Origin of the sequence: Bacillus cereus group sp. BfR-BA-01430, assembly GCF_022663115.1 — a bacterium.
Taxonomy (GTDB): Bacteria; Bacillota; Bacilli; order Bacillales; family Bacillaceae_G; genus Bacillus_A; species Bacillus_A cereus_BD.
The window spans coordinates 56,358-114,028 of the sequence record NZ_JAKUEW010000001.1; the positions used below are offsets into that span (position 1 = coordinate 56,358).

Here is a 57,671-nt window from a genome sequence, read left to right on the forward strand (position 1 = left end):
CGAGGAGGAGTTAGGGTGAGTAGGAAAATTGCATTGAAGCTAAGAAGTTTAATCAGCGTATTAGCAGTATTTGTATTTGCACTTATATCATTTCCATGGAATCCTTCGATTCAAGCAGAGGAGAAGAGGGAAGCGAAAAAAACAGAGGAGAAAAAGCTTGTATTTCCAGTTGTAAGTGATGTGCATATCAAAAATAGTGGTACAGATGATATATTTCGCTGGAAGCGAGCGATTGAGCAGTTGAATACGCTTGCGCCGAAGCAAGATGCATTTGTTATTGTGGGAGACTTTACAGATACAGGTTCAGTGGGGCAATATGATCGTTTTATGCAAGTGTATAATCAATATGCCAATAAAGAGGCAGTGAGAATGAATTCTTTAGGAAATCATGATTATTGGAACGGATTATCAGCAGAGAAAGCGCAAAAACGTTTCTTAGAAAAAACAGGTATGGAATCTATCTATTATCACAAGGTAGTAAAGGGATATCATTTCCTTGTCCTGTCTCCAGAAGATAAAGCGACACATGGATCTTATACTGATAAACAAATAAATTGGTTCAAAGAAGAAATGGTGAAAGCGAAAAATGATGATCCAGAAAAGCCAATCTTTGTGTTTTTACATCAACATATTAAAGATACAGTGTACGGAAGCAAAGAATGGGGCACGAAGGATAGTGCGAAAATAAATGATGTACTAAAAGAGTACCCACAAGCAATTACGTTTTCTGGTCATTCGCATTATCCTTTAGATGATCCGAGATCGATTCATCAAAAAGAATTTACTTCTGTTGGTACAGCCTCTATTAGTTATATGGAAGTAGAAGGTGGGAAAGTACAAGGGAATATTCCGCCGGGGGCTCGGGAACTTAGTCAAGGGTTATTAGTAGAAGTAGACGATCAAGAAGTAACGATTCATCGCCGGGATTTTCATACAAATTCTTGGACGGGTGAGCCTTGGAAAATTCCACTACCAGCAAAAAAAGACACTTTTAAATATGTAGAAAATCGTGACCAGGACAAGCCATTTTTTGAACAAGATGCAACATTATTGGTGTCAAATATAACAGAGAATTCAGCGACTGTGACATTCCCGCAAGCTACAGATCATTTGCTTGTTCATTCTTATCGCCTACAAGCAAGGGAGAAAGAGACGGGTAAAATAAAAAATAAGTTACTAGCATTTTCAGAATTTTACCGTGATCCAGTACCGAAAGAATTAACATTTACATTGGCGGGATTAGACGGTGGGAAAACATATAATGTAGAGGTAGTCGCGATCGATTCATTTGGTAATGAAAGTGAACGACCTTTGTCAGCAGAAATAACAACGAAAACAGAAGTCATCGATCCGAATGTACAAGTACCAAAAGCGGATGTATTTGACGTGAATTTGTTAGATGGTACGTTTCAAGATCAGTCACCATTTGGTGTGAAGGGTGATGTAAAAGGGAATGTACCAATTGTGTATGACGCTGCGCTTAAGAAACATGTGATGAAATTAAGCGGAGAAGCGAATACGTTCGGTTATATTCCATTTTCGGCACCGCAAAAAGAAAAAGTAACAAAGGCATTTACTTTAGAAGCGGTATTTTCTATGAATGAAATTCGCGGCCAAGGTATTTTGCAAAATACAGAGAGCGGCGGAATTGGTTTTGAATCTACAAAAGATGGGTATGTGGAATTGTGGGCTCATATTGGCGGTAATTACAAACGTGTTGGCGTTCAATTAGAAGCAAATCAAACCTATCATATAGCCGGAACGTATAACGGTAACGAGGTAGCGATTTATGTTGATGGTAAAAAGGTAAATAGTAAACCAGCAACTGGTAACGTGTCTCATCCGAATGTACCATTTGCGATTGGAGCAGATCCAAGTAGTAATGGTAATGGCGGAATTTCATTACATGGACAAGTTGCTCTTGCAAAATTATATAGTAAAGCATTACATGCTTCAGAAGTAGCAGCAGCTTATCGTGAATTTGCAAATCGTACGAAAATGGAGCAATTAAATGATTTATACGAAGAGATTGGAAAAGGAAAAGAAACATTGGCAGGTTCCTATGAATTTGGTGATAAAGAAGGGCAATACTCTAAGGCTGCTTTTATCGAATTAGAGAACCGTTATAAGGAAGCCAAGAACGTTTTCGAGCATATGGCGGTTACAGAAGAAAAAGTAACGCAAGCTTATCAAGGCTTAAAGACGGCCCATCAAAAGTTTATACAATCAAAAATAACGGTACAAATGCCAGAAACAGCAAAGGATCAGTTAAAAGTAACAATCGACTTGGCAAAAGCTCTTTTAGAAGAAGGACAAGGACAGCAAACGCAAGGAACTATTAAAGCGTTAGAGAAAAAAATTACTGTGGCAGAAGCTGTGTGGAAAGATCAATATGTAAAAGAGAACCGAGTAAATAATATGCAGCGCACATTGGAACATGCGATGAATCTTGTGAAAAAGCAAGCGCATAAGTAAAACGGAGAAGAAGCCTCGTGATGATGGGCTTCTTTTTTGCTATACTAAAAGTAGAAGAAGCTTGAATAAGGGAGCGAAAGACTTTGGAAGAGAAAAAACTAAAAAGAATTTTTGAATATGTATGGATCGCTGTTGTGCTCCTTGTTGGATATTATTTTTTGAAAGATAAAAGCATATGGATTCTCTTTTTCATGACATTTTTATTAGCTGGGTTAGGAACGTTATTTATTAACTTTTTCTTTGATAGTGTAGCGGTATGGAAAAAGAAGAAAGACAAAAAATAATCGAATAGAAAGGATAGGAAATATCGCTCGCTGTATGCCATAGTGAGCGATATTATTATAGTTTGGAATATTTCGTCAAACAAAAAATGTAACAAATAAAATGGCATCAATAAGCAGAGACTACCGTTAGGAATAGACGTATTCTATGAAGTAGGAGAAGATGCTATGCTGTTTTACTTTGAACTCGTTGTTATTTTACTTTGTACAAAACTAGCTGGTGACATTAGTGTGAGACTTGGTCAACCATCTGTATTAGGAAAATTAATTATTGGTATTATTATTGGCCCGGCCGTTTTAGGGATTATTGATAGTTCAGAACTCATTGATGAACTAAGCGAAATTGGTGTGTTACTCCTTATGTTTATGGCAGGGTTAGAAACAGACTTAGAAGAACTAAATCGTAATTTAAAATCATCATTTGCAGTTGCAATCGGCGGCATTATTTTTCCTTTTCTCGGTGGCTATTTAGCGGGAATTGCGTTTGGAATGATGCAGTCGCATGCCATTTTCTTAGGATTATTACTTTGTGCAACTTCCGTCAGTATTTCTGTTCAAACATTGCGGGATTTAGGGAAAATGAATACGAGGGAGAGCACAACCATTCTCGGAGCTGCCGTCTTTGACGATGTCATTGTTGTCATTTTATTAGCCTTTGTTATGAGTTTTTTAGGGACACAAGATGTAAACATTACGCTTATAATTGCTAAAAAAGTCATCTTTTTTATTAGTATTATTGGAATTGGATGGAAAGTCGTTCCGTGGATTATGCGTATGTTAGTGCCGCTTCGTGTATCAGAAGCATTAATTAGTGCAGCACTTATTATTTGTTTTTCATTTGCTTATTATAGTGAACAAATGGGGATTGCCGGGATTATCGGAGCTTTTGCAGCCGGAATTGCCATATCGCAAACAACATATAAGCATGAAGTAGAACATAAAATTGAACCGATTGCCTATGCTATTTTTGTACCAGTCTTTTTTGTTAGTATCGGAATGGAAATTACATTTCAAGGGATTGGAAGCCAAATTTGGTTTATCATTTTGATGACGATCATTGCAATCTTGACAAAGTTAGTTGGATCAGGACTAGGAGCAAGATTAACAGGATTTCATTTAAAATCCTCGATTAGTATTGGAGCTGGTATGGTGTCACGCGGAGAAGTAGCACTTATTATCGCGGCAAATGGATTAACCGCAAATTTATTAGCAAAAGAGAACTTTACCGCAATCGTCATTGTTGTTATATTAACGACGATTATTACACCGCCATTGTTAAAGAAATATTTTGTCTAAAAGGAAGGGCCTGTGCTACTGGACGGGCTCTTTTTTTACATTTTTAGTAGCGGTGATTTGACGAATTTGTTGGTTGGTCGATATACGATATATTTGAAAAAAGGCTCATATATGGTGAGTAGGATGGAATGAAAGTGGTGATTAAGCTACAATAAAAATAAGAGGAAGGAATGGAGGATGACCAGTGAAGGCATCAACACTATTATTTAAAATTGAAAATGATATGGATCAATTCTCCCCCGCTGAAAAAAAGGTCGCTCAGTATATTATGGAACATGCTGAAATTGTTCCAAATTTAACGACGAAAGAAGTGTCTCATAATGCGGGAGCTAGTGAAGCAAGTGTCGTGCGCTTTTGTAAAACGATTGGCATTGGCAGCTTTAAAGCATTTAAATTAGCGCTTGTTCGTGAATTAACGATTGCCGATTATAATATTAATGATTTTTCCGTGCTAAATACAGCAGATGGTCCGTTTGATTTGTTTAATAAAGTGACATATGTGAATAAGGCTGCCATTGAGGCAAGTGTGACAGCAATTGATAAAAAAGAGTTAGAAAAAGCAGCAGATGCTATTTTAAAGGCGGGAACGATATTATTTTACGGAGTTGGTGGATCCGCTGCACCAGCAATGGATGGAGCATATAAATTTACAAGACTTGGGTTTACAGCGATGATGCTTTCTGATTTCCACATGATGCTTCCGCTTATTACGAATTTAAAGACAGGCGATGTCTTTGTTGCTATTTCAACATCGGGACGCACAAAAGATGTATTAGAAATGGCGCAATATGCGAAAAAACAAGGAGTAACTGTTATTGCGATTACGAAACTTGACCAATTATCGCCGTTATATAAAGAAGCTGATATACATCTTTGCATCCCAGATGTAGAGCAAGATTACCGCATTGCAAGTATTGCGTCGCGAATGACACAATTAAATATCATTGATGCATTATATGTCATTACATTTAATCGGATGGGCGATCAAGTGTTGGATCGCTTTATGGAAACGAGAGCGGAAGCAGTTCGGTTAAGAAAGTTAAAGTGAAACTTTACATACAGTACTTGCTGGCCTCTTTATGAGCAGCAAAATTCCCCTCGCGAAATCTTACATAATTGTCATCTTTACGTAAGGTTTTTAAATAGTTTTATGATTGTTCTTATGAAATAATAAGGACATAAGAAATCATTCTATTTTTTGAGGTGAAAGAAATGAACGGAAATCATATATTAGCTTCTTTAAGTTACTTTAGTATCTTTTTTGCACCATTTCTTCTTCCAATCATTATTTATTTTGTTGCAGAAGAAGAAGTGAAATATCATGCAAAGAAAGCTTTATGGACACATTTTATACCGTATGCAGTTGTATTCATAGGCTTTGTAATGTCCGGTGCATTTGGACTAAGTTCAGCAAATGATGGTGCAGTTGGTATTGCTGTTATCGCTACATTTGTAATTGCGGGGATCGTAAGTATTTACTATTTCATTTGGAATATTGTAAAAGGGATTCAAGTATTGAAAGAAATTTAAATGAACGAAGAGCCTGTTCTTTTGGATGGGCTCTTTTTTTATATGAGAAAGACACAATTTCGTCATGAATAAAAATGAAATATCATAAAATGAATGGGGAGTGTTGATTTTGAATTTCTTAGTTATATAATAAAAGTGTGAAATAAAATTTCAAAGAAGGTGAAAGAATGTTAGAGCGTTTATCGACAGAGCATCGGAATGAAAACACGATGAATTTAGATGAAATGAGTATAAAAGAGATTTTAGAGGCGATGAATCAAGAAGATCGTAAAGTCGCAATAGCAGTACACAATGAGATTGAACAAATTGAAAAAATCGTTCGAAATGTAATTTCATCTTTTCAAAATGGTGGACGCTTAATTTATATCGGTGCTGGAACAAGTGGCAGATTAGGTATTTTAGATGCTGTTGAGTGTCCTCCTACATTTGGTACAGACGAGAGACAAGTACAAGGATTTATAGCCGGAGGAATGAAAGCGTTTACTAAGGCGGTAGAAGGTGCAGAGGATCGCGAAGAATTGGCGATGGAAGATTTAAAAGGGATTCAGTTAAATGATAAAGATACAGTGATTGGAATTGCGGCGAGTGGTCGCACACCATATGTCATTGGTGGATTAAAATATGCAAATTATGTTGGGGCAAAGACAGCGAGTATTTCTTGTAATAAAGGGGCTGAAATGAGTAAGTTAGCACAAGTGAGTGTAGAAGTAGAAACGGGTGCTGAAGTGCTAACTGGATCGACACGGTTAAAAGCGGGAACGGCTCAAAAGTTAGTGCTCAATATGATTTCAACGGCTTCGATGATTGGTATAGGAAAGGTATATAAAAACTTAATGGTCGATGTTCAATCAACCAATCAAAAATTAGTGGAACGTTCTAAACGAATTATTATGGAAGCAACAGAGGTAGATTACAAGGATGCAGAGGCATATTACGAAAAGGCAAATCGGAATGTGAAAGCAGCAATCGTTATGATATTACTACAGTGTGAATATGGGGAAGCACTTGAAAAATTAAAAGATGCAAAAGGATTTGTGAAGAAGACGCTATAGAAATGGGGAGGGGGAGATTCTACCATGAAGAAAGAACAGCGAATGGCAAATGAAATTACAGAGCAACTTGGGGGAATACAAAATATACGCAGCATTGCACATTGTATGACGAGATTACGTCTTACACTTCGTGACGAAAGTAAAGTGAATATGGATCAATTGAAAAAAGTTGACGGTGTAATGGGCGTTATTGAAGATGAAACATTGCAAGTTGTCGTTGGACCGGGAACTGTCAATAAAGTAGCGGCTGAAATGGAAGTGTTAACAGGGCTACGAATAGGAGAAGTGGCCCATGATAACAATCTTGAAGACATTGGGCAAGAAATGAAATCGGCCATTAAGAAGAAAAATAATACACCAGTGAAAAACTTTTTGCGAAAAATAGGAAGTATTTTTATTCCGTTAATTCCTGGCCTTGTTGCTTCAGGTATTATAAATGGGGTTGCGAATTTCGCTAAAAATGCAGGGGCAGATCCAAATGCGACGTGGCTGCAAATTCTACTTTTAATTGGCGGCGGTATCTTTACATTTTTAGGGATTTTGGTGGGCTGGAATACAGCGAAAGAATTTGGTGGTACACCAGTTCTCGGCGCCATCGCGGGTATTTTAATTTTCAACCCGGCTATGGCAAATGTGAAAATATTTGGTGAAGCGTTAGTACCGGGGCGCGGTGGTTTATTTGCCGTAATCTTTGCAGCATGGCTCATGGTTATTGTAGAAAGACAAGTTCGAAAAGCGGTTCCAAATGCTATTGATATTATAGTGACGCCGCTCGTTACAGTATTAGTTGTTAGTTTAGTAACGATGCTAGCTATTCAGCCAGTTGCGGGACTATTATCCGATGGAATTACAAGTGGAATAAATGCGATTTTAAATATTGGAGGAGCTCTTGCAGGTGCGGTGCTTGCAGGAACATTCTTACCGCTCGTTATGGTCGGATTACATCACGGACTTACACCGATTCACATGGAATTTATTAATCAAACACATGTAACGCCATTATTACCAGTTTTGGCAATGGCAGGAGCTGGGCAAGTAGGGGCAGCGCTTGCAATCTATGTGAAAACAAAAAATAAACGCCTTCGCAATGTCATTAAAGGGGGATTGCCAGTTGGATTTTTAGGGATTGGTGAACCGTTATTATACGGGGTGACATTACCGCTTGGGAAACCATTTATTACAGCTTGTTTAGGAGCGGCTGTTGGCGGTGCTTTTCAAGCAGTTATGAAAACGGCTTCACTTGGAATCGGCGTATCAGGGGTATCGTTAATTCCGCTCATTGCCGATAATAAATATTTACTCTATTTTCTTGGCTTAGTAATCGCTTACGTTTTCGGTTTTATTTTTACGTATTTCTTCGGATTTAAAGAAGAAATGGCAGAAAATATATAGAGAAAGGGATTCCTTTCTCTTTTTCTATTAATAGAAAGGAAGATTTATATGCTAGGAGTTTCAATTTATCTTTCAAAAGAGCGAGTGGAGAAACAAGAAGAGTGGCTAAAAGTAGCGAAGGAAAATGGATTTTCATCTATTTTCACATCTCTTCATATACCAGAAGATGATCCTAATACGTATAAAGAACTCATACAAATACTTGGAAGACAGGCGCAAAAATATGAAATGGAATTAATGGTAGATGTATCTTCAAAATCATTACACCATTTAGGCACTTCATATGAAAATGTAGAAGAGCTACTAGGCTGGGGAATTACAGGTTTACGTATGGATTATGGGATAGAACCAAAGCAAATTGCTCATATATCCCGTAAGATGAAAGTTGCATTAAATGCAAGTACAATCACACCATCTTTTTGGCAAGAACTTTGTAAGGAGAATATAAGAGTCGATTCTGTAGAAGCGTGGCACAACTTTTACCCGCGTCCGGAAACGGGATTAGCAAAATCGTTTTTACAAAAGCGAAATCACGATTTACATCAATATGGTATGAAAACGATGGCTTTTATTCCTGGTGATGGTGAAAAACGGGGCCCGTTATATGAAGGGCTGCCAACGTTGGAAAAACACCGATATATGCGGCCGCTTGAGGCATATTTAGAATGTGTACAAGAATGTGGTGTAGATAAAGTGTTAATCGGGGATATAAGTGGGAGTTTGCAAAGTTTACAAGACATTGTATGTGCAGAAAAAGGCGTGATTCCCATTCGTTATACACCTTGTATAAATGAGAAGAAGATAGTAGAGAGGATAGAAAGAGTGCATACGAATCGGTTTGATCCAGCACGTGATGTCATTCGTTCTGTAGAATCAAGAGAAGAAAATCCAGCTATATTACGAGCAGATAATACAGTGGAACGAAAGCGCGGAAGTATTACAATTGATAACGAATTATATGGCCGATATGCAGGCGAATTACAAATCACTCTTCACGATTTACCAGAAGATGAAAAAGTGAATGTTGCCGGAAAGATAGTGAAGGAGGATATTCCGCTATTATCTTACGTGAAGGCAGGGCAAAAATGGAAACTGATAAGAGCGAAAAAAACGCCGTAATATCACGGCGTTTTCTTTAATGATTGCGCGCAAGTGGTGCGCGCGGCTGCAAGATAGCGGTTTTAAAATGAGAAAATAAATAACAACCTGTGATAACAATTGCTGTTCCTAACACTTGAACCCATGTTAACGCTTCGCCTAAGAAAAGGAATGCTAATATAGCAGTGAAAATAGGGTTGAAATTTAAGAAGATTCCCGACGTTGTCGCTCCTAATTTTTGCACGCTAATATTCCAAAGGACCATGCAGATGACAGTGGAAATAAGCCCAGTGTAAAGCAAAGAAGTCAGAAAGGAAGCATCGATCTTCGTCACAGTAAATGTACGGATATGAAAAGGTAATAATAGGATAACACCGAAAATTCCCGAATAGAAAGTTGCTAGCATGGGTGATATTGTTTTCGTTGCCCATTTACTACAAACGGAGTAGATGCCCCAAATACAAACGGCAGCAATCATCCATACATCTCCACTATTGAAATGTAACGAAAATAAAATGGAAACATCCCCTTTTGATAGAACGAGAAGAACACCAATAAAAGATAGAAGCATAGAAAGAATTTGAAGCATATTGATCTTTTCTTTTAAAAATAAAGCGGAAAATAAGGCGATTGAAATCGCATTTAATGTTGAGATGAGCCCAACATTCGTAGCGGATGTGTTCTCAAGTGCTAAAAATTGAAAAATATTAAAAAGAGCAACTCCTGTAATTCCCATCAGCACTAACGGCAGAAGAGCAGCACGCGGCGGGAGGAGTTTCTTTTCTTTCAGCCATACAACCGGTAATAAACAAACAATCGCGATGATCCACCTTAAACTTGTAAGTGTCATTGGCGAAGCATAATCAACAAGTGATTTTCCAACGACGAAATTTCCTCCCCATAATAAGCTTGTGAGTAATAATAAAAAAACATAAAAATAAGGCATGACCTCAAACCCCTTTTACAAAATAAGAATGAATTGTAAATCATTTTAGCATTTTTTCTTCAAATCTAATATATTCTTTTGTATAATGGTGAAAATTCAATAAAATATTTTGTCAATCATCTGTTTAACGAAAAAAGATTCGTATTTCATATAGTTATGATGTGTTTTTTCGAAGAATCATCGGTAAGGAAAAAGGGGGAGTTTGATGGAGTCTTCCGTTATTAAGGTATTGGATGATTTAGATGTACAAATACTTGATATTTTACAAAAGGAATCGCAAGTAAGTAATGCGGAATTAGCGCGACGTGTAAATTTATCACCATCGGCAATGCATGCGCGCATTAAAAGACTGGAGAATGAAGGATTTATTGATAAACAAGTCGCAATTTTAAATCAAGAAAAACTTGGGTTTGATCTGTTATGCTTTATTTTTATGAGTACAAATATTCATCAAGCAGAAAAGCTAGAAGTGTTAGAAACGGAATTACAATCGATGCCAGAAGTGTTAGAGTGTCATTGTTTAACAGGGGAATACGATTACTTGCTAAAAGTAGCCAATCGAGATCGCAAAGAATTAGAACATTTTATTAGAAAGTTAAATAAGCTTGGCATTACAAAAATACAGACAAGTTTAGCGCTCCGTGAAATTAAATATTCTACAGTGTTGCCGATCGGGGATATCGAAAAATCATAAATGAATTGTTATTCCAACATCCGTCATCAAGTAAAAGAAAATCCCCCAAATTTGGAGGATTTTCTTTAGAGATATTTTGTATTTAGATTGATTCGAGTTTCAAGTTGAAAGAAAATCTTTTTCTTATTCTCTTTCCGTTCTTATAAATCATTATTAAAACGGGTCAACTTCAGCTAAGTCAAGATTGCGATTCGGATTTGTTAATAAGACTTTCAGTTCACCTACTTCTGAGAGAGTTACAAGAATATAACCACTAATGAGGACGATGAGTCCGATGACACGTAATGTTTGCAATGTAATGTCACGGCTATTGTTTTCTGAGGTGTTTTCGGGTGTTGAAGGTGGAGTGTTATTCATAATAAGGCTCCCCTTTTTTATTTTGTATGTGCAAAATCGTTATTTCACTTATGGATACGAATTGTATAGTCATTTTCACTATATGATAAATGCCGATGAATAGTGATGAAAAATTTTAGGGGGAGAGAAGAGGGATATTGGCGGGAGTTAGACTGTCCGATGAATATGAAATAATAACCAGTGGGGATGAACAAAATCCCCACTGGTTAAATTTATTTTTCATGTAAATAAACGAGGTGAACGAAAGCACCTATCCTAATATACGCAATGATTCTTCAATAAACGCTGGGATGTCTTCCGGTTGTCTACTTGTGACTAGTTGATTTTGGCATACGACTACTTCTTTGTCATGAAAATTTCCACCGGCATTTTTTAAATCAACTTCAATGGATTTATATCCAGTCACATCACGACCTTCAAGTGCTTCTGCAGTGATGAGAAGCTGGGGCCCGTGACAAATAGCCAAAACAGGTTTTTTCGCATCCATAAACGCTTTGCTAAAGCGAACAAAACGCTCGTCTGCACGAAGTATATCTGGGGAAAATCCACCCGGTATGAATAGAGCATCAAAGTTCTCTGGAGAAACCTCATCAATACTTTTATCAATTACGACTTCACTCTTTCCTTGTTTACCGTGTACCGTTTTTCCTTTTTCCGTTTCAATCGTTGTTAATTCATAACCTTTTTCACGAAAAGATTTTACCGGCTCTGTGTATTCTGTATCCTCGAAATAATCCGTTAATAAAATAGCAATTTTTTTACCCATTGCGATCAGCTCCTTAATTTATAATAATGTGAAATGATAAAACGATGTCTTTTTCTTATCGGTTCCAAAATCGTCCTTGAGCAATGCCTTCTATAAACGATTCCACCGTAGTGTCTTTTAAGTTGTAAACTCCCGCCCCATCCAGTTTAAACATACAATCATCTAAAGCAAGAGGATTACTTACGAGATGGGCTATCGGTTTAAAATGTTTAAAAGTAGTTTCTGCAAATTGTAAAACAGGTGTTTGAATGACAGGCTCACTACTAAACACTAATACTGCATCAAAAAGGGAGGGATCTGTTGTTGTATAAGTATCCGTTACTTTAATGGAATCATTAAAATGATAAACTTTCTGATCTACGATGCTATAGTTCATTCGGTGCTGTGCAAAAGCTTGAATCCATTCGGACAGAAGGGATACGCTTATTTCACCATTTAATAGAATTGCAACATTTTTGGAAGCAGCTTTAGAAATAGTATTGGCCATACTGAGTGCAGGTGATTTTGCATCCGAATGTATTTCGTGATTTTCCTTAGGCAAAGGAGCTCCAACAACAGCAGCTATTTCCTGTGCTAATTGACGATCAACGTGATTCAGAAGAGCAATTACATTTGCCTTCACCATGTCAGATTTACATTTTCCAACTTCAAAGCAAAATGCTTCTTTTATGTGCTGCTTTTCGATCGGGCTCATGCTATTGTAGAAAAGTTTAGCCTGAGAATAAAAGTCAAGGAAGCTTGTACTACGACCTCTGATTTTATGCCCATCAATCTTTTCTTGATAATGTTCATATCCTCCCTGTTCGGCCGGGACGGTCGCTGGTTGATTGTCATTTAAGCCATTGCGGTGATAGCTCGTTTGTCCGCGATGAATCTTCATCTGATGCATACCGTCACGCTGATTATTATGAAACGGACATACAGGCTGATTAATAGGAATTTGGTGAAAATTAGGGCCTCCTAAACGAGATAATTGTGTATCTGTATAGGAGAATAATCTTCCTTGCAAAAGAGGGTCATTTGAAAAATCAATACCTGGTACGACATGTCCAGGGTGAAATGCTACCTGTTCCGTTTCGGCAAAGAAGTTATCAACATTTTTGTTCAATGTCATTTTACCAACTAGTTTTACGGGAACTTCTTCTTCCGGCCATAACTTCGTTGGATCTAAAATATCAAAATCAAATGTATGCTCATCTTCTTCGGGAATCAACTGTACTCCAAGCTCCCATTCAGGATAATCTCCCTTTTCAATTGCTTCGTATAAATCTTGACGATGGAAATCAGGATTTTTCCCAGCAATCCTTTGCGCTTCATCCCATACTAATGAATGAACCCCGAGGGTAGGCTTCCAGTGAAATTTTACGAAATGGGCTCTTCCTTCTTTGTTAATAAGTCGAAATGTATGAACCCCAAAACCTTCCATCATTCGTAAACTGCGCGGAATGGCGCGGTCACTCATCTGCCACATAACCATATGAGTGGACTCGGGATTCTGCGCAATAAAATCCCAAAATGTATCATGAGCGCTAGCTCCTTGCGGAATGTCAGTATGCGGTTCCGGTTTAACGGCATGGACAAAGTCAGGAAATTTAATAGCATCTTGAATAAAGAATACGGGTATATTATTACCCACTAAATCATAGTTACCCTCATCTGTATAAAATTTTGTGGCAAATCCGCGCACATCTCTTACTGTGTCATTGGAACCTTTAGATCCCTGAACGGTCGAGAATCGTACAAATACAGGTGTTTTTTTTGAAGGGTCAGTAAGGAAATCCGCTTTCGTATATGCTTCTAAGGATTCATAAAGTTGAAAATAACCATGTGCGCCAACGCCGCGTGCATGAACAATTCTTTCTGGAATTCGTTCATGATCAAAATGAGTCATTTTCTCGCGAAAGTGGAAATCCTCCATTAAGGTTGGACCTCTTAAGCCCGACTTTAAAGAGAATTCATCCTCGGCTATTTTTAGCCCTTGGTTTGTTGTTAAAGCATGTTTGCGTTGATTATCGATAATATGGTCTTCTAATTGCTCGGTTTTTTTATTCACAACATTGATCCCTCCTTTACTCTGTTAATTTAATAGATACCCTTTTTATTGGGGTGTAAACATGTATTACGGTTTTTATATGTAAAACGATCATACATTAGGTAAAGTAAGCTTAAGAAAAAACAGAAATAACCTAGTGTATGAAGAAGGAAAAATGAGAGCAAAGAAAAGTCTTTTGTTTGACGAAGGAGCACCAATTTACGTCAAGAGAAAAGGGAAAGTAGAAATCGAGTGCGGGCATTCCGTCTATTCTCGTATAACAAAAGCCACAGAGGAAATGTATTTTCTCCGTGGCTTTTAGTCATTGAAATCTGCTTTTGGAATTAAAATGAAGTAATTCGTTTTTTCGTTTTTGGTACAATAATAAATTTGATCCAAAGTAATCCGATAATCATAATGATAAGGCTATGCAAAAATTGTCCTGTAGCAACAAGTATAACAGCTGAAAAAACTACGAATTGAATACTTATTAATATGGAAATTAAGCTAAGAAATTGCTTCATTCTTTCTTCAGTAGGAATCGGATACAATGCTACAATAATATTTCCCGGAAAATATTTCCAAAGGGAACGAAGCTGCATAGAAATCATATAGAGGACGACGTAAGTGATAGCGCCTTTTGCATATATGTTTGGTATAAAGTATAAGGTGAAGGCACCAATCAGCCCTAAGCGAATATATATACCGAAATAATCATTGCCGCGTAAAAATGATAGCGTATTTAAATAAAAGAAAGTTGCTTGTTTTTTATGTAAGAAAGGTTCGATCCAACTGGTAAGCCATTTTCTTTTATGTACTTGTTTTTTTAACTGAGGCACATCGGTGAAGATGCTAGCAAATTGATAAAAGCGAACATCTAATTTTTCTTCTTGCTCAATGATGTATTCCCACGGTATTCGTTTTGTAGGTTGTTTTTTCGTATATAGAAGTAGGAAAGCGAGAAGTAAGAGCGATCCGCCTAATACGATTACATTTGCTGTATAAAACAGCATGTAAATGATAAGGGCGTTACAAGCTATGCGAATGATCAGCCATATGTTTTTTTCATCATGATCACGCCACGCCCAGTGTATGTACATGTTCCATGCTTTCGTAATCATTAAAACAATAAAGATTGTACATAAGAAAGGTACAGTTAATTGTAATGATTGCATAGCAAGTGGCACGAGAATAAGGAACGTAAATAGTAGCGGGAAAAGCTGAATGATGTAATTATATAGAAGCGCCTTTTTGAAATAAGATGTTAATTTCTCTTCTAGTGCAAGCAAATAAACAGCATCAGGTCGTTGAATCAATGTGCGGATTGGGCATCTCGTTATCATAAAGGTAAGTACAGCCGTTATGAGTATGAAAGATAGTCCTTTAGAAGGAGATGTTTTTAGAAACTGAGCATAATAGTATGCACCAACGCATGAAATAAAGATAAAGCTATATAGTAAACCGTTAATCATACGTGCAAAGTATGTAATGATATTTTGAATATGTTGTTGGAAGCGGCTGCTCCATAGCGATTCGATTGACATGTTTTTCACCTCTATTTCTATTATAAGGTGAAAATAAAAACGAGCAAATTGCTTTAGGCAACTTGCTCGTTTTTATTTTGTTTTGTATCGCGATTCATTAATGGATAGAAGACAAAGCCGACTACGAATAAACCAATTCCGAGAAGGAATGTTTTTAAATCAGAAGCGCCTGTTTTAATCACCCATAGTGCATAGCAAAGTGCGATAACTGCGACTATGCCATCTGTAATTCTTGCCCGCATTTCATTTTTATATGTTTCACCAGTTGCGACTAGTTTTAACTGGAAGATTGGTGAAACGAGATAGGGAATGAGGTAAGCTAGTGTTGATACAGTAATAACGAATGTATAAGCTTCAGCGATTGTGCCTGATAATGTTGAGAATAAGAAAACTTGTGACATAACATTTGTCAGTCTTAGTGAATAAATTGGACTTCCTTTTTTATTTGTTTTTGCAAAGAAGGAAGGAAAGAAACCTTCTTTTGCTGCTTGATAAGGTACTTCTGAGCTTAATAAAATCCAGCCTAAAATGGAACCGAAGAGAGAAGTAAGGGCAAGAAGCGCCATTAATTTTCCTCCGCCGTGACCCATAGCGGCATTTAATGCATCAGCTAACGGACGTTCTGAAACTTGCAATTGATCCATGTGAAGAACACCCATTGTTAAAATGGTAATTCCTAAATAAATTGCAACTGTGATTAATAATCCAGCTACGGTTGCATGTTTCACCGTTCTTGGGGATTTCGCTCGGTTTGATAAAAGAACAGCAGACTCAATGCCGATAAATGCCCAAAGCGTTGTTAGAGCTGCCAAGTTTACTTGTGAAAGTAGCCCATGCGAGACACCTTCTTTATCAACAATTGGTGTGTACCATTGTCCAAACTTTGAAGCTTGGAATGCAAATAAAGTTACTATGATGAATAGAAGGAATCCTGTTACTTTTGTTGTTGTTGCTAAGAAGTTTAATTTTCCAGCTCCACTTACACCGTTTGTTAAAATGATATGTGTTCCCCATAATAAGAAAGAACAAATGGAAAATGTAATGAGCTTTCCAACTTCCACATCGAAAGTACCGATTGTAAATAATAGTCGTGTATCTTTCATAATTGGGAAGAAAAGCGATAAATAACCTGCAAAAGATGTAATAATAGCAACATTACTCGCCCAGTTTGCGACCCAGTAGCCCCAAACCATGCTGAATCCAGCCATTTTTTTCTTCTTAGGTGATGAGAAGAAAGCGTATGCGTGACTTTGTGGTCCTGTCGTTAAATCAGGACGACGAATTGCTAAATTACCAAAAACAAGAGCTAACATTAAAACACCGAATCCGGTTGTTAACCAAGCTAACGTAACACCAAGAGGGCTTGCTGTTTGTGCTAATGTACTTGGCACCATGAAAATACCAGCGCCAACCATATTGCCGACAACAAATGCTGTTAGTACCCAAAAGCCCCATTTTTTCTGTTGCATAAAAAATACCTCCAAAGTTAGTATAACCATGTCAAGCAAGGAGATATGTATGTCTTCCAAAAAGGAAGTAAGGTAAGCTTCGTACAAAACAAAAAAAGCACGGACAATCGTCGCACGTGCTTTCTATCTTATAGGAAACCCACGACATACCTCTCGATAGCTCTCCACAAACAATTGTTTGTGACAGTTCTGCATTTATTAAATAGCAGACCCAGCAAGTGTGCATAGTGGACACATCTTACTTCGGCAATCATTCCTTTCTCATTTATTCATCGATGCCACTTCATCTCCTGAAATGATACTCTTAATGATTGCAACCTCTACCTCACCGAGATACGAATGAGGATTTATGTATTTAATTAACATAACAAGGGTAACAAATGAATTTTTATACGTCAATGGATATAGTAATAATCAGATTATAGAGAAGAGTTTGTGATTAGAGTGGCTAGTGCGTATTCAGCGGTTTGCTGTGAAATATTTGGAGAGCAATCTTTATTAATTCCGTTGGCTCGAAATAGGTAAATGCTTGTTTCAGCGTAATTATAAAACAGTTGAAATGGTAAAGTGTGCATAAAAAATAGACCCTTTAAAGAGTCTGGTTAAGCGGCTTTCCCTTTTTTCTTCCCAAGAAATGAAATGACTAGTGCCATCGGAGCAACAAAAGGTAAAGCGGGAGACCAACTAATGAAATAAAATATTGGCGCTAAGAAAGCTATCCCACCAAAGAACATTGATAATTGGGATTTTTTCTGTAATCCATAAACAACCAATAATAATCCTGCCATTATCAATATGACAAAAGAGATATGAAGCAAATTCATAAAATGACCTCCGGCTAATCTGCAAAATAATTCTATATATATTATACAATAAATCATATAAAAATTTCATTTTATAAAAAACAACGATGTTTACGAAAATAGCCTTGAATAAAAAAAGAAGCCGATCTAAAACTAGATCGGCTTCTACATATAAGATTAAACTAAGTTTAAGACAGTTACTTTTTCACGCGTCATAGACTCAAGGCTCTTGCGAATACCTTGTGCGCCCATACCAGAGCCTTTCACACCGATGAATGGGAAGTGGTCAGGACCGCGTTCTGTACGTCCGTTAATTTGAACAGAACCAGTATCGATTTTGTTTGCAATTGCAAATGCTTTATTAATGTCTTTTGTGAAGACACTTGCTTGTAAGCCAAACTCAGATTTGTTTGCAATTTCAATTGCTTCTTCATCAGAAGAAACGCGGATGATTGGAAGGATTGGACCAAATGGTTCTTCCCAAGCCACTTTCATTTCTTCTGTTACGTTATCGATAATTGTTGGATAGATTAAGTTGCGCTCACGTTTGTTACCAATGATAATTGTTGCGCCTTTTTCTACTGCATCGTCAACTAAACCTTGAACGAAATCAGCTGATTTATCGTCAATTAATGGAACGATTGTGCTATCTTGTTCTGGAGAACCAACAGATAATGCAGCAACTTTCTCTTTTAGTAAGCTTACAAGCTCGTCCGCTACGTTTTCATGTACAAGTACACGTTTAATAGCTGTACAACGTTGACCAGAGTAAGAGAATGCACCGCTTACGATATGGTTTGCAGCATCTTGTAAGTCAGCATCTTCACGAACGATACCAGGGTCTTTACCACCAAGTTCTAATACAAGTGGAATCATTGAAGCTTTTTTCGCTAAATGTTTACCTGTGTTCGTACCACCTGTGAACGATACCATATTGATGCCTTCGTGTTCTACTAAGTAGTCACCAATTACAGAACCGCGTCCTGTTACAACGTTTACAAGACCTTTTGGAAGGCCAGCTTTATGAAGTGCTTCAACCATTTTAATACCGCTAATTGCACCTTGAGTTGCTGGTTTGAAAATAACAGCGTTACCCATCATTAATGCTGGTGCAAGTTTTGCAGCAGATAAGTTTACTGGGTAGTTAAATGGTGCGATTGCTAATACAACGCCAAGTGGTGCGCGCTGGATAATCGCAAGTTTCGATTTTGTTCCGCCAGGGAAGCTATCGCCCGCCATACTTTCTCCGTGCATATGTAGCGCTTCTTCAATCGTGTAACGAATGAAGTCAGCTGTACGAACAACTTCTTTTTTTGCATCTTTATATCCTTTACCGACTTCTTTCATAATGATGTCAGCAATTTCATCTTGCATATTTACAAGCTCATCAGCCCATTTATATAAAAACTTTGCACGATCTTGCAGAGATGCTTCTGCCCAATCTTTTTGGGCTTCTTTTGCAGATGCAATCGCTTCATCTACTTCATCGCGAGTAATTGCTTGTACTTTACCGATTACTTCGTGTAAGTACGGAGATAGAATGTCAATTGTTTGACCAGAAGAGCTTTCTCTCCATTCTCCGTTTAAATAAAATTTGTACGTATTGCTAGTTGTCATGATTCGTCCTCCTAAAATAGCAACTTGTAAGAGTGAGTATATGGTGATTGTAGGTGGTTTCAGAATATATTTCAAATAAAATGTTTGTGAAAACGATTTCTTATTGGAAATATATTTTATAACCCCTTTTTATCAACATTTCTTTCTTTATTTAAGTCGCATATAGAACATGTCATTGTTATATCAATACAGTATCTTTCAAGTTTATTTGTATAACAAATTTGGATTGCATCTTTTTGTGATGGAAGGTTATTGTATGATTAAGTGAAAAAACAATTGACAGAAAAGTCCATCAAGTTATAAAATTAAAAATGGAAAATAAAAGAAGGAGGTGTGCGTGATGATTGTAATGGTAAATATGATGAAGTTAACTGTAGTAAAAGGTGAAAAGAAACATTCATATCATTGCGCAACCCGTACGGAAAGATAAGGCTTTTTTTGTTTTTTGAAAGCGTGCGTTGCGTAATATCGTAACGTACGCTTTTATGCATTTTCGCATATCGTCAAGCGGCGGTATGCGTTTTTTTGTCTTTAAATGAGGGATTCCTATATGTTTTATGGCTCGTATCCCGCTAGTAACAGTCCGATTGGTGAGGGGGGATGGAGATCCCCATTGATTCAAGTTTCACTTTATAAAAAAGAGAAGGTGAAAATATGTGATGTATGGTTTTTTACATGTAAAAGTGATGGCAGTCAAGCGGGAATGAGAAGGGAGAGATTACCTTGTTTTCAGTATTACAAAAGTTAAGATGGTTTTTTAAAGAACATTGGAAGAGGTATAGCATTGCAATTGGAGCACTTTTAATTGTCAATATCGTTGAGATTATTCCTCCGAAAGTGCTTGGTTTAACGATAGATCAAATAAAAACAGGATCTTTAACAAATGGAACAATTATTACGTATATTTGGGTTTTATTTGGAGTTACAATCGGTGGATATGTTTTGACCTTTATTTGGCAACATCAATTATTTGGAGGGGCTTTTGTACTCGAGAAAACGATGCGTTCAAAATTTATGGGGCATTTGCTGAAAATGACGCCAACCTTTTATCAAAAAAATCGCACAGGCGATTTAATGGCGCGAGCGACGAATGATTTAAAAGCAATCTCCATCACAGCTGGCTTCGGGATTTTAACGCTCGTTGATTCTAGTTTATATATGCTCACGATTGTATTTATGATGGGGTTTTCCATTAGTTGGCAGCTTACATTTGCGGCGCTTATCCCGCTTCCGATTATGGCATATGCGATGAATGTATATGGAAAGAAACTTCATGAGAGATTTACAATTGCTCAAGATGCTTTCGGAGATATGAACGATAAAGTACTCGAATCGATTGCTGGTGTGCGTGTGATTCGCGCGTATGTTCAAGAAAGGGCAGATCAAGAACGGTTTCAACATTTAGGAGATGATGTGTACGAAAAAAATATGAACGTAGCTCGAATTGATGCGTTATTCCAGCCAACTGTGAAAATGCTTGTTGGTCTTAGTTACTTAATTGGTTTAGTGTACGGGGCATATCTTGTGTTTCAATCAACAATCACACTAGGTGAACTCGTTTCGTTTAACGTCTATTTAGGAATGATGATTTGGCCGATGTTTGCAATCGGTGAATTAATTAATGTGATGCAGCGCGGGAATGCTTCATTAGATCGCGTGAATGAGACGTTAGCGTATGAGCCTGATGTGAAAAATCCACAGAATCCAAAGACCATTCAGCAACCGAAACAGATTCAATTTGATCATGTATCTTTTTCCTACCCTTCATCGACAAAAGTAAATTTAAAGCAAGTATCGTTTTCGTTACAACAAGGAGAGACGCTTGGAATTGTTGGGAAAACAGGAAGCGGGAAAACGACGATTGTACGACAGCTTCTTCGTGAATATCCACTTGGAGAAGGAAACATTACTATTTCCAATGTGCCGCTTGATCAAATTTCAACTGAAAAAGTACGAAGTTGGATTGGGTATGTACCACAAGAGCATATTTTATTTTCAAAAACAGCAAGGGAGAATATTTTATTTGGAAATAGAGAAGCGAGCGAAGAGGAGCTTTGGAAGGCGATTGAAATTGCTGCGTTTAAAAAGGATTTAGAATTTTTGCCTGAAGGTTTAGAAACGCTCGTTGGAGAAAAGGGAGTTTCTTTATCCGGTGGACAAAAACAACGAATTTCGATTGCAAGAGCTGTGATTCAAAATCCAGAAATTTTAATTTTAGATGATTCATTATCGGCTGTTGATGCACGAACAGAAGCGGCGATTATTGAAAATATTCGAACGGAGAGAAGCGGAAAAACGACTATTATAACGACGCACCGTTTATCGGCTGTGCAACATGCGGATTGGATTCTTGTTATGGATAATGGTGAGGTCATTGAAGAAGGAACGCATGAACAACTTGTCAAAAATGGAGGATGGTATCGAAAGCAGTTTGAAAGACAGCAAGGTAAACCGGTAGAAGGTGGGGTGAAAATATGAGTATTTCCAAGCGATTATTTCAATATGCAATGAAGGTGAAAGGTACGATTTTTGCAGCGCTAGCGATGTTATTTATTTTTGTTATTGCTGAGCTCGCCGGTCCTTTCGTTGCCAAGACGATGATTGATGATCATATTGTTGGAATAGAGAAGCCGTGGTATGAAACAGGAAAGGGCGATGATACCGTTTTCTATAACGGTGCTTATTATAAGCGGAGCGACCGCTTTCAACAAGGTGAGAAAAAAGGAAAAGAAGTTCACGTTATTCAAGTTGGGTTTCAGTACTATTTTGTACCGAGCAAAATGAACCTCGAAGGGTCACGCGTTGTAAAAGATAATATGATTACCATTCAAAATGGGAAAGCGGTGCAAGTATATAAAGCGAAGCCATTAACAAAAGAGGAAATATACGCGTTTTATAAGCCAGAAATAAAAAGGCTCCTACTGCTTGGCGGTGGATACTTTGCTTTATTAGTTGTTGTATCCTTATTTTCATATGGAAAGCAGTTTTTCTTACAGAAAGCAGCGAATAAAATTATTCAAATTATGAGAGAAGATGTCTTTTCTCATATTCAAACATTGCCGATTCGCTATTTTGATCATTTGCCAGCTGGAAAAATCGTTTCTCGCGTTACGAATGATACAGAGGCGATTCGGGATTTATATGTAACGGTGCTTGCCACATTTGCTTCGAGTATCGTTTATATGATTGGGATTTTCGTAGCGTTATTTTTACTCGATATAAAATTAGCGTTGTTATGTTTACTTATTGTCCCTATTTTAATCATTTGGGCGGTTCTTTATCGAAAGTATGCTTCTGTATACAATCATAAAATGCGCTCTCGTTTATCTGATATTAACGGAATGGTCAATGAATCGATTCAAGGGATGACGATGATTCAAGCATGCCGCCAAGAGCGTGGAACACAACAAGAGTTTGAACAATTAAACGGGGATTATTTTAAATATCAAAATAAAATTTTAAACTTAAATGCAGCAACGTCACATAATTTAGTCGGTGTATTAAGAAATATCGCCTTTACAGGGGTGATTTGGTATTTTGGAGGAGCTTCTTTAAGCGCTGCCGGGCTGATTTCTTTAGGAGTTTTATATGCATTTGTTGATTATTTAACAAGACTTTTTTCACCGATTACGAACATGGTGAACCAGCTTGCTAACTTAGAACAAGCGCGCGTTGCTTCAGAGCGAGTCTTTGAATTATTGGAGGAAAAAGGAGAAGCGCTCAAGGAAGAGCGTATCCCGCGCTTATGTGGACATGTGAAATTTGATCATGTGTCATTTTCTTATAATGGAAAAGACGAAGTGTTACAAAACATTTCCTTTGAAGCAAGGCAAGGCGAGACGGTAGCGCTTGTTGGTCATACTGGGTCTGGAAAGAGTTCGATTATGAACGTACTGTTTCAATTTTATGAGTTTCAAAAAGGGAAGCTTACGATTGATGGTCACGATGTGAAACAGATGCCAAAACAGGCGCTTCGTGAACATATGGGAATTGTCTTGCAAGATCCGTTTTTATTTAGCGGAACCGTCGCTTCCAATGTAAGTTTAGAAAATCCAAACATTTCAAAGGAGCGGATTATAAAAGCATTGCGAGACGTTGGTGCTGAGCGATTTGCGAATCATATAGATGAAGAAATTACGGAAAAAGGGAGTACGCTTTCGGCTGGGGAACGTCAATTAATATCATTTGCACGTGCATTAGCTTTTGATCCAGCTATTTTAATTTTAGATGAAGCAACTTCTAGTATTGATACGGAAACAGAAGCGATGATTCAAAGAGCATTAGAAGTCGTGAAACAAGGAAGAACGACTTTCATTATTGCTCATCGCCTGTCGACGATTAAAAGTGCAGATCAAATTATTGTACTAGATCGCGGTCGAATTCTTGAAAAAGGTTCGCACGATGAACTAATGAAAAAACGAGGGCGCTATTATGAAATGTACAAAACACAATTAGAAGGAAGTCAAAGTGCATAAAGCGTTAAATTTCAAAGAATGTGTATAACGATTTCTATTCCTTATGATATGTGGAAGGAGCTTGCTTCTGTAGTAAGCTCTTTTTTAGTAGAGAAAAAGGGGCGGATTTTGTCGATTGGTCGGTATGAGGTGAAGAAATCTTATATCTTATTTGTATTGCCTTTTCTTTTTTAGATGAAAAAGAAAATTTTTTTGTATAGAGAGAAGAGGTATTGTTTTACCTTCGTTATCATTCATGCTATATTAAAAAATGTTACTTATTTTTTGTGTGTAATATGTGTTTTTTGTTTGATTATGAAGAAAAAGGATACACTAATGACGAACATTTTCATTGAAAAATTGTTCAAGATTGCATACAATCAATATAGTTTTTTAAAATTCCTATCAGAATACTTGGAGGATTAGATCATGAAGAAATTATTTTCAGTGCTTGCGGTAGCTACTTTAGCAGTTGGGATTGTGGCAGGCTGTGGCAAAGAAGAGAAAAAAGATACAGCTAGTCAAGATGCATTACAAAAAATGAAACAAAGCGGTGAACTTGTAATTGGTACAGAAGGTACATACCCACCATTTACATTCCATGATACGAGCAATAAATTAACTGGATTTGACGTTGAATTATCAGAAGAAGTTGCAAAGCGTTTAGGTGTAAAACCTGTATTTAAAGAAACGCAATGGGATAGCTTGCTTGCAGGTTTAGATGCAAAACGTTTCGATATGGTAGCGAATGAAGTAGGAATTCGCGAGGACCGCCAAAAGAAATACGATTTCTCTAACCCATATGTTTCTTCTTCAGCGGCGTTAGTTATTGCGAAAGATAAAGATAAGCCAGCTACATTCACTGATGTGAAAGGATTAAAAGCGGCGCAATCTTTAACAAGTAACTACGCGGATATCGCTAAGAAAAATGGCGCAGAAATCGTCGGTGTAGAAGGATTTAGCCAAGCTGCTGAATTATTAAATTCTGGACGCGTTGATTTCACAATTAATGATAAGTTATCAGTACTTAACTATTTAGAAACGAAAAAAGATGCGAACATTAAAATTGTAGATACAGAAAAAGAAGCATCACAAAGTGGATTTTTATTCCGCAAAGGCAGCGATAAATTAGTACAAGAAGTAAATAAAGCGTTAGAAGATATGAAAAAAGATGGTACGTATGACAAAATAGCGAAAAAATGGTTCGGTGAAAATGTATCTAAGTAGTGTATTCACCCTAGATCGTTTCTCTACGTGGATGGATATTATGCAAGCTTCCTTCATGCCTATGCTGAAGGAAGCCATTTTTACGACAATTCCATTGACGATTATAACATTTATCATCGGTCTTATTTTGGCAACTTTGACGGCACTTGCACGTATTTCAACTAGTCGTATATTACAATGGATTGCTCGCATCTATGTATCTATTATTCGCGGAACACCACTTCTTGTACAATTGTTTCTTATTTTCTATGGTCTTCCAACTTTACAAATTGAAATTGATCCATATACAGCAGCAGTAATTGGATTTTCATTAAATGTTGGTGCATATGCATCTGAAATTATTCGTGCTTCTATTTTGTCTATTCCGAAAGGACAATGGGAAGCAGCTTACACAATGGGGATGACATACACGCAAGCGTTAAAACGTATTATTTTACCGCAAGCGACACGCGTATCTATTCCGCCGCTTTCAAATACTTTTATTAGTTTAGTGAAGGATACATCACTTGCTTCCTTAATCTTAGTTACAGAAATGTTTCGAAAAGCACAGGAAATTGCAGCGATGAACTATGAGTTTTTAATTGTATATTTCGAAGCTGCACTGATGTATTGGGTGATTTGTTTCTTATTATCCATTGTGCAACAAATATTAGAAAAACGTACGGAACGCTATATACTAAAATAATCCTTTCATAAAAGGAGTTTTTATTTTTATGATTTCAATTCAACATTTACAAAAAAGTTTCGGTGAAAATACCGTACTGAAGCATATAGATTTATCCGTTGAAAAAGGTGAAGTTGTTGTCATTATTGGGCCGTCTGGTTCTGGTAAAACAACATTTTTACGTTGTTTGAACGTGTTAGAAACACCGAGTGCAGGTAGTATTCGCATTGGTGAAAAAAAGTTAGATTTCTCAAAAAAGGTTACAAAGACGGATATCGTCAATCTTCGTATCCAAACTGGTATGGTGTTTCAACATCATAACTTATTTCCTCATTTCACAGCGCTTCAAAATGTAATGGAAGGGCTTGTTACAGTGAAAAAGATGAGGAAAGAAGAAGCGAAGAAAAAAGCAGCATATTTTCTTAAAAAAGTTGGTCTTGGTGACAAGATGGATTTATATCCATTCCAGCTTTCAGGTGGTCAGCAGCAACGTGTAGGGATTGCACGTGCGCTTGCGATGGAGCCGGAGGTGCTACTATTTGATGAACCGACATCAGCGTTAGATCCTGAACTTGTTCAAGAGGTTTTAAAAGTAATGAAAGAACTAGCAAAGGAAGGAATGACAATGGTGATTGTCACGCACGAAATGCGCTTTGCTCATCAAATTGCGAACCGAGTGATTTTCATGGACGGCGGTGTAATCGTCGAACAAGGAACTCCAGAAGAAGTATTTACAAATCCGAAAGAAGAACGTACAAAGAAATTTTTACAAATGCTACAGTAGTAAGAAAGGTCTCAAGGCGAATGCCTTGAGACCTTTTTGCCATATATATTTATTTTTGGAATCCGCCAAGGCTTTGCTCAGCCATTGCAACTAAACGTTTTGTGATTTCTCCACCAACAGAACCGTTTGCACGAGCTGTAGTATCTGCTCCTAATTGTACACCAAATTCTTGAGCGATTTCGTATTTCATTTGATCGATTGCAGCTGTTGCTCCTGGTACTACTAGTTGATTTGAAGAATTTTGGTTTGCCATAGGAATATATCCTCCTTAGAGTATAAAAATTTTGGTTGGATTAGCTGGAATTGCACCAGAGAATCGCCTCGTTTGGCGCTAATCCATTGTTTGAAGTGAATGTATTCATAGTATGGATGTTACCTAGAAAGATATGCGAAATAATAATTTGTAAATTTTGTAAAAAAGAACTGAGCTGAAAAAAACCGCAAGCGTTGTATTTTTAGAAAAGAAGGTCACACTAATGATAAATAGGCCTTAATTGGCGAATGACACGGAGGAATGATGATGATATGTCCACTTTGTAATGCATTAGATGCGCAAACATATTCTTGTCCAACTTGTCAAAATGTACTCCAAGATTACGGAAAAGTTGTGGATTATATAGATGATTACAGCGCCTATATGGATCAAGAGCTATTAACTGCTGTCGATGGTTTAACAGCACAGAATTCTGAGCGTTATTGCACGCATCTGTTTTATTGTGCAACATGTAATACTGATGCTGAAATGGTGATTGAACTTCGCGGGGCGTACTAACTAAGAGGATGCAAATAGGAAATAACATAATAAAACAGGAGCCATCATAAGGCTCCTGTTTCTTACCGTTCTCGGTTTAAAATGAGCGGGGTGGACGGTAAGTTCGTTTTAGGTAACTCCGTTTCATTTTCTTGCGTCTTTGTTTTTGGGAATACAAACGCATGTTCAGTTAAATACAAGGCGTATTCATAAAATAATTGTCTCGTTTGTTCGCTTTGTTCTTTTAACTTCTCCTCTTGAAATATACTTCTACCCGGTTTTGAGTTTGCTTCAAATAACCACGGATTTTCGTCTTTATCTAAACCAATATCAAAGCCAATTTCACCAATATTTCCCGAAATATGTTGATCTAAAACAGAGCTCAGTGTTAAAGCAGCATGAGACAATATATTCGTGATTCGAACTTGTTCTGTTGGGTCTGCGAAAATTTCGTGTAAAAGTTTCACATTTCCACCGCTATTCATATGGGTTGTCATGCTACCTCTGCCGGCCACTTTGGCAACAATTGTACTAACTTGCCAATTTCCAAAATGATTTTTATTTGTATGAATGCGAAAATCCATCGGTTGGCCATCAAAACGCAATAAAGGGATGCCTTGCTGCACAATAAATTTCTTTAAGTCATGCCCGCTTAAAATATGGTTCATAAGTGTTTCTAAAGAATGGTACTTTCGAAATTTATTTTGTTCGTTTTGACGATAACGACAATAATACTTGTTTTCTGTTTGCGAATAAAAAATTTGATAAATATTTCGCCCAAAGCTGCCATGCATCGGTTTTAAATAGACATACTTATAGGTGGATAACAATCTTTCTACTTGTTCGAAGTGTTGAAATGCTTCTGTTCTAGGTAAGAAAGAAGCAATGTTTTCTTCTTTTATCAGTAGTTTATGAATATCCCATTTGTCAAAAAAACCAGGATTAAACCACGGGATCGTATATTTCGTTTGCAATCTTTTTTTTGCTCGAGCGATAGGCTTATAAGATTCTGCTTTCCTATTTGGTAAGCGATCGTAAATGACATTTGGGAATGGAATCGTATGTTGCTCCCATTTTCCTTCTAAAAAGAATAATCCATCCATTGTCTCTGCGTCCCAGTTGATATGCTGCGAACCAAATAAAAAGGCGAACGGCTGTAATGAGAAGGGTGGCGTAAGTAGATCAGTAAAAATAGTGGAACGGCTTCCTAAAGGTGCCGCCCTTGATTCCGTGAACCCAGTCGTGAAAATGCCAAGTAACGGACCAAGGATAATGGTTTCCTCTTGCATAAAGGCATGAATTGTTGTCACTGGGGGAAGTAAAAGATTTTGTGAAAGTTGCTTTCCAATTGTAATTTCATTTGCAAGCGTATAATGCGTCTCAATATTTGCAAATGAAACACTGCGAGTGCCAAAAGATAGGGATGAAAGGGATTGATTGTTAGAGAATATGTAAGGCAATGTGATCGAATTTGGGTGTTTTTCTGAAATGTGTAGTGTATACGTTTGTTCTTTCAATGACATAACCTCCTTTCTTCATTATGGAGTAAAGCGACGAAACCGAAGCGGACTATGAAAGATGTCTTCGGCTAACGCTTGTTTATAAGGGATAAAGTGAAACTTGAATTAGTAGGGGCATCTCTCACTGATTATGAGCTCTTACCAAGTGGGCTGTTACTAAGTTTTTTGATCTACATGCATAAGCCAAATCGCTCCATTTCTGTCCATTATAATAGAAAGGATCTGTGTCATAGTAATCAGTTCAGTGTTTAAATCGATATCAAATGGAGTAAACTGAGCAACAACATTGTAAGAAAGGTATGCTCTTTTAGCGATTTCGGTGTAGTACGTTCATGCATGATGAAGCGAGAACCAACAAAATCACATCACTCCTTTGTCTATGATGCTACAAATGAGAAAAGGTGTACATAATCAGTAAGTTTTTATATTATTATACTGTTGTCCATATGACGATATGCTACTTTTTCTTAGCTATATATACTTGGAGAAATGGAAGGTAGATTATAATGAATGTTTGGCTAAATATGTTAACTACAACAGGATTAGGTGCGATAATTGGCGGATATACGAACCATCTCGCTATTAAAATGTTATTTCGTCCGCATCGTCCGATCTATATTGGGAAATTTCGCGTGCCATTTACACCAGGTTTAATACCGAAGCGTCGTGACGAACTAGCGGTGCAATTAGGTAAAATGGTTGTCGATCATTTATTAACCGCTGAAGGAATCGGAAAGAAATTAACAGATGAAAACTTTCAAAGAGAAATGATACAGTGGGCACAAATAGAGGTTGATAAACTGCTTATGAATGAGCAGTCGTTACGAGACGTTTTAGAAAAATGGGGACTGGTACATGTCGAAGAGAAGGCTGTTCAAGAAATAGAAGATCGGCTGATGAAAAAAGTAGATACATTTGTATCAAAGTATTATACATATACGTGGGAGCAAGCTTTGCCTCAATCCGTTCATGAGAAAGTGGAAGAAATGATTCCAAAAGCGGCAACGTTTATTTTAACAAGAGGCATTCAATTTTTTGAAAGTGACGAGGGGAAAGCACGACTGTCAAAAATGATTGATGATTTCTTTGCTTCCCGAGGTACATTATTAAATGTAGTCGGGATGTTTTTAGGAAACGTAAGTTTAGTGGACCGTGTGCAGCCGGAAGTGATTAAGTTTTTACAGCAGGAAGGAACGAAGCGACTGTTAAGTGATGTTTTACAAAAAGAATGGCAGAAATTAAAAGGAAGAGAAGTGAAAGAATTAGCGTCTTTTATTGAGAAAGAAAGGATTGTGAAATACATTGTATCAACAATAAAAACGCGAGATATAGTAAGCGGATTTCTTAATCAATCTGTTCAAAAGATATGTGAACCTGTGCGAACGAGCATTGTTGAAACAATAGTGCCGAATATGGTGCAAAAAGGATTAGCTTGGGGAGTAAACAATACAGCACATATATTGAAAAGATTCCGTCTTGCAGAGGTTGTTCAACAAGAAGTATCTACATTTTCTACAGAAAGATTAGAGGAGCTCGTTTTATCCATTACGAAGAGTGAGTTAAAGATGATTACATATTTAGGTGCTTTACTTGGAGGAACAATTGGACTCATGCAAGGTATATTACTGCTTTTCCTTATGTAAGGATTGTAAATAAAGTGAAATTTCTTCACATCTCTTGCATAGTTTGATATTGTAAGAAGGTGCGTATGGAAAAGGGATAGAGCTAAAATAAAGCGCTAACCTGCTAAAGGAGGAAAATAATAATGTCAAAAAATATTCATGATGTAGCATATGATCTACAAAAAGCAATCGCAGACCATGCCGATTTCAAAACGCTAAAAGAAAGCTATGAAAAAGTGCAAGGAGACGCAAATTCAAAGCAATTATTTGATACATTCCGTAACATGCAATTAGAAATTCAACAAAAAATGATGCAAGGTCAAGAAATTACAGAAGAAGATAACAAAAAAGCACAAGAAGTAATCGACTTAATTCAGCAAAATGAACACATTACGAAATTAATGGAAGCAGAACAACGCTTAAATGTTGTAATCGGCGACATTAATAAAATCATCATGAAGCCGCTTGAAGAATTATATAGTGCATATCAAGCATAATGAAAAAGACGTCTCCATCATTTAGGAGACGTCTTTTTATATACGCTTCGGTTAAGATGTAACGAAATGGATAAAGAACAACCGGTGGAAGTTTCGAATAATTCCAGAGTATTAGTATAGGTTTTGTTATAGTTCAGTCTATAATTTACAAATTATATATATATATATGGAAAAATGAATTTGTATCCTATACAGAAAAAAAGATATAATAGCTGGGAATATTTTTAGTATAAATAGTTTTAAATTGGAAATTTGTTAAAAAAGGATGAAGAATGATTTTTGTCAGATGATACAATATGAACTGTCTCCGAATCGCTAATGGTTAAAAAATCCATGATTCGGCTTTTTTATTCGTTTTAAATCCTCCTTATGCTGTTTCGCTATTCATACGTTAAGAAGAGTAGAACATCTTTGCATTTGTTTATCCCGCATTAACGGGCAGTAAGACTCCCACCTCAAGATTCAGAAAGAAGCAAGGAAGATAGGTGGGAGTAGGGCTGCCCGTAACAGCCCGATTGGTGAGGGCTCATAATCAGTGGGGGATGAAGAAAACCCCCACTGATTAAAGTTTCACTTTATTGCTTAAGCCTTCTCATATACCGTATAAAGATTTTCTTTTTAAATCCCATTAAGAGCATAATGAAATTATATTTATTCTGAAAAAGCGGACATGTATAGACAAACTCAAATGCGATCATCCTTTCCTTTTTTAGGGAGCCGAATTGATACTGTGCCGCACGAAATGAAAAAAGATGGTGAGGAGAAGTGGAGTAAAGCACAATCCAATTCAAACATTAATAAGAAAGAGCGTGATAAAATGATAAAAAAAATAGGTGAGCACAAATTTCAATATTTCATAGTGGTATTTTCTCTCCTTATTAGTGGGTATCTTATACATTTCATTCTTACATATCCTGAGATTGGTATAAAATTAAATTCAAACTATACGATAAGTGAAGTGCATAGATTTACTTGGGCATATCAGCATGGGATCCAAGTAGGAGATAAAATAGAAAAGATAGACGATAAATTGCCGAGTCAGCATTTTACAGTTCCATCCTATCATGCCATTGAACAGGCGAAAAAAATATCTATACGAGAAGATGGACGGATAAAAGAATATAACGTTCAATATGTTGCTTACAGTAAGCAGCTTTTTTACCAGTTATTAATACCGGTTGGATTTTATATCATATGTATTTTTATGGCTCTCTATCTTTTAATATTTGTTCCTAAAACGCATAAGAGTATAAAAGATTTACTATACTTTTTAATTGCGATTGGAATGAGTTTTATTAGCATTATAGCTGCGCAACGAAAAGATGGAATTGCTTTTATAATTGCTTCTATATCATTAGTTTCTTCTTTTACCTTTTTTATTAGATTTATGAAATTGTATTTTAAACATAATCAAATTAAATTTTTAACGAGAGGTCAATTGAGAGTTTTAGATATAATAATGATTTTATTAATCGCAGTAAATATCGTTGTTTATATGAAGTATAATGAAATTTCCGTAATGTTTACAATCGTTTTAAGCATTGCTTTATTTCTATTAACAGGCTACCTCTTATTAAGGTTTTATTTTAGAAGCAAACATAGTAATCATTTTAAATTTATGAAGGTTATCGTGATGAGTTTTTTCGTATGTGCGATTCCGTTTATTTGTTTATTCTTAATTCCTGATATGGTATATGGAAAAGAAATGATCAGTATTGAAACAACTGGGATTTTCTTTTTGTTTATTCCGATGTATATATTTTATTGGGTAATTTCAGGGGATTTATTTGATGCTAAATTTATGATCCAACGAATTCCATATTATATTATATTGTCGATTTGTTTTACAGGCTTTTTAACCATATTGGGTATTTTCATTTTTAATGATCGTGCAGATCATATATTAGACACAATTCGCTTTAGTTGTATTACTTTTATTGCAACAACTTTCTTTTTATTTATAAAAGATTACTTAGATTTTAAATTAAGAAAAAGCTTATACCATCATCAAAAAAATTATCAGTTTAGTTTGTATCGATTTTTATATCAAGCAAAACATGAATATAAAGTATCAAATTTGATTTATAGTATACAAAGAGAATTTTCTGATGTATTGAAAATGGAAGAGATATGTTATGTAGAAATGAATAGGGAGAATAAATCTATTCATGTTCTTGAGGGTAAATATGTTCCTTCCCAACAAATATTGGACAGTTTATTCGATTTTCAATTGGAAACATATAAAGTTGGTTCTATGATCAAATTGGAAGGACATTTTGGATTTGTTCTTTCTACAACGACAGAAAAAATGATTATCTTATTATGCAAAAATAACAAAAAAGAAACGTTAAATTTTGATGAGACGGTTTGGGTTGAAACATTATGTAATTATACAGATTTGCTATTAGAATGTTCGAATCAAATTGAAGACTTATTAAAACAATTACAAGATTTACAAAATATAGAACACCCTCCGATGTGGTTATCAAGACTTTTGTTCAAGTTATCGGAAAAGGAACGAGCAAATCTTGCAAGCGATATACATGATGGGGTCTTACAAGATCAAATTCGTCTAGTAAGAAAGTTTGAATCTTACAATAAGCATATTAAAGAGGAAGAAATGAAACATATACTTCATGAAATAAAAGAACAATTACTCGATCATATTTATACGACTCGAGAAACATGTAATCATTTAAGACCACCATTTTTATACGAATTAGGAATAAAACAAGCATTATTAAATTTGTTCAAACAAATTAATTTAAAGGCTACTTTCTTTTTTTATTATGATATTCCTGAACATATCGTTGTACCTAGTGTAGAGCATGAACAAGCAATTTACCGGGTGATACAGGAACTTTTAAATAATGCTTTGAAACATTCAAAAGCTTCGAATGTAAGTATAAAATTATTTCAAAAAGATCATCAGTTATTTTTGACCTATACAGATAATGGAATAGGAATAGATTTAAATCATTTTAACTACTCATATAATACTTTTGGATTGTCAGGAATTGTAACGAGAATTCAAAGTCTTGGTGGAGAAATAACAATCGACTCAAAACCTAACGATGGTTTACATGTATTTGTGAAATTTTAAGATGTATGAGAATGCCAAAGGATAGTGAAAGGATGAAAGATATGATTTCTGTACTAGTAGTAGACGATCATGTAGCTGTAGGTTTAGGAACAAAAGCATTAATTGAGCAATATGATGATATAACAGTTGATGTATTACACGAAAGTGATAAAGTGATAGAAAGACTTCAAAGTAAAACGTATGATGTGTATTTAATTGATTTACAAATGCCGAATATAAATGGTTTGGAGCTTTCTAAGAAAATATTAACAATCCATCCAGAAGCATCTATTCTTATTTTCACTGGATATGATGTGTTGTCACATTATAATTTACTAATTGACAATGGAGTTCTTGGTGTATTAAGTAAGACATATTTCGAAGAACAGATTATAGATGCGATTCGGCATGCCGTAAACAAAGAAGTAGTTTTACCATATCAGCTTATTCAACAGTTAAGAATTAAAGACAGTGTATCGAATATAACTGAGCACGAGCAAGTAGAAAATGTAGTTTCCTTAACTGAAGAAGAAAAGAAAATTTTAATTGAAGTAAGTAAAGGAAAAACGAATAGAGAGCTGGCTGAAATTTTGCATTTAAGTCAAAGAGCTGTAGAGTACAAACTAACTGATATATTTCATAAATTAAAAGTGACTTCTCGAATGACAGCTGTTCAGAAGGCAAAAGAGTTGAAGATCATTGCTTTTCTCGATTTGTAAGAACAGTTTCATAGTATGAAATCGTAAATAGAAAGTAAAAAAAGAGATTTTGTTCCAATTTATATGGAGCAAAATCTCTTTTTTGTATTTTGCGTGAAGATGCTTTGCCCTCTATCACAATAAGTAGTTGATATCTGAATAATTAATATAATGACAAAATTAGAAATTGCGTATTTTGCGTGGTAACACATAGTTTTTGCGGATATGTAACCTCGTTTTTCGTTTTGAAATTTTCAGCCAATTTATATAATAAAGTTAAATCAAAAATTGAAAGGGGGAGATATATTGTGGAAAGGAATAAGACAGCTTAGTAAGGTATGTTTAGCCAGTGGGATTATATTTACTCAAGTTAGCACACTAGGTGCTTTTCCAACAACCGCTTATGCGATAACAGAAAATCAAATGTCGGATTTTATCATAAAAGCTGAGAAAGATCAGGTAAAAATAAATGAGAACGTTGTGCTTACGCTAGACGGCATACACAATCAAGACCAAAAGCTCGAAGTAGTATTACCTGATGGCATGCAGTTTAATGAACAAGAGACAGCGAAGTTAAATGAAAAAAATCCAGCAATTGGAACCATTCTAACTGGAAAGACTCTGAAGGGATTCGGTTAAAAGTGAAACCGGGTCCAAATGTGAAAGTGAATGAGACATATCAAGGTGAATTAGAGTGGACCTTAACAGATACTCCAATTTAAAATGATATATCTAATAAGTTGTTTATAGATATATATAAATTAAAAAGGAGATAATAAAATGGTCAAAAAATATATAGTGGCAATGCTATTCATCATCACTATGTTAATTCCCTTGTTCTCCTCTTATGAAACAGTAAGGGCAGAAACAATGCATTCTAAAGTGGGAATTACATTTTCAAATAGTTATTTTCCAAGTACAACTGTGAATCCAGCAGCTATACCAGATGGTTCTACGCCAACTGATTATTCATCTGATAATCAGTTAAATAAAAATGTGCTTCCTAAAACTGGGGGCAACCTATCTAGTTCCTCTTTATATATGGGATTGGGAAGTATATTCGTAGCCTTAGCAATTTTGATAGTATTGGCAAAAAATAATAAGGAAAATAAAAAACATATGAATGGAGGTACATTATGAAACTAACAAACGTAGCATTAGCAGGAGTTGTATCATTTGGGGCTGTATTAGCAGCAGGAGCACCAGCATTTGCAGAAGAAGCAGCAACGATGAAGTCGCATACAGATGTAACGTTTACACAAAATGAAAAACCAGTAAAACCAGTAAATCCAGTAAAACCAGGAGAAGATGTAGTGCCAAATGATGATCCAAATGATCCACATGAAGATGGAACAAACGGTCCATTAAGTATTGATTATGTATCTAATTTTCATTTTGGTGAGCAAAAAATGTCAGGGAATGACAAAGTGTATACAGCGCAATTAGATGTAGTGAAACAAAAAGAATCAGGTGAGAAAACACAAGTACCAAACTTTGTACAAGTAACAGATGACCGCGGTACAAATAAAGGCTGGAGATTAACAGTAAAACAAGATGCTCAATTTAAAGCAGGGGAGAATGAGTTAACTGGTGCAGAACTGAAATTACATAATCCAGTTGCAAACTCTACAATTGACATGAAATATGCTCCAGATGTAAAAGAAGTAACATTAAATCCAAATGGAGCTACACAAGAAGTAGCAATTGCCCAAGATGGTAAAGGTATGGGGACATGGGTAACGCATTATGGTACAGATAATGTGGAAGGTGCAAAAAGTATTACGTTATCTGTACCAGGTGCAACTGCAAAAGTAAAAGATGCAAAATATGAAACAACATTAACTTGGGCTTTAGAAGATACACCTCAATAAGTAAAAATAAAAGATAGATAAGGAGAAAAGTGATATGAAATTAACAAAAGCAACATTAGCAGGAGTCGTATCATTTTCAGCGGTATTAGCAGCGGGAGCACCAGCATTTGCAGATACAGCTGCAACAATGCATTCAAAGTCATTTATTAAATTCGAACAAAATACAAATACGGTAGACCCAACGAGTCCAATTAGCCCAGGCGAAATAGTAGAACCGACAACAGATCCGACTAATCCAGGCGATACGCATGAACCAGGAACACAAGGACCATTAAGTATTGATTATGTATCTAACTTTAACTTTGACACTCAAAAAGTATCTGGTAATAATGAAGTATACTATGCAAAATTAGATAAAGTGAAAAATAAAGAAGGAAAAGTGATTGAAGTACCAAACTATGTCCAATTAACAGATAACCGTGGTACAAATGCCGGCTGGAAATTGACAGTAAAACAAAATGAACAATTTAAAACGACAAGCGGTGCAGAATTAACAGGAGCTGCTTTAACATTGAAAAACGGAACATTAAATTCAGCTTCTGGAAGCGATGTACCAACGGCTCAGCAAAATATTACATTAATTCCAGGACAATCATCTGATGTTGTAATCGCCGAAGCAGATCACGGTATGGGAACATGGACAAATGCTTTCGGTAAAACAGCAGATGAAGGGAAAAAAAGTATTGAATTAAGCGTACCAGGTAAGACAAAAAAGGAACAAGCACAGTACACAACAACATTAACTTGGGAATTAAAAGATTCTCCTATGTAATAGCTCATTATGTAGAGAAAGTGAAGAAAGAGATAAAGAGGATTTCTTCTTTATCTCTTTTGTTGTTTATATAAAATGATAGATTTGCGAGGAATACAATATGAAATGTATGAAGAAAGTCGTAAGTAGTGTATTAGCTATCGTGTTTCTACTGCATATGGCAAGTATGACCACATATGCAGCGGAAATGAAATTTGCAGTTACTGCAGTCATTCCAGAAAATCAAATTGATAAAAATCAAACGTATTTTGATTTAAAAATGAAACCAGGACAAAAACAAACTCTTCAAGTACAAATGAAAAATGATACGGATAAAGAGGTTGTTGTTGAAACTCATGCAAATACGGCAGTTACAAATAGTAACGGAATTGCAGATTATAGCATGACCAACCCTCAATTTGACTCTACTCTAAAAATTCCATTTTCTAAAATTGCAAAAGTGCAAAAAGAAACAAAAATCCCTGCAAAAAGTACCGTTACATTAGATGTGAACATTGAAATGCCAAATGAGTCATTTGATGGTGTTATTTTAGGTGGCTTGTATTTTACAGAAAAAGAAGATGAAAAAGCAAAAGGAAAATCTGACAATGTACAAATCAAGAATAAATACGCATATGCAATCGGTGTTGTTTTAAGAGAAACAGATACGGAAGTGAAACCAGATTTAAAATTGAATGAAATAAAACCAGGCCAAGTAAATGCACGCAATGTCGTGACAGCGAATTTACAAAATACAAAAGCAGCTATGTTAAAACATTTAACTGTAGATGCAAAAGTATATACAGAAAAAGGGAAAAATGTTTTACATGAAACGAAAAAAGAAGATTTACGCATGGCGCCAAATTCAAACTTCGACTACGCAATTAGTTGGGATAATAAAGCATTAGAGCCTGGAACATACCGTTTAGAAATGAAAGCAACAGATGGCGATCAAAAATGGGAGTGGACGAAAAAATTTACAATTGAAGGAGATAAGGCAAAAGAGTTAAATAAAACAGCCGTCGAAGCGCAAAAAGACTATACAATGTACTACATTATCGGAGGCATTCTACTATTCATTCTCCTATTAATTTTGGTGTTCTGGTTAGGAAGACGTTCGCAACATAAACAGCAGCAAAAATAGCATAGTAGTAGTTTGCGTTTTTCCGACTTCCTTTATTAACAGATAAATTTTATTAGTAAATAAAATTGCTGCATGTGACAAGAAAGGAGTCAAGAAGTTGAAAAAGCAAATAAAGAAACTTGGAATTCTTTTTTTAATAGGAGGCGTTCTCGTTACTCAAACGAGTGTATTCGGTTATGTTCCAAATAAAGTGTATGCTGCTACGAATGATCAACAAGGAATATTCAGTGTGGATATAGATAAGAAAAATGTGAAAGTGAATGAAAATGTCGTATTAAAAGTTACAAATAAAAACAAAGAAGATCAGTATATTGAAATTCCATTATCTGATGAGCAAGTCTTCAATGAAGAAGAAACCAACAAGCTAAATGAAAAAAACAAAGCGATTCAAGTTATCTATCTTCCTGATCAACGAATGATTCAAATTTCTAAAAAAGAGAAAAATGAGGATATAGGTGACGTTTCGCTCGTTATCCAAATCAAAAAAGCTGGTGAATATACATTTGTGTCAACTGCCAAATCTGAAGGACAAGATAAGAAAGTAGAATCAACAGTATTAAAAGTGGAAGAACAAGAAAAACATCTTCCTAATGTGAAAAAAGAACATATTTTAACTCAACAAAAGAATGAAAGTCCAGAAGATACCAAATCTACTAAAGAAACAAGAAATAAAGGAGACCAAAAAGAAGTAGGAACAAGGCAGCAAATAGAATCTGAGGAAAAGAAACCCGAAAATGTTGAGGGAAAATCAGAACCGATGAAAGTAAGAAAAGAGGTTAAACAAAAAAAATCTAATAGGCAATTGGGTGCAATGAGATATAAGGCTCCTATGCAAGGGCAGGTTCCGCAATTAGATTGCTTTAAGAATGTGAAAACAGAAGAATTACCTGGAGATAGTGCATTTATAATGAGGAAGACTTCAGAAACAAAGTTAATTGCATCAAGTGGATATGTTACAAAATTTGAGTCTCTAAAGGTTGATAATAATCACCCGACAGGTTCTGTAACTTTTAAAAATATAGGGTACTATAATGGAAAAAAAGTAACATTAAGAGTGGATTTAACTGCTAAGAGTCCATCTGGGGGGGAATTGTTCTTTAATAATGATTATTTTTTAGGAATAGATGCAGGACCTCAATTTCAGGGCTCAAAAGGATCGGTTGACGTCGAATATTCTTTTTTTGATGAAACTGGCGAACCGCTTTCACTTAAAACAGTATTAAATTATCAAGGTTTAAATAAAAATAAATATATTTCTGTTTATGATTTTGAACAAAAGATAGAAAATGTCTTTGCTTTGTCAAATACACTGATATCTTATAACAATTTAGGTGGAGGAACATATAGGTTTGGGGATGATGCCACTCCTAGTTATTATGATGATAGAATAAAGATATCTTTCCAAACGAAGAAAGTTCATAGCCTTAAAATTCATGTAGACAATCGAGATACAACTACTTCTTCGGTAAGATATGAAACAAAATATTTTTTTAAAGTTGCTATACCGAAAGTAGATGCGCTCAATCAGACATTTCAAGTAGCAAATGACCCTAAAATAAGTGCGGGATTTATACAAACCATTCCTTACTTAGCTCAACAAGGACATATGAAACAGTTGTCTTATCTTGTTACTTCTGATACAGGGAATCAATATACAAAGTCAAAATGGATTGTGGAAAATATTCAAGGGACAGATCGCACAGATTGGTTCACCTTTGAAGAGAATCCAGATGGTACGACGAAAATTACAGCGAAACCAGAAACAGTAAACAATCAAAACTTTTATGATACTGTGTATATTTTTAAACAAATCTATGATTTTGTAGGAAGTGAAACAAATCCAGTTAATAAGTCAAGGTTAAAGGACAATAACATGTATCCGATTCATTTTACTGTCTCCCAAAGTGTTGATGGAACTGCAGATTATGGGAAAACAAATGGTACAACTCTCATAAACTATATGAGTCAAGTACAGGTTCAGCATATTGATCAAGACACAAAACAACCGATTCCAAATGTACAGGATACAGTAGTGGAGGGGATGATAACAGATCCATTTCATGTGAATCCGCTTGAAATTCCCGGCTATCAAGTGGTAAAGAATCAGCCAATCACAGGTATCTTTTTACCTGAAAAACAAGTATTGTCACACATATATACCCCAGTTAAAGCAACTTTAGAAGCAACTGACTTTTCAACTGTAGTGGGGAACATTCCAACAGATAAAGAGGAAATGAAAAAATGTATCTTGAAAGAAGCAAAAGTGAAGGCGATGGAGTTGCCTAGCAATACAGATATTACAAGTCAAGTAGAAGTTGTAGATATTGGTGGATTGCACAATCAAATTGGAAGTTATACAGTGACCTTGAAAGTTAAAAATGTGGAGAAAACAATTACCGTCAATGTTATAGAAGGAAGTTTAGCATTTATTTCGGTACCAGAAAAAATCTCTTTTGAAAACATTCGGATTCCATCTAGAGAAAAAATAGTGAATCGCAGTCGTATGCAAGGGGAGATTGTCGTTTCAGATAAGCGTGAAAATGGAAAAGAGTGGAGCGTATATGTCAAACAAGTGAAACCACTCACTTCGAGTGAAAAGGTTGTATTACCAGATGCATTCGTATACACGAAAAATGGTGTAGATACTGTACTGAACGATCAAAATTACTTAGTGCATAGTCAAAAATCAACAGACTATCACAATGTTTCTATTAACTGGAAAGATTCTGAAGGAATTCGGTTAAAAGTGAAACCGGGTCCAAATGTGAAAGTGAATGAGACATATCAAGGTGAATTAGAGTGGACCTTAACAGATGCTCCAATGTGAGAAGGTTACGAAAAAGGTTCACTTCATAAGAAAAGAAGCCCATTTTCTATTCTACATAGGTGATGGGCTTCTTTAACGCGGCCATAAACTTACATGTTTTCACACTGTTTGCAAGGTCAAACAGTGTTTTTTTGATTCATAATGCGCCTCGCCACTGAAATATTGCGGAAAAACGCATCAGCTTTTCGGTGAAAGAAGAAGAAAGATAACGTATTCTATAGTTATAGGAAGAGCAATAACTCGAAGAAAATTGGACGCTTGCCTTTCTTCCATAAGTTCCATTATGACGATAAAAGTTAAAACTTATTTTCCTTAGCTATTTCTCATAATTCCCTACATGTTTTTAAAAATATGAAACGAAATAGCGTACAATTTTTGGATCGAGTTACTCTGATTGTAGTGAAACTGTATTTTTATGTATTGTCTTTTTTGAGACGAGCCTGTCCCGAAAGTATAACTTTTGGACAGGCTTTTTTTTGTTTATATGTTTTAGTAGTGGTGAGGTGCCGAATTCCCGTTATATTTGAAAAATCCCTAATAGATTATGCTCTTTACTTATGTTGCAATAAAGTTTCATTTCATATGTAGAGTTTGAAGTAATGAGAATATCAATCAGAAATTATTTTAATATATGCAAAGGTTTTTATTGAGATTGTCAAAATAATGTCAAACTTAAATGATTGGAAAAGTAATACATTTGTAATATAATGGTTGAAGAAGATATTACACCATGTTAATTAATTAAGTGTAATATCTAGTTTGTTAACATAATAATATGTTTTATTGCACATGATTTTGATATAAAGGGATGATTAGTTTGAGTACAGAATTAAAAGCAAACAACGTGAAAACGAAGACAAAAGGAGCAGATCTTGTTGTTGATTGTTTAACGCAGCAAGGTGTGAAATACGTCTTCGGTATTCCAGGTGCAAAGATTGACGCTGTATTTGATGTATTACAAGAAAGAGGACCGGAGTTAGTTGTTTGTCGTCATGAGCAAAATGCAGCGTTTATGGCAGCAGCTGTTGGGAGATTGACAGGAAATCCAGGTGTTTGCCTTGTAACTTCTGGACCAGGAACATCAAATTTGGCAACAGGTCTTGTAACTGCGAATGCAGAAAGTGATCCCGTTGTTGCTTTAGCAGGTGCAGTACCACGTGCGGATCGGTTAAAACGTACACATCAATCGATGGATAATGCTGCATTATTCGAACCAATCACAAAATATAGCGTAGAAGTGGAACACCCTGATAACGTACCGGAGGCAATTACGAATGCGTTCCGCAATGCAACTTCGACACATCCAGGTGCAACATTGGTGAGTCTTCCGCAAGACGTTATGACCGCAGAAACATCCGTTTCATGTATCAGTGCGCTTTCTAAGCCACAGCTTGGAATCGCTCCCACACATCAAATTGAAGCAGTTGTGGAAAAAATTAAAGCAGCAAAATTACCGGTTATTTTGCTTGGTATGCGAGCAAGCACGAATGCAGTGACGAAAGCTGTACGTGAGTTAATTGCCGGAACAGAGCTACCAGTTGTTGAAACGTATCAAGCAGCTGGTGCCATCTCGCGTGAATTGGAAGATCATTTCTTTGGACGCGTTGGGTTATTCCGCAACCAACCAGGTGATATTTTACTAGAAAAAGCAGATCTTGTTGTATCTATTGGTTATGATCCTATTGAGTATGATCCGAAATTTTGGAATCAACTTGGTGATCGAACTATTATTCATTTGGATGATCATCAAGCGGATATCGACCATGATTATCAACCAGAGCTGGAATTAGTAGGAGATATTGCTTTAACTGTAAATAGTATTGCACAGAAACTACCGAAACTTGTGTTAGAAACGAAATCGATTTTAAATTGCTTACGAGCAAAATTATCAAAGCAAGCTGAATTACCAAAACGTGATTCACAAGGTCTTACACATCCATTACAAGTAATTCGTACATTGCGCTCTCTTATTGACGATGAAACTACTGTTACATGTGATGTTGGTTCGCATTATATTTGGATGGCAAGATGCTTCCGTTCTTATGAACCACGCCGCTTGTTATTTAGTAATGGTATGCAAACATTAGGAGTCGCGCTTCCTTGGGGCATTGCCGCAACGCTTGTAGAGCCAGGGAAAAAAGTTGTTTCTGTTTCTGGAGATGGTGGTTTCTTATTCTCAGCAATGGAACTTGAAACAGCAGTTCGTCTGAACGCACCGATTGTACATCTTGTTTGGAGAGATGGTACATATGATATGGTTGCCTTCCAGCAAATGATGAAATACGGAAGAACATCAGCCACTGAATTTGGCGATGTTGATATTGTAAAATACGCTGAAAGTTTCGGAGCTACTGGTCTTCGTGTCAATAAACCTGAAGAATTAGAAAGCATACTGAAAGAAGCACTTCAGGCAGAGGGGCCTGTTGTAGTTGATATCCCAATTGACTACCGCGATAATCTGAAGTTGAGTGAAAAATTACTACCAAACCAATTAAACTAATGGTAAAGGAGTAGAAGATAAATGAGTGTTGCGCAATTATTAAATATTAATGCAAAGAAAACAAAAGTAAATAATGAAGTGTATCAAACGTCAACGATGCTTGCTTTATTAGATGGTCTTTATGATGGAATTATCAATTTTGAACAATTAAAAGAATATGGTGACTTTGGAATTGGCACGTTTGATCAATTAGATGGCGAAATGATTGCCTTTGGCGGTGAGTTTTATCATTTGCGTGCAGACGGTTCAGCAGAAGTAGTTGCACCTGAAGAAACAACACCATTTTCAACGGTAACGTTTTTTGAGAACGAAATGAGCTACACAATTGAACGAGCTATGAATCGTGAAGAAGTAGAAGCATTATTACACGAGCTTATGCCAAGTAAAAACTTATTTTATGTGATTCGCATGGATGGAATATTTCGCGAAGTAAGAACGAGAACAGTACCAAGACAAGAGAAACCATATACACCGCTTGTTGAAGTGACAAAATCACAGCCGATTTTCTCTTTCAAACATACGAAAGGAACAATGGTAGGTTTTTGGACACCAGATTATGCACAAGGAATTGGTGTAGCTGGGTATCATTTACATTACATTGATGATGAAAGAAGCGGGGGCGGACATGTTTTTGACTTTGTAGTAGAAAACTGCAAGATTCAAATTTGTCAAAAGGCACATATGCATTTAGCGCTTCCAGAAACAGCTGATTTTATGGCAGCTGATTTATCGAGAGAAAATCTTGAAAACGACATTGCGACTGCAGAAGGCGCGGAGTGAAAAAAGTGAATGTTGAAAAAGGAAGCAGGAAAGAAAATAATCCTGCTTCCTTTTTTATTTAGAGACGAATGGATTGTTTTGAAAATAAAAACGCCAAGGGTAATGGACAGCTTCTTCTGCGTAATCAATATTCATGCGCGGGCCTTTTGCTATTTCATATTGAGAAGAGAGATGCTGTGATTCAGGCACTAATTCAATATATAGCTTGTCTCCTTGTAAAGAGAGCCCACGTTCTTCTAACGTAATGTTAAGCGCGCGGCATAGCTTACCAGGTCCATTCGTCAAATTTTTATATTGTGTTTTCGTCAGTTCCGTCTTACCGTAGCGTGCCAGTTTCATTTCTTCTACTCCCTCGGCTGGCTCTAGTGCCCGAATGAGAACGCCTTGTGGGATACCAACTGGTGCAGTAATTACATTAAAGCAATGATACATGCCGTAAATGAGATATACATAAGCATGTCCTGGCGCGCCAAACATAATTTCCGTTCGTTCAGTTCGTCGTCCTCCGTAGCTGTGTGCTGCTTTATCATCTGGTCCTTTATATGCTTCTACTTCAACGATATAGCCGCTTCGTTTCACCCCATCTACGATATGGACAAGTTTCTGTCCGAGCAAATTTTTCGCAACGTCCAATGTATCACCTTCATAAAAGAGAGGAGGTGCTTTCATGTTCATCGCTCCTTTCTTGATGATATATGTTTTTTGTACTTGTAAAAGCTCGATTCTTAAGAGAGTCTAATTCGTGAGTGATGAAGAAAATTTTCATAAATGAAAGTTTCTCTTTATATTAAACCAAATTTACAGTAGTAATTCTAACTCGTTCTATTTCGCACATTTTTTTCATAAATTATGGATAGGGTAAAGTAGCTAAGAGGAGGAATGCGTCATGATTTATCGCTTATTGGCTCTTAATATAGATGGGACGCTATTACAGAACAATGGTAAAATCCCAAAAGGCACAAAAGAAGCCATTGATTTTGTAAAAAGAAAAGACGTATATGTGACATTATTTACAAATCGTAATTTTCAATCGGCTCATAAAATAGCGAAGTCTTTAAAGTTAGATTCTATATTAGTTACACATGGTGGCGCGTTTATTTCAGCAACATTAGATAAGCCATTCATGCAAAAACGACTATCTGAAGAAAAGACTTTTAATATTGTGCAAGTATTAGAACACTTTGAATGTAATATTCGGATTTCACATGAGCGTTTTTCGATTGGGAACAGGGAACGCAATACACCAAATTTAATTGCGCGCACTGTGTTATCGAGTGCAGATCCACTCTTTTATCCTGTTCAATTTGTCGATTCATTAGGGGATGCGCTGCGCGATCATCCTGTGGCAGCTCCTAAAATTGATGTCATCTTTCATAGTCAGGGAGAAAAAGAGCGAGCGCTTAAGACATTGCAGAAAGCATTTGCAGATATAGAATATGTGGAGTGTGATACAAGAAGATTAGAAATTCTGCCGTCTCATGTATCAAAATTCAGTGGATTACAAGTATTAGGGGAGCATCTCGGTATCCATGTAAATGAAATGGTGGCGATTGGAGATAGTTTAGAAGATCTTGAAGTAATTGAACATGTAGGCTTAGGAGTAGCGATGGGAAATGCACCGCTTCCGCTCAAACAAGCAGCAGACTGGATTACGCGCTCTAATAATGAAAATGGTGTGCAGTACATGATTAAAGAGCATTTCCGTAAACAATTCCCACTTCCGTTTTTAAAAAATCATACGCAAATGCCGAAATGGTGAGAAAAGAAGGTGTATCGTTCATAGTTTTAATCTTGCTATTTGCAGCAGTAAAATTTCCATCTCAAAGAAGGAAGATAGGTGGGAACGCATAATCAGTGGGGCCTTGCAAAAAATGTTGTGTATAGGAGTCTATCACCTGTATATGGGAGGTGATAGACTCCTTTTTTTATGTAATGAACTTTAATAAAGTTTCTTTTTTTAGTCATATAACTTTCGCAAACTTTTCCAAATTAAACCTGACATTTCCATAATATTCATTTATAATGGGAAGTTGTGGAATTATGGTTACTTATTATGAGTTGTAGGATTTATTTCCCAGTTTGGTTCGTTTCATGTCTTTTTTCTTGTAAAAGTTTTTGGTGATTATTTTTGGGAATACCTCATCTCAATAGCATTAGAAAGGGGGACTTTATGAACTCAAAAAAATGGTTTGTCCTATTTTTAGTTTGTATTGTTATTATGTCACAAAGTTTCATGCCAATCACTGCAAAGGCACAAGAATTAAATTCAGTGGGATTTATAGATAGTATTGAGTTTGAGAGCACAGATTTATATTATGGACAAAGAACGAAAATCACGGTGAAATTTAGTGAAAAAGATAATTATGATCTACAGCCTGGAGATGTATTAACATTAACCTTACCTCAAGAATTGAAAGGATATAATAAAAAAGTCTCATTAGACGATTATGGTGTTTGTGAAATATCATCAGGCATTGCGAAATGTACATTTAATGAAAAGGTAAATACGCATACAAACATTAGAGGGAAATTTGGTATTGATATTCAAGCTACAAATGTAGAAGCAAATCAGAAGAAAGAGATACAAACGAACTTAGGAACAATTTTAGATATGCAAACCATCACTATTACAGGTCCAAGTAGTGGTGGCGGTAATAGTGATGGAGAAGAGTACAAAGGACCATTTTCTTACAAAGTAGGTCATATAGATCCAGAGAATACCAATGAGGTTCAGTGGTATTTGATGATCAATTATAATAAAGAGGATGTAAATAAAGATATTAAGATAACTGATAGTTTACAAGGTGGTCAAAAATTAAAGAAAGATAGTTTTTATATAGTTGTTGAAAACAGTGCAGAACATAGATCTCTTACATTAAAAGAGTTTGAGAGTCAAGGATATGGAACAATAAAATTTGTGAATGATTCAACTTTCAATATTACTTTTAATAAAAAGAAAGCTAGTGCTACTAGATTTGCAGTTATGTATAACGTAGATATAACTGAAGAAGGGAAGAAACTTCAATATTTAGAAAACAAGTATACTATTGAACATGAGGTAGTAGACCATGAACCGGTGTCTATTTCAGAAGTTGTACAAATTGAAAATATTACATTATATGGTGAGGCTGAAGGCGATAGCCAGGAAAAAGATAAAGAGAAACCGCAAGTAGAAGGTGTAGGGGAAGAAAAAGAAACAGAAGAGCCATGGGAAACAACAGATGAATTACAAGAAAACCACCCAGAGCCAGAAACAGCGAAAGAAGTGGAAGAAGAGAAACTACACGATGCAAAAGTAGAGAAGCCACAAGTGTTAGGCGTGGGTGAAGAAAAAGAAACAGAAGAGCCATGGGAAACAACAGATGAATTACAAGAAAACCACCCAGAGCCAGAAACAGCGAAAAAAGTGGAAGAAGAAAAGCTACACGATGCAAAAGTAGAGAAGCCACAAGTGTTAGGCGTGGGTGAAGAAAAAGAAACAGAAGAGCCATGGGGAACAACAGATGAATTAAAAGAAGAACGCCCAGAGCCAGAAATAGCGAAAGAAGTGGAAGAAGAGAAACTACACGATGCAAAAGTAGAACAACCACAAGTAGAAGGTGTAGGGGAAGAAAAAGAAACAGAAGAGCCATGGGAAACAACAGATGAGTTACAAGAAAATCACCCAGAGCCAGAAACAGCGAAAGAAGTGGAAGAAGAAAAGCTACATGATGCAAAAGCAGAGAAACCACAAGTAGAAGGTGTAGGGGAAGAAAAAGAAACAGAAGAGCCATGGGGAACAACAGATGAATTAAAAGAAGAACGCCCAGAGCCAGAAACAGCGAAAGAAGTGGAAGAAGAGAAACTACACGATGCAAAAGTAGAACAACCACAAGTAGAAGGTATTGGGAAAGAGGAAGAAACAGAAGAAACGTGGGAAACAACAGATGAATTAAAAGAAAATCACCCAGAGCCAGAAACAGCGAAAGAAGTGGAAGAAGAGAAACTACACGATGCAAAAGTAGAACAACCACAAGTAGAAGGTGTAGGGGAAGAAAAAGAAACAGAAGAGCCATGGGAAACAACAGATGAATTAAAAGAAAACCACCCAGAGCCAGAAACAGCGAAAGAAGTGGAAGAAGAAAAGCTACATGATGCAAAAGTAGAGAAACCACAAGTGTTAGGCGTGGGAGAAGAAAAAGAAACAGAAGAGCCATGGGAAACAACAGATGAATTAAAAGAAGAACGCCCAGAGCTAGAAACAGCGAAAGAAGTGGAAGAAGAGAAACTACACGATGCAAAAGTAGAAAAGCAGAAAATAGAAGAGACCTGGGAAATAACAGGTGAGTTAAAAGAAGAACGCCCAGAGCTAGAAACAGCGAAAGAAGTAGAAGAAGAGAAGTTACATGATCCAAAAGCAGGAGAGCAGGGAATAGAAGAAACCTGGGAAATAACAGGTGAGTTAAAAGAAGAGCGCCCTGAGCTGGAAACAGCGAAAGAAGCAGGAAAAGAGAAATTACATGATTCAAAAACAGAAACACCGCAAGTAGAAGGTGTGGGGGAAGAAATCTGGGGAATAACAGATGAATTAGAAGGCCAGCCACAGCCAGAAAGAACAAAATTGACAGAAGAAACAAGTCATCAAGTACAAGAGAAATCCAAAGTACATGGATCATCAAAAGGTGGCGGAAAACAATTACCACAGACGGGTGGCAATATGTCATATGGAGGACATGTAGGTGGAGTGCTGTTTGTGCTGGGACTACTAATGTTAGTAGTGAATAAAAGAAAATATAACCAGAATGATTGAATGATTTAAACGGACTATTATAGGCATATAATAGTCCGTTTTTAGTTAGGTTACGTATTTGTAAGTTACACAAAATGGCGATTGAATGAGGAGAGAAAAAGAGGGAAGGCAATACATGATTTACATAGAAAAGTAGTAAAATCTTCTATATTGACCTAAAAACGCCCTTCAAGTAAACTAAAGAGAGTTTACAAATGAAAAGGTGATAAGGGTTGTTAATTTCAATTAAAACGTTACAAGATGATCGTTTTTTACGTCCGCTACAACATATTAGCGGCTTGTTTTTTGAGGAGAGTACGATAGGGTTTGAGAAAGAAGAGGCCAATCTTATTGTTGATATACAAATTGAAGGAAATGTAACCGCTTCTGCTCGTTTAACAGACGTTGTGACAGGAAATGTATATGAGCAAACATTTTCTAAAGATTTATCTTCTTATGAAGTAGAAAAAGAACGTATGAAACAAGTGAAGCATGTTGTTTCCTATGTGTATCTTTCTGTTTTACAGCAGCTAACTGGAATAAAACAAAGCTGGGGAATTTTAACAGGGGTACGTCCAACAAAACTTCTTCATAAAATGCTGCAAAGTGGTATGTCAAAAGAAGAGGCGCATAAAGAACTTCGTGATAGTTATTTAATTGATGAAGAAAAGATTCAATTATTGCAGCGCATCGTCGATTGTCAATTATCAGTTATTCCTGATTTATATCGCTTAAAAGAAGAAGTGAGTATTTATATCGGCATTCCATTTTGTCCAACGAAGTGTGCTTATTGTACGTTCCCAGCTTATGCGATTAACGGACGCCAAGGATCTGTTGATTCATTCTTAGGCGGTTTGCATTATGAAATTCGTGAAATTGGTACGTTCTTAAAGGAAAAGGGAATTAAAGTTACGACGATTTATTACGGCGGGGGTACACCGACAAGTATTACAGCAGAAGAGATGGATATGTTGTATGAACAAATGTATGAATCCTTCCCAGATGTGGAAAACGTGCGTGAAGTAACGGTTGAGGCAGGGCGTCCGGATACCATTACACCAGAAAAACTAGAAGTATTAAATAAATGGAATATTGACCGCATTAGCATTAATCCGCAGTCGTACCATCAAGAAACGTTAAAGGCGATTGGACGCCATCATACAGTAGAAGAGACAATTGAGAAGTATCATTTAGCACGTAAAATGGGAATGAATAATATTAATATGGACTTAATTATTGGTCTTCCAGGTGAAGGGTTAGAAATCTTTCAGCATACGTTAGCTGAAACGGAAAAGTTAATGCCAGAATCATTAACTGTGCACACACTGTCATTTAAACGTGCTTCTGAAATGACACAAAATAAGCGGAAATATAAAGTTGCTGGTCGCGAAGAAATTACTGCGATGATGCATGAAGCAGAAGAGTGGACGAAAAAGCATAATTACGTACCATACTACTTATATCGTCAAAAAAATATTTTAGGTAACTTAGAGAATGTAGGGTATGCGATGCCAACGCAAGAGAGCATCTATAATATTGTAATTATGGAAGAAGTGCAATCCATTATTGGTCTTGGTTGCGGTGCGTCAAGTAAATTTGTCCATCCGAAAACAGGAGCCATTACGCATTTTGCCAATCCGAAAGATCCAAAGTCATACAATGATGGCTATGTAAAATATACAGAAGATAAGCTAAAGATTTTAGAAGAACTATTTTGTTAAGAGAAAATGAGTCTGTCCTTTTGGATGGGCTCTTTTTTTAGTCACGATGAGGTGACGAATTTTGTCGACCGGTCGATATTTCGTGTCGAACCGCCGATATTTTTCATTTTGCGCCGATATATCGTGCTCAATCGCCGATAAAAGGGTTAGTTGCGCCGATATAATTTCATATACCAAGACCTCTCCTACGATGATGTATTTTTTATCTCGCTATTTTAGGACAGTAACAGCGGGCTCATTTTCATGTCGAGAAATATCAGAAAAAGAAGGTAAAAATGTGGAGGAAATGTCTACTTATACACGAAATGATAAATTTATGAAAGTATAAAGGGGGCATATTTTGGCATGTATATGACGATTGGGAGAATTTTTGATTTAACAGTTGGCAAGTATCCAAATAAAGAAGCGTTAGTGGAACCGACAAGAAATATCCGCTGGACATATAAAGAGTGGGATGAACAAGTAAATAAAACGGCGCATGCTTTATTAGCTGAAGGGGTGAAAAAGGGGGATACTGTATCGGTTTATTTATATAATTGTCATGAGTTCGTAAACGTTTATCTAGCTTGTTCTAAAATCGGCGCAATCTTCAATCCAATTAATTTCCGCTTAAAAGCAAAAGAAGTCGCTTATATTCTTCAAGATGCATCCTCAAAAGTTGTTGTATTTGAAAAAGCTGTTGAACAAACAGTTGCCGCTATTGAAAAAGATTTCCCAAACAGTTCTTTTTGGTATATAGAAGATGACAAACCGAATTATGCTGAGTCGTATCATGAAAAAGTACAGGCTGCACGATCGACAGAAATTGATATAGTAGTAGAAGAAACAGACTTTTGTTCTATGCTATATACAAGTGGTACAACAGGTCATCCAAAAGGCGTGTTACACCGTCACCGTGAAATTGCAGAGCATAGTATGATTTGTACATATTTCTTAAAGTATAACAGAGACAGTATCGGGCTTGCGGTAGCGCCACTTTATCACTGCGGAGAATTAAATGCTGGCATTTTGCCGCGTATTCAAGTCGGTGGAAAAAATGTTATTTTACACCACTTCGATACAAAGACAGTATTACATACAATAGAAACGGAAAAAATTACAACATTCTTTGCGGCGCCAACGATGTGGAATATGATGTTGCAAGAGGATTTGTCACAGTATGAATTACAATCGATGAAGATTGGAATATATGGCGGAGCGGCAATGGCACCGGCACTTGTGAAAGAATGCAAGGAGCGTCTTTTTATTGATCTTGTCCAAATTTATGGTATGACAGAAATGGGCCCAGTCGTTGCTTTTCTAGTAGAAGAAGATCAAATTACGAAAGCTGGTTCGGCGGGGACGCTTTGCTTTAGCCATGAAATTCGCATTGTGAAGCCAAATGAGGAGGGACCATCTGAACCAGATGATGTACTACCTCCTTATGAAGTAGGGGAGATTATTTTGCGTGGGCCATGTATGATGGCGGGCTATCATAATCATGATGAGGCAACAGCAAAAGTGTTGTACAAGGGTTGGTACCATTCAGGTGATTTAGGATATTTAGATAGAGATGGTTATTTATATGTGGCTGATCGTGTAGATGATATGGTGATTAGTGGCGGAGTGAATATTTATCCGCGTGAAATTGAAGATTTCCTTCATAGTCATCCAGGTGTATTGGATGTTGCTGTTCTTGGTGAACCAGATGAATTGTGGGGGGAACGTGTTGTTGCAGTGATTGTGAAAAAAGATGAGTATGTAACAGCAGCTGACTTAGAGAGATTTTGTAAAGAAAGCGACCAATTGGCTGATTATAAGCGTCCACGTCATTATATATTTGTCGATGAACTTCCGCGAAATGCAAGCGGAAAGCTTCAAAAATTTATACTTCGCGAATCGTTAAAAGGTGCGAAGAAATAGAAGAAAAACAGGAGTCAAAGGGCTCCTGTTTCGTTCTTATTTACGTGAAAAGCCTTCTTCATCTAGATATTCCGCTGCTTCTGGATAGGAGTTAAATGTACCATCTAAGTTTAAGCCGGCGTATACGTTCCACATATCGTCTTCATGAATGAGTGTAAGCGTATGACCGTCTTCATTCTGCCACTCCTCTTCTTTTACCGGTGCAGCTTGTACCACGATTTCTTCTGGGGTATGTGACAGCCGCTCAATTGCTTTTTGAATGAGTGTTCGCAGTTCATCTACTGAAAAATCGCGGATATTTACCATGCCTTTATCATCTGTTTTATAACCACTAATTCCACTTGCATATACGAAACCATTTCCATTTGGGTGTAAATGATAGACAACATTCTTTTTGTCTAAACGACTTTCTTCAAAGTGAAAGTTAACGCGCTTTAACGATACATTTTTTCTTTCTAGTTGCGGGAAGGACTCGATAATTGATAATTTCTCTTCAAAAGTTAGCATAAAGCCTCCAAAGTATATAGTATAAGATTTAATTTGTTCATTATAGCATAGCGCGTTCTTTTTCTAAAGATGGAAGAGATTATTATATGTAGTGGTAAAAGTTATTTTTTTATCTTTCTCCATACAGTGTTTAGATGTATCTATGTTTAGAAGGTTTTAATATTGATATATTAGTATTTTATGTTAAAGTTGACATTTAATTTTTTAGGCAGTATAGTAACATCTTGTATTAGCAATATGCTATCATTAAGAATATACGAATTTAATCTTCCTTTTATTTGGAGGAGCTTTAAGCTGGAGGGAAAATTTGATGTACAAACAGTTACCACATGGTGTAAAAATTGGGATTACGCGCTCAATTGTTGCTTCTTTTGAACAGTATATGAAAGACATTGAGTGGAATGCAGAAAAATTTGATATGCAACAGTTTGTTGAGCAGTGGAAACAATACTTATACACAAGGTCGACTTGGCTTCATAAAGTAGATCGTGAACTAAAAGAACATCCAGATTTCCATCAAGCATTAGCAATGAGAGTAAACGAGAAAATAAATGAGCTAATTAATGAAGAGCCGACGGAAGAACAGAAAGAACAATTAAAGAGACATAATGTAAAACATGTGGATGAAATGTGTAGATTAGAAGCACAATACCATATTGACCGTTTACTCGTAACAAAATAGATTTTACATAGAAAAAGAGCCTATCTGGAGATTGCTAGATAGGCTCTTTTCATATATCCGTATTGTCTTACTCTTGTGGTACGATTACTTTCCAAGTAGATAGATCCACACTTTTTTTTGTTACAAGTGAAGCAGGGAAAGTGAATGACCATGGTTTAGTTGTATTCGCCTGTATTTTAAGATTAGGCAATGTAAAGGTACCAGTCGCAATAACTTCTTGTGAAGCATCAATAATATTGAGTGGAAGTTGTTCAAGTTGAATCGTTTGTTTCAGTCCATTCCGGATTAGAATCGTTGTATGAAGATCCCCAGTGTCCATTTGCTGTGCCTGAATTCCTAAAAAGTTCAGTTCACCTTCGTTAGGTGGTGTTAAATCTTCTACTAACTTTTGAAGGGCTTCTTTGTTTTCTGCTGGTAATTGCGTTTCCCATGTTGGATCCAAATCTAAGCGATGCTCACCTTTTAATTCAAATGCCAATTCCCAATCTGTTTCGGATAGAGAGGCACTTGTTAGTGTTTCTTGCTCAAATGTAAATACCCACGGCATATTTACATTTGCAGGGATTTCGCCTAATGTTGAAAAATCAAATGTTTTGCGTGCGCATACCTCTCCTTCTTTGTTGGATAGAAGTAACGTGAATGTATCAAATTGAATAGGCTTTGATACATTGCTACGAATAAAGGCAATTACGTTGTACCCGTTATCTTGTTTTTCAACCTCAATCCCTGATAGAGAAAGTTGATTTTCCTGTAACTGTGGCAACTCTTTATGTAAGAATCGATAAATATACTGTTGTTCTTGTGCAACTTCTCCCCATGCAGGATGAAAGTATAATGTAGGTTTTACATTTTTACTTGGGGAGCTTGCTTCTTCTTGTCCTAATAACTCATTACTAGAAACTGTTGTATCTTTTCCTTTTTTCTTTGCTCTTTTTAAGAATGATAACATGAAAATTCACCTCACTATGCGTTTTGAGAAACGGTTACATGTCGTGCGATATATAAACACATCTCTTTTTCGAAATTACTGTACGTGTATAAGAAAATATCAAGACCTTCTTTTTGATAGATTCGTGTCGGATCTTCTTGTTGATATTGTCTTAGACCAATTCCTTCTTTTAAATGAGTCATTGCTTCTAAATGATTCATCCAGTTTTTATCAAGGAAGTGCAGTCCAACTTGACGTAGCGCTTGTTGCAGTTCGGAATGATCCTCTAATTCTTGCACTTTATGAAGATGCTTTGCTAACGGATCAGCCAATAGGCGATGTAGCTCTTCAATGGAGTTCACTGTATTTGCTGATAAAATTGGCAACTCTATTGTAGGCATAATTAAATGTAATTCTTCTATTAAAGAATCAAAATCCCATTCTTCTGGAACCATACCTTCTAGAAGATATCTCTTTGCAACAGCATCGACCGTATGCTCAATCATCGGTTTTGCCATTTCAATCATATTTGTTTCTTCGTTTAAGAAGTGGTTGCGTAGTTTATAAATCACATTTCGTTGTTCATTGATTACATCGTCTAATTTTAAGTTGTATTCACGAATAGAGAAATGACTACCTTCACAAACGAGTTGTGTACGATTGATAAAATCATGAACTTTCGGTGAAAGAATAAGGCCTGTATCGTCAGTTTTTAATGATTTTTTTAGCTTTTCTGCGTCTTCTTGTGCGAAACGTTGGATTAAATCATCTTCTAATGAAAGGAAGAACTGAGAACTTCCAGGGTCACCTTGTCGACCAGCGCGCCCCTTTAATTGATTATCAACGCGGCGAGATTCATGACGCTCTGTACCGATTACATGTAATCCACCAAGCTCATGAACACCTTCACCTAGCAAAATATCGGTCCCGCGTCCAGCCATATTTGTCGCAATTGTAATTTGTCCTTTTTGACCGGCTGTTGCAATTAAGTTCGCTTCTTGCTCAGCGCTTTTAGCATTTAATAACTGATATGGTAAATTAGCTTCATCTAAATAGCGCGCAACCGTTTCTGACTGCAAAATGGACATTGTCCCAATTAAAATAGGTTGTCCCGTTTGATGACGTTTGATGACTTCTTCACGTACAGCCTTATATTTAGCATCTGCAGTTATGTATACGACATCTTTTTTATCTTCACGAATGACGGGACGGTTCGTTGGAATCGGGATTACTTCCATATTATACACACGGTTGAATTCTTTTTCTTCTGTTTTCGCTGTACCAGTCATTCCAGATAATGTAGGATACATACGGAAGAAGTTTTGAATTGTAATCGATGCTTGGGTTTGATTTTCCTCCGTAATTTGTAAGCCTTCTTTTGCTTCAATCGCTTGATGTAATCCGTCGCTTAAAGAGCGTCCATCCATCACGCGCCCAGTAAAAATATCAACGAGCATAATCTTATCATCATGGACAATGTAGTCAACATCTCGTTGGAAGGTTACATGCGCACGTAGTGCTTGAATCATATAGTGGTATAATGTTTGGTGTTCAAGATCATATAAGTTATCAATATCAAATAAATCTTCTATTTTCGAAATCCCTTCTTCTGTGAAACTAGAAGATTTTGTTTCTGCATCGTATGTATAATGTAAAGTGTCTTTAAATGTTTGAATTACCTTCGCACATAAATAGTGTAATTCAGAACTGCTTGATTTTTTTCCAGCGATAATAAGTGGTGTTTTAGCTTCATCAATTAAGACGCTATCGATTTCATCAATAATTGCAAAATGGTACGGGCGTTGTACTTGATGCAATGCTGAAGTTTCCATATTATCACGAAGATAGTCAAATCCAAATTCCGTTCCGATTCCGTATGTAATATCTGCTTCATAGGCTTGTTTTTTCTCATCTGGTTGGATTTGGGGAATATTTAAGCCTACAGTTAAACCAAGAAATTCATGAACTTGCCCGATTAATTCTTTATCACGTTTTGCTAAATAATCGTTGACAGTAATAACATGAACGCCTTTCCCTTCTAAAGCACGAACGTATGTTGGTAAGGAGGATACTAATGTTTTCCCTTCACCTGTTGGCATTTCAGCAATATTTCCTTCTAATAGAACAAGTCCCGCCATTAATTGTACATCATAGTGACGTAGCCCTAGTACACGCTTTGCGGCTTCACGAACAACAGCAAATGCTTCAATTTTTAAATCATCAACTGTTTTTCCACTTTGTAGCATTTCTTTAAATAAAAACGTCTTATGGCGCAATTCTTCATCTGATAATGCTTCGATTTGTGGTTCTAATGTATTAATTTCATTCACAAATTGTTCATATTTTCTTATTTTCCGATGTTGTGAATCGCCCAATAACTTTTTTACTGACTTTAGCATCTTTTGTACACTCCTCTTACTAAACAATAGCTTCATTATAGCACATGTTGAATAAGGAAAAGTAGTAGTAGTAGGTGAGGGGAATATATAGGACAATCGTTAATTATGTTAGGAATTATTTTCTTGTCGTTTCTATTTTTTAAATAGAAAAAAAGTATTCAACCTATAAGAAATTTGATATGATAACTTAATGAGATAAAGTGAACCTACTGTAAATAAAGGGGTTTTTGTTTCTCGTTA

Annotated in this window: 47 protein-coding genes and 1 riboswitch; of the genes, 33 read left to right on the plus strand and 14 right to left on the minus strand. The window is 36.3% G+C overall.

Going from position 1 to position 57,671, the window contains the following annotated elements:
• Window positions 1-15: 15 nt before the first annotated feature.
• The 8 genes from MR058_RS00415 (at window position 16) to MR058_RS00450 (ending at window position 9,145) form a co-directional block, all read left to right on the plus strand.
• Window positions 16-2,475, plus strand: coding sequence for a LamG-like jellyroll fold domain-containing protein (locus MR058_RS00415; protein WP_242141846.1), 2,460 nt, complete (start codon window positions 16-18; stop codon window positions 2,473-2,475).
• 83 nt (window positions 2,476-2,558) lie between these two features.
• Window positions 2,559-2,759 carry a hypothetical protein gene (locus tag MR058_RS00420; protein ID WP_242141847.1) on the plus strand — a complete coding sequence of 67 codons (201 nt, stop codon included), beginning with the start codon at window positions 2,559-2,561 and terminating at the stop codon, window positions 2,757-2,759.
• 165 nt (window positions 2,760-2,924) lie between these two features.
• Window positions 2,925-4,052 carry a cation:proton antiporter gene (locus tag MR058_RS00425; RefSeq protein WP_242141849.1) on the plus strand — a complete coding sequence of 376 codons (1,128 nt, stop codon included), beginning with the start codon at window positions 2,925-2,927 and terminating at the stop codon, window positions 4,050-4,052.
• A gap of 184 nt (window positions 4,053-4,236) precedes the next feature.
• Complete coding sequence (locus tag MR058_RS00430; protein WP_242141851.1) at window positions 4,237-5,100, plus strand: MurR/RpiR family transcriptional regulator; 864 nt, start codon at window positions 4,237-4,239, stop codon at window positions 5,098-5,100.
• Between the two features lie 164 nt (window positions 5,101-5,264).
• Window positions 5,265-5,582: a magnetosome magnetite crystal formation protein family gene (locus MR058_RS00435; RefSeq protein ID WP_242141853.1), complete on the plus strand. Its 318-nt coding sequence runs from the start codon at window positions 5,265-5,267 to the stop codon at window positions 5,580-5,582.
• 167 nt (window positions 5,583-5,749) lie between these two features.
• The gene (gene murQ, locus MR058_RS00440; RefSeq protein ID WP_242141855.1) at window positions 5,750-6,634 is read left to right on the plus strand and encodes an N-acetylmuramic acid 6-phosphate etherase; all 885 of its coding nucleotides are present in this window, start codon (window positions 5,750-5,752) and stop codon (window positions 6,632-6,634) included.
• 24 nt (window positions 6,635-6,658) lie between these two features.
• Window positions 6,659-8,026, plus strand: coding sequence for a PTS transporter subunit EIIC (locus tag MR058_RS00445; protein WP_242141857.1), 1,368 nt, complete (start codon window positions 6,659-6,661; stop codon window positions 8,024-8,026).
• A 48-nt stretch (window positions 8,027-8,074) separates the two neighbouring features.
• Window positions 8,075-9,145: a DUF871 domain-containing protein gene (locus tag MR058_RS00450; RefSeq protein WP_242141859.1), complete on the plus strand. Its 1,071-nt coding sequence runs from the start codon at window positions 8,075-8,077 to the stop codon at window positions 9,143-9,145.
• Between the two features lie 16 nt (window positions 9,146-9,161).
• On the opposite strand, the gene MR058_RS00455 is transcribed toward MR058_RS00450, so the two are convergent.
• Entirely contained in the window at window positions 9,162-10,070 is a 909-nt protein-coding gene (locus MR058_RS00455) for a DMT family transporter (RefSeq protein ID WP_242141861.1), read from the minus strand.
• A 205-nt stretch (window positions 10,071-10,275) separates the two neighbouring features.
• Between MR058_RS00455 and MR058_RS00460 the strand changes: the two genes are divergently transcribed.
• Window positions 10,276-10,764 (plus strand): Lrp/AsnC family transcriptional regulator, encoded by a 489-nt coding sequence (locus MR058_RS00460; RefSeq protein ID WP_242141863.1) that lies wholly within the window; start codon window positions 10,276-10,278, stop codon window positions 10,762-10,764.
• Between the two features lie 153 nt (window positions 10,765-10,917).
• Here the strand turns inward: MR058_RS00460 and MR058_RS00465 are convergent, their stop codons facing one another.
• The 7 genes from MR058_RS00465 to gapN form a co-directional block, all read right to left on the minus strand.
• On the minus strand, window positions 10,918-11,121 hold the full coding sequence (locus MR058_RS00465) for a hypothetical protein (protein ID WP_242141865.1): 204 nt from the start codon (window positions 11,119-11,121) through the stop codon (window positions 10,918-10,920).
• 250 nt (window positions 11,122-11,371) lie between these two features.
• Window positions 11,372-11,887: a type 1 glutamine amidotransferase domain-containing protein gene (locus MR058_RS00470; RefSeq protein WP_242141866.1), complete on the minus strand. Its 516-nt coding sequence runs from the start codon at window positions 11,885-11,887 to the stop codon at window positions 11,372-11,374.
• 55 nt (window positions 11,888-11,942) lie between these two features.
• Window positions 11,943-13,940 carry a catalase gene (locus MR058_RS00475; protein WP_242141868.1) on the minus strand — a complete coding sequence of 666 codons (1,998 nt, stop codon included), beginning with the start codon at window positions 13,938-13,940 and terminating at the stop codon, window positions 11,943-11,945.
• A 323-nt stretch (window positions 13,941-14,263) separates the two neighbouring features.
• Window positions 14,264-15,463, minus strand: a complete 1,200-nt coding sequence (locus MR058_RS00480) for an ABC transporter permease (RefSeq protein ID WP_242141870.1) — start codon at window positions 15,461-15,463, stop codon at window positions 14,264-14,266.
• A gap of 53 nt (window positions 15,464-15,516) precedes the next feature.
• Window positions 15,517-16,932 (minus strand): amino acid permease, encoded by a 1,416-nt coding sequence (locus tag MR058_RS00485; RefSeq protein WP_242141872.1) that lies wholly within the window; start codon window positions 16,930-16,932, stop codon window positions 15,517-15,519.
• A 149-nt stretch (window positions 16,933-17,081) separates the two neighbouring features.
• A riboswitch (Lysine riboswitch) is annotated at window positions 17,082-17,263 on the minus strand.
• Window positions 17,264-17,534: 271 nt separating this feature from the next.
• Window positions 17,535-17,720 (minus strand): hypothetical protein, encoded by a 186-nt coding sequence (locus MR058_RS00490; RefSeq protein WP_242141874.1) that lies wholly within the window; start codon window positions 17,718-17,720, stop codon window positions 17,535-17,537.
• Window positions 17,721-17,912: 192 nt separating this feature from the next.
• The gene (gene gapN / locus MR058_RS00495; RefSeq protein ID WP_242141875.1) at window positions 17,913-19,352 is read right to left on the minus strand and encodes an NADP-dependent glyceraldehyde-3-phosphate dehydrogenase; all 1,440 of its coding nucleotides are present in this window, start codon (window positions 19,350-19,352) and stop codon (window positions 17,913-17,915) included.
• A gap of 723 nt (window positions 19,353-20,075) precedes the next feature.
• Between gapN and MR058_RS00500 the strand changes: the two genes are divergently transcribed.
• The 5 genes from MR058_RS00500 (at window position 20,076) to MR058_RS00520 (ending at window position 26,481) form a co-directional block, all read left to right on the plus strand.
• Window positions 20,076-21,830 (plus strand): ABC transporter ATP-binding protein, encoded by a 1,755-nt coding sequence (locus MR058_RS00500; protein WP_242141877.1) that lies wholly within the window; start codon window positions 20,076-20,078, stop codon window positions 21,828-21,830.
• Window positions 21,827-23,827: an ABC transporter ATP-binding protein gene (locus MR058_RS00505; protein ID WP_242141879.1), complete on the plus strand. Its 2,001-nt coding sequence runs from the start codon at window positions 21,827-21,829 to the stop codon at window positions 23,825-23,827. Before MR058_RS00500 ends, MR058_RS00505 begins: the two co-directional genes overlap by 4 nt.
• Window positions 23,828-24,235: 408 nt before the next feature.
• Window positions 24,236-25,033, plus strand: a complete 798-nt coding sequence (locus tag MR058_RS00510; RefSeq protein WP_242141881.1) for an amino acid ABC transporter substrate-binding protein — start codon at window positions 24,236-24,238, stop codon at window positions 25,031-25,033.
• Window positions 25,020-25,718 (plus strand): amino acid ABC transporter permease, encoded by a 699-nt coding sequence (locus MR058_RS00515; protein WP_242142805.1) that lies wholly within the window; start codon window positions 25,020-25,022, stop codon window positions 25,716-25,718. Before MR058_RS00510 ends, MR058_RS00515 begins: the two co-directional genes overlap by 14 nt.
• A 28-nt stretch (window positions 25,719-25,746) precedes the next feature.
• Complete coding sequence (locus MR058_RS00520; RefSeq protein ID WP_242141883.1) at window positions 25,747-26,481, plus strand: amino acid ABC transporter ATP-binding protein; 735 nt, start codon at window positions 25,747-25,749, stop codon at window positions 26,479-26,481.
• Window positions 26,482-26,530: 49 nt separating this feature from the next.
• On the opposite strand, the gene sasP is transcribed toward MR058_RS00520, so the two are convergent.
• Entirely contained in the window at window positions 26,531-26,734 is a 204-nt protein-coding gene (gene sasP, locus MR058_RS00525) for a small acid-soluble spore protein, SasP family (RefSeq protein WP_011983792.1), read from the minus strand.
• Between the two features lie 264 nt (window positions 26,735-26,998).
• Here sasP and MR058_RS00530 point away from each other — a divergent pair, with 264 nt between their 5' ends.
• A complete protein-coding gene (locus MR058_RS00530; RefSeq protein WP_242141885.1) occupies window positions 26,999-27,253 on the plus strand; it encodes a hypothetical protein in 255 nt (84 codons plus the stop codon).
• Window positions 27,254-27,315: 62 nt separating this feature from the next.
• Here MR058_RS00530 and MR058_RS00535 read toward each other — a convergent pair whose 3' ends face one another.
• Window positions 27,316-28,749: a YheC/YheD family endospore coat-associated protein gene (locus MR058_RS00535; protein WP_242141886.1), complete on the minus strand. Its 1,434-nt coding sequence runs from the start codon at window positions 28,747-28,749 to the stop codon at window positions 27,316-27,318.
• A gap of 509 nt (window positions 28,750-29,258) precedes the next feature.
• Here MR058_RS00535 and MR058_RS00540 point away from each other — a divergent pair.
• The 13 genes from MR058_RS00540 (at window position 29,259) to budA (ending at window position 44,524) form a co-directional block, all read left to right on the plus strand.
• Complete coding sequence (locus tag MR058_RS00540; protein ID WP_242141888.1) at window positions 29,259-30,395, plus strand: DUF445 domain-containing protein; 1,137 nt, start codon at window positions 29,259-29,261, stop codon at window positions 30,393-30,395.
• 122 nt (window positions 30,396-30,517) lie between these two features.
• Window positions 30,518-30,871, plus strand: coding sequence for a YlbF/YmcA family competence regulator (locus MR058_RS00545; RefSeq protein WP_242141890.1), 354 nt, complete (start codon window positions 30,518-30,520; stop codon window positions 30,869-30,871).
• An 817-nt stretch (window positions 30,872-31,688) separates the two neighbouring features.
• Entirely contained in the window at window positions 31,689-33,974 is a 2,286-nt protein-coding gene (locus MR058_RS00550) for a sensor histidine kinase (protein WP_313949155.1), read from the plus strand.
• Between the two features lie 41 nt (window positions 33,975-34,015).
• Window positions 34,016-34,672, plus strand: a complete 657-nt coding sequence (locus MR058_RS00555) for a response regulator transcription factor (protein ID WP_242141894.1) — start codon at window positions 34,016-34,018, stop codon at window positions 34,670-34,672.
• A gap of 285 nt (window positions 34,673-34,957) precedes the next feature.
• Entirely contained in the window at window positions 34,958-35,290 is a 333-nt protein-coding gene (locus MR058_RS00560) for a hypothetical protein (RefSeq protein WP_242141896.1), read from the plus strand.
• A gap of 2 nt (window positions 35,291-35,292) precedes the next feature.
• A complete protein-coding gene (locus MR058_RS23550) occupies window positions 35,293-35,373 on the plus strand; it encodes a hypothetical protein (RefSeq protein WP_396021457.1) in 81 nt (26 codons plus the stop codon).
• Between the two features lie 58 nt (window positions 35,374-35,431).
• On the plus strand, window positions 35,432-35,791 hold the full coding sequence (locus MR058_RS00565; RefSeq protein WP_242141897.1) for an LPXTG cell wall anchor domain-containing protein: 360 nt from the start codon (window positions 35,432-35,434) through the stop codon (window positions 35,789-35,791).
• Window positions 35,788-36,522, plus strand: coding sequence for a WxL domain-containing protein (locus tag MR058_RS00570; protein WP_242141900.1), 735 nt, complete (start codon window positions 35,788-35,790; stop codon window positions 36,520-36,522). The genes MR058_RS00565 and MR058_RS00570 overlap by 4 nt, the downstream gene beginning before the upstream one ends.
• Window positions 36,523-36,556: 34 nt before the next feature.
• Window positions 36,557-37,294, plus strand: coding sequence for a WxL domain-containing protein (locus MR058_RS00575; protein WP_242141902.1), 738 nt, complete (start codon window positions 36,557-36,559; stop codon window positions 37,292-37,294).
• Between the two features lie 100 nt (window positions 37,295-37,394).
• A complete protein-coding gene (locus MR058_RS00580; protein ID WP_242141904.1) occupies window positions 37,395-38,417 on the plus strand; it encodes a WxLIP family cell surface protein in 1,023 nt (340 codons plus the stop codon).
• A gap of 97 nt (window positions 38,418-38,514) precedes the next feature.
• The gene (locus MR058_RS00585; protein ID WP_242141906.1) at window positions 38,515-41,244 is read left to right on the plus strand and encodes an adhesive domain-containing protein; all 2,730 of its coding nucleotides are present in this window, start codon (window positions 38,515-38,517) and stop codon (window positions 41,242-41,244) included.
• Window positions 41,245-42,061: 817 nt separating this feature from the next.
• A complete protein-coding gene (gene alsS / locus MR058_RS00590; RefSeq protein ID WP_242141908.1) occupies window positions 42,062-43,744 on the plus strand; it encodes an acetolactate synthase AlsS in 1,683 nt (560 codons plus the stop codon).
• Between the two features lie 21 nt (window positions 43,745-43,765).
• On the plus strand, window positions 43,766-44,524 hold the full coding sequence (budA, locus tag MR058_RS00595) for an acetolactate decarboxylase (protein WP_242141909.1): 759 nt from the start codon (window positions 43,766-43,768) through the stop codon (window positions 44,522-44,524).
• Between the two features lie 54 nt (window positions 44,525-44,578).
• Here budA and MR058_RS00600 read toward each other — a convergent pair whose 3' ends face one another.
• Entirely contained in the window at window positions 44,579-45,193 is a 615-nt protein-coding gene (locus MR058_RS00600) for a DNA-3-methyladenine glycosylase (protein WP_242141911.1), read from the minus strand.
• 217 nt (window positions 45,194-45,410) lie between these two features.
• Here MR058_RS00600 and MR058_RS00605 point away from each other — a divergent pair, with 217 nt between their 5' ends.
• The 4 genes from MR058_RS00605 to MR058_RS00620 all read left to right on the plus strand — a co-directional run bounded on the left by MR058_RS00605 (window position 45,411) and on the right by MR058_RS00620 (window position 52,915).
• On the plus strand, window positions 45,411-46,283 hold the full coding sequence (locus MR058_RS00605; protein ID WP_242141912.1) for a Cof-type HAD-IIB family hydrolase: 873 nt from the start codon (window positions 45,411-45,413) through the stop codon (window positions 46,281-46,283).
• A gap of 411 nt (window positions 46,284-46,694) precedes the next feature.
• Complete coding sequence (locus MR058_RS00610; RefSeq protein ID WP_242141914.1) at window positions 46,695-49,313, plus strand: collagen binding domain-containing protein; 2,619 nt, start codon at window positions 46,695-46,697, stop codon at window positions 49,311-49,313.
• 212 nt (window positions 49,314-49,525) lie between these two features.
• Window positions 49,526-51,013: a coproporphyrinogen III oxidase gene (locus tag MR058_RS00615; protein ID WP_242141915.1), complete on the plus strand. Its 1,488-nt coding sequence runs from the start codon at window positions 49,526-49,528 to the stop codon at window positions 51,011-51,013.
• Between the two features lie 345 nt (window positions 51,014-51,358).
• Window positions 51,359-52,915: a fatty acid--CoA ligase gene (locus MR058_RS00620; protein ID WP_242141917.1), complete on the plus strand. Its 1,557-nt coding sequence runs from the start codon at window positions 51,359-51,361 to the stop codon at window positions 52,913-52,915.
• Between the two features lie 36 nt (window positions 52,916-52,951).
• Here the strand turns inward: MR058_RS00620 and MR058_RS00625 are convergent, their stop codons facing one another.
• Entirely contained in the window at window positions 52,952-53,422 is a 471-nt protein-coding gene (locus tag MR058_RS00625) for a hypothetical protein (RefSeq protein ID WP_242141919.1), read from the minus strand.
• A gap of 310 nt (window positions 53,423-53,732) precedes the next feature.
• On the opposite strand from MR058_RS00625, the gene MR058_RS00630 reads away from it, so the two are divergent.
• Window positions 53,733-54,104, plus strand: a complete 372-nt coding sequence (locus tag MR058_RS00630; protein WP_242141921.1) for a hypothetical protein — start codon at window positions 53,733-53,735, stop codon at window positions 54,102-54,104.
• Window positions 54,105-54,171: 67 nt separating this feature from the next.
• Here the strand turns inward: MR058_RS00630 and MR058_RS00635 are convergent, their stop codons facing one another.
• Both MR058_RS00635 and secA2 read right to left on the minus strand, forming a co-directional pair.
• Window positions 54,172-55,053: an accessory Sec system S-layer assembly protein gene (locus tag MR058_RS00635; RefSeq protein ID WP_242141923.1), complete on the minus strand. Its 882-nt coding sequence runs from the start codon at window positions 55,051-55,053 to the stop codon at window positions 54,172-54,174.
• Window positions 55,054-55,067: 14 nt separating this feature from the next.
• On the minus strand, window positions 55,068-57,431 hold the full coding sequence (secA2, locus tag MR058_RS00640; protein WP_242141925.1) for an accessory Sec system translocase SecA2: 2,364 nt from the start codon (window positions 57,429-57,431) through the stop codon (window positions 55,068-55,070).
• Window positions 57,432-57,671 lie beyond the last annotated feature (240 nt).

What these genes read in the sequence shown, in the direction of transcription:
- budA (WP_242141909.1), top strand. Translation starts at nt 43,766, where the DNA reads ATGAGTGTTGCGCAATTATTAAATATTAATGCAAAGAAAACAAAAGTA.
- MR058_RS00460 (WP_242141863.1), top strand. Translation starts at nt 10,276, where the DNA reads ATGGAGTCTTCCGTTATTAAGGTATTGGATGATTTAGATGTACAAATA.
- secA2 (WP_242141925.1), bottom strand. Translation starts at nt 57,431, where the DNA reads ATGCTAAAGTCAGTAAAAAAGTTATTGGGCGATTCACAACATCGGAAA.
- MR058_RS00545 (WP_242141890.1), top strand. Translation starts at nt 30,518, where the DNA reads ATGTCAAAAAATATTCATGATGTAGCATATGATCTACAAAAAGCAATC.
- MR058_RS00470 (WP_242141866.1), bottom strand. Translation starts at nt 11,887, where the DNA reads ATGGGTAAAAAAATTGCTATTTTATTAACGGATTATTTCGAGGATACA.
- MR058_RS00605 (WP_242141912.1), top strand. Translation starts at nt 45,411, where the DNA reads ATGATTTATCGCTTATTGGCTCTTAATATAGATGGGACGCTATTACAG.
- MR058_RS00455 (WP_242141861.1), bottom strand. Translation starts at nt 10,070, where the DNA reads ATGCCTTATTTTTATGTTTTTTTATTATTACTCACAAGCTTATTATGG.
- MR058_RS00520 (WP_242141883.1), top strand. Translation starts at nt 25,747, where the DNA reads ATGATTTCAATTCAACATTTACAAAAAAGTTTCGGTGAAAATACCGTA.
- MR058_RS00630 (WP_242141921.1), top strand. Translation starts at nt 53,733, where the DNA reads ATGTACAAACAGTTACCACATGGTGTAAAAATTGGGATTACGCGCTCA.
- MR058_RS00575 (WP_242141902.1), top strand. Translation starts at nt 36,557, where the DNA reads ATGAAATTAACAAAAGCAACATTAGCAGGAGTCGTATCATTTTCAGCG.
- MR058_RS00510 (WP_242141881.1), top strand. Translation starts at nt 24,236, where the DNA reads ATGAAGAAATTATTTTCAGTGCTTGCGGTAGCTACTTTAGCAGTTGGG.
- MR058_RS00555 (WP_242141894.1), top strand. Translation starts at nt 34,016, where the DNA reads ATGATTTCTGTACTAGTAGTAGACGATCATGTAGCTGTAGGTTTAGGA.
- MR058_RS00530 (WP_242141885.1), top strand. Translation starts at nt 26,999, where the DNA reads ATGATGATATGTCCACTTTGTAATGCATTAGATGCGCAAACATATTCT.
- MR058_RS00635 (WP_242141923.1), bottom strand. Translation starts at nt 55,053, where the DNA reads ATGTTATCATTCTTAAAAAGAGCAAAGAAAAAAGGAAAAGATACAACA.
- MR058_RS00480 (WP_242141870.1), bottom strand. Translation starts at nt 15,463, where the DNA reads ATGTCAATCGAATCGCTATGGAGCAGCCGCTTCCAACAACATATTCAA.
- MR058_RS00490 (WP_242141874.1), bottom strand. Translation starts at nt 17,720, where the DNA reads ATGGCAGGATTATTATTGGTTGTTTATGGATTACAGAAAAAATCCCAA.
- MR058_RS00445 (WP_242141857.1), top strand. Translation starts at nt 6,659, where the DNA reads ATGAAGAAAGAACAGCGAATGGCAAATGAAATTACAGAGCAACTTGGG.
- MR058_RS00565 (WP_242141897.1), top strand. Translation starts at nt 35,432, where the DNA reads ATGGTCAAAAAATATATAGTGGCAATGCTATTCATCATCACTATGTTA.
- gapN (WP_242141875.1), bottom strand. Translation starts at nt 19,352, where the DNA reads ATGACAACTAGCAATACGTACAAATTTTATTTAAACGGAGAATGGAGA.
- sasP (WP_011983792.1), bottom strand. Translation starts at nt 26,734, where the DNA reads ATGGCAAACCAAAATTCTTCAAATCAACTAGTAGTACCAGGAGCAACA.
- MR058_RS00425 (WP_242141849.1), top strand. Translation starts at nt 2,925, where the DNA reads ATGCTGTTTTACTTTGAACTCGTTGTTATTTTACTTTGTACAAAACTA.
- MR058_RS00450 (WP_242141859.1), top strand. Translation starts at nt 8,075, where the DNA reads ATGCTAGGAGTTTCAATTTATCTTTCAAAAGAGCGAGTGGAGAAACAA.
- MR058_RS00570 (WP_242141900.1), top strand. Translation starts at nt 35,788, where the DNA reads ATGAAACTAACAAACGTAGCATTAGCAGGAGTTGTATCATTTGGGGCT.
- MR058_RS00540 (WP_242141888.1), top strand. Translation starts at nt 29,259, where the DNA reads ATGAATGTTTGGCTAAATATGTTAACTACAACAGGATTAGGTGCGATA.
- MR058_RS00625 (WP_242141919.1), bottom strand. Translation starts at nt 53,422, where the DNA reads ATGCTAACTTTTGAAGAGAAATTATCAATTATCGAGTCCTTCCCGCAA.
- MR058_RS00620 (WP_242141917.1), top strand. Translation starts at nt 51,359, where the DNA reads ATGTATATGACGATTGGGAGAATTTTTGATTTAACAGTTGGCAAGTAT.
- MR058_RS00515 (WP_242142805.1), top strand. Translation starts at nt 25,020, where the DNA reads ATGTATCTAAGTAGTGTATTCACCCTAGATCGTTTCTCTACGTGGATG.
- MR058_RS00580 (WP_242141904.1), top strand. Translation starts at nt 37,395, where the DNA reads ATGAAATGTATGAAGAAAGTCGTAAGTAGTGTATTAGCTATCGTGTTT.
- MR058_RS00600 (WP_242141911.1), bottom strand. Translation starts at nt 45,193, where the DNA reads ATGAAAGCACCTCCTCTCTTTTATGAAGGTGATACATTGGACGTTGCG.
- MR058_RS00610 (WP_242141914.1), top strand. Translation starts at nt 46,695, where the DNA reads ATGAACTCAAAAAAATGGTTTGTCCTATTTTTAGTTTGTATTGTTATT.
- MR058_RS00550 (WP_313949155.1), top strand. Translation starts at nt 31,689, where the DNA reads ATGATAAAAAAAATAGGTGAGCACAAATTTCAATATTTCATAGTGGTA.
- MR058_RS00485 (WP_242141872.1), bottom strand. Translation starts at nt 16,932, where the DNA reads ATGCAACAGAAAAAATGGGGCTTTTGGGTACTAACAGCATTTGTTGTC.
- MR058_RS00465 (WP_242141865.1), bottom strand. Translation starts at nt 11,121, where the DNA reads ATGAATAACACTCCACCTTCAACACCCGAAAACACCTCAGAAAACAAT.
- murQ (WP_242141855.1), top strand. Translation starts at nt 5,750, where the DNA reads ATGTTAGAGCGTTTATCGACAGAGCATCGGAATGAAAACACGATGAAT.
- MR058_RS00505 (WP_242141879.1), top strand. Translation starts at nt 21,827, where the DNA reads ATGAGTATTTCCAAGCGATTATTTCAATATGCAATGAAGGTGAAAGGT.
- MR058_RS00435 (WP_242141853.1), top strand. Translation starts at nt 5,265, where the DNA reads ATGAACGGAAATCATATATTAGCTTCTTTAAGTTACTTTAGTATCTTT.